This is a genomic window from Bacillus sp. OTU2372, from assembly GCF_038440275.1.
Taxonomy (GTDB): Bacteria; Bacillota; Bacilli; order Bacillales; family Cytobacillaceae; genus Neobacillus; species Neobacillus bataviensis_B.
In genome coordinates this window covers 1-57,671 of record NZ_JASATK010000013.1, presented here as the reverse complement: position 1 = coordinate 57,671, position 57,671 = coordinate 1, and the positions used below count along the sequence as shown (strand labels likewise).

The 57,671-nt window shown below is 39.1% G+C and carries 52 protein-coding genes and 4 tRNA genes; 15 read left to right on the top strand and 41 right to left on the bottom strand.

Going from position 1 to position 57,671, the window contains the following annotated elements; genetic code table 11:
- Nucleotides 1-56 precede the first annotated feature (56 nt).
- The 3 genes from AAHB15_RS19085 to AAHB15_RS19075 all read left to right on the top strand — a co-directional run bounded on the left by AAHB15_RS19085 (nt 57) and on the right by AAHB15_RS19075 (nt 3,595).
- Complete coding sequence (locus AAHB15_RS19085) at nt 57-788, top strand: hypothetical protein (RefSeq protein ID WP_342043088.1); 732 nt, start codon at nt 57-59, stop codon at nt 786-788.
- 10 nt (nt 789-798) lie between these two features.
- Nucleotides 799-2,508: a GMC family oxidoreductase N-terminal domain-containing protein gene (locus tag AAHB15_RS19080; protein WP_342043087.1), complete on the top strand. Its 1,710-nt coding sequence runs from the start codon at nt 799-801 to the stop codon at nt 2,506-2,508.
- Nucleotides 2,509-2,791: 283 nt separating this feature from the next.
- Complete coding sequence (locus AAHB15_RS19075) at nt 2,792-3,595, top strand: 3D domain-containing protein (protein WP_335571875.1); 804 nt, start codon at nt 2,792-2,794, stop codon at nt 3,593-3,595.
- A 101-nt stretch (nt 3,596-3,696) separates the two neighbouring features.
- On the opposite strand, the gene AAHB15_RS19070 is transcribed toward AAHB15_RS19075, so the two are convergent.
- Nucleotides 3,697-4,590 (bottom strand): LysR family transcriptional regulator, encoded by an 894-nt coding sequence (locus AAHB15_RS19070; protein WP_342043121.1) that lies wholly within the window; start codon nt 4,588-4,590, stop codon nt 3,697-3,699.
- 177 nt (nt 4,591-4,767) lie between these two features.
- On the opposite strand from AAHB15_RS19070, the gene AAHB15_RS19065 reads away from it, so the two are divergent.
- Nucleotides 4,768-4,995, top strand: a complete 228-nt coding sequence (locus AAHB15_RS19065; RefSeq protein ID WP_342043086.1) for a hypothetical protein — start codon at nt 4,768-4,770, stop codon at nt 4,993-4,995.
- 202 nt (nt 4,996-5,197) lie between these two features.
- On the opposite strand, the gene AAHB15_RS19060 is transcribed toward AAHB15_RS19065, so the two are convergent.
- From AAHB15_RS19060 to AAHB15_RS19045, 4 genes are all read right to left on the bottom strand, one after another.
- Entirely contained in the window at nt 5,198-6,292 is a 1,095-nt protein-coding gene (locus AAHB15_RS19060; protein WP_335575852.1) for an acetyl-CoA C-acyltransferase, read from the bottom strand.
- Entirely contained in the window at nt 6,288-7,754 is a 1,467-nt protein-coding gene (locus tag AAHB15_RS19055; RefSeq protein WP_335575850.1) for an AMP-binding protein, read from the bottom strand. Before AAHB15_RS19055 ends, AAHB15_RS19060 begins: the two co-directional genes overlap by 5 nt.
- 49 nt (nt 7,755-7,803) lie before the next feature.
- Nucleotides 7,804-8,382 carry a biotin transporter BioY gene (locus tag AAHB15_RS19050; protein WP_342043085.1) on the bottom strand — a complete coding sequence of 193 codons (579 nt, stop codon included), beginning with the start codon at nt 8,380-8,382 and terminating at the stop codon, nt 7,804-7,806.
- A gap of 365 nt (nt 8,383-8,747) precedes the next feature.
- Nucleotides 8,748-9,710 carry a helix-turn-helix transcriptional regulator gene (locus AAHB15_RS19045; protein WP_342043084.1) on the bottom strand — a complete coding sequence of 321 codons (963 nt, stop codon included), beginning with the start codon at nt 9,708-9,710 and terminating at the stop codon, nt 8,748-8,750.
- A gap of 109 nt (nt 9,711-9,819) precedes the next feature.
- Here AAHB15_RS19045 and AAHB15_RS19040 point away from each other — a divergent pair, with 109 nt between their 5' ends.
- The 3 genes from AAHB15_RS19040 to AAHB15_RS19030 all read left to right on the top strand — a co-directional run bounded on the left by AAHB15_RS19040 (nt 9,820) and on the right by AAHB15_RS19030 (nt 12,464).
- The gene (locus AAHB15_RS19040) at nt 9,820-10,299 is read left to right on the top strand and encodes a GyrI-like domain-containing protein (RefSeq protein ID WP_342043083.1); all 480 of its coding nucleotides are present in this window, start codon (nt 9,820-9,822) and stop codon (nt 10,297-10,299) included.
- Nucleotides 10,286-10,789: a phage tail protein gene (locus tag AAHB15_RS19035; RefSeq protein WP_342043082.1), complete on the top strand. Its 504-nt coding sequence runs from the start codon at nt 10,286-10,288 to the stop codon at nt 10,787-10,789. The genes AAHB15_RS19040 and AAHB15_RS19035 overlap by 14 nt, the downstream gene beginning before the upstream one ends.
- Nucleotides 10,790-11,987: 1,198 nt before the next feature.
- The gene (locus AAHB15_RS19030; protein WP_335573318.1) at nt 11,988-12,464 is read left to right on the top strand and encodes a hypothetical protein; all 477 of its coding nucleotides are present in this window, start codon (nt 11,988-11,990) and stop codon (nt 12,462-12,464) included.
- Nucleotides 12,465-12,911: 447 nt separating this feature from the next.
- On the opposite strand, the gene rlmH is transcribed toward AAHB15_RS19030, so the two are convergent.
- From rlmH to AAHB15_RS18905, 25 genes are all read right to left on the bottom strand, one after another.
- Nucleotides 12,912-13,391, bottom strand: a complete 480-nt coding sequence (rlmH, locus tag AAHB15_RS19025; protein ID WP_335573319.1) for a 23S rRNA (pseudouridine(1915)-N(3))-methyltransferase RlmH — start codon at nt 13,389-13,391, stop codon at nt 12,912-12,914.
- Between the two features lie 101 nt (nt 13,392-13,492).
- On the bottom strand, nt 13,493-13,651 hold the full coding sequence (locus AAHB15_RS19020; RefSeq protein WP_144566157.1) for a CxxH/CxxC protein: 159 nt from the start codon (nt 13,649-13,651) through the stop codon (nt 13,493-13,495).
- Nucleotides 13,652-13,786: 135 nt separating this feature from the next.
- The gene (locus AAHB15_RS19015; protein WP_342043081.1) at nt 13,787-15,022 is read right to left on the bottom strand and encodes a S1C family serine protease; all 1,236 of its coding nucleotides are present in this window, start codon (nt 15,020-15,022) and stop codon (nt 13,787-13,789) included.
- 257 nt (nt 15,023-15,279) lie between these two features.
- On the bottom strand, nt 15,280-16,074 hold the full coding sequence (locus tag AAHB15_RS19010) for an MBL fold metallo-hydrolase (RefSeq protein ID WP_335573322.1): 795 nt from the start codon (nt 16,072-16,074) through the stop codon (nt 15,280-15,282).
- A gap of 6 nt (nt 16,075-16,080) precedes the next feature.
- Nucleotides 16,081-16,878, bottom strand: a complete 798-nt coding sequence (locus AAHB15_RS19005; protein WP_144566160.1) for a two-component system regulatory protein YycI — start codon at nt 16,876-16,878, stop codon at nt 16,081-16,083.
- On the bottom strand, nt 16,865-18,190 hold the full coding sequence (locus tag AAHB15_RS19000; RefSeq protein ID WP_335573323.1) for a YycH family regulatory protein: 1,326 nt from the start codon (nt 18,188-18,190) through the stop codon (nt 16,865-16,867). Before AAHB15_RS19000 ends, AAHB15_RS19005 begins: the two co-directional genes overlap by 14 nt.
- Nucleotides 18,187-20,019 (bottom strand): cell wall metabolism sensor histidine kinase WalK, encoded by a 1,833-nt coding sequence (gene walK, locus AAHB15_RS18995; RefSeq protein WP_335573324.1) that lies wholly within the window; start codon nt 20,017-20,019, stop codon nt 18,187-18,189. Before walK ends, AAHB15_RS19000 begins: the two co-directional genes overlap by 4 nt.
- A gap of 7 nt (nt 20,020-20,026) precedes the next feature.
- A complete protein-coding gene (gene yycF, locus AAHB15_RS18990; protein ID WP_335573325.1) occupies nt 20,027-20,737 on the bottom strand; it encodes a response regulator YycF in 711 nt (236 codons plus the stop codon).
- Between the two features lie 388 nt (nt 20,738-21,125).
- Entirely contained in the window at nt 21,126-22,574 is a 1,449-nt protein-coding gene (locus AAHB15_RS18985) for a peptidoglycan DD-metalloendopeptidase family protein (RefSeq protein ID WP_335573326.1), read from the bottom strand.
- Nucleotides 22,575-22,967: 393 nt separating this feature from the next.
- A tRNA-Phe gene (locus AAHB15_RS18980) sits at nt 22,968-23,040 on the bottom strand.
- Nucleotides 23,041-23,045: 5 nt separating this feature from the next.
- A tRNA-Asp gene (locus AAHB15_RS18975) sits at nt 23,046-23,122 on the bottom strand.
- Between the two features lie 63 nt (nt 23,123-23,185).
- A tRNA-Glu gene (locus AAHB15_RS18970) sits at nt 23,186-23,257 on the bottom strand.
- 35 nt (nt 23,258-23,292) lie between these two features.
- Nucleotides 23,293-23,368: transfer RNA gene (locus AAHB15_RS18965), tRNA-Lys, on the bottom strand.
- A 236-nt stretch (nt 23,369-23,604) separates the two neighbouring features.
- The gene (locus tag AAHB15_RS18960; protein WP_342043080.1) at nt 23,605-24,897 is read right to left on the bottom strand and encodes an adenylosuccinate synthase; all 1,293 of its coding nucleotides are present in this window, start codon (nt 24,895-24,897) and stop codon (nt 23,605-23,607) included.
- 182 nt (nt 24,898-25,079) lie between these two features.
- On the bottom strand, nt 25,080-26,432 hold the full coding sequence (dnaB, locus tag AAHB15_RS18955) for a replicative DNA helicase (protein WP_098530226.1): 1,353 nt from the start codon (nt 26,430-26,432) through the stop codon (nt 25,080-25,082).
- Nucleotides 26,433-26,591: 159 nt separating this feature from the next.
- Complete coding sequence (rplI, locus tag AAHB15_RS18950) at nt 26,592-27,041, bottom strand: 50S ribosomal protein L9 (RefSeq protein WP_098530225.1); 450 nt, start codon at nt 27,039-27,041, stop codon at nt 26,592-26,594.
- Complete coding sequence (locus AAHB15_RS18945) at nt 27,038-29,011, bottom strand: DHH family phosphoesterase (protein ID WP_335573328.1); 1,974 nt, start codon at nt 29,009-29,011, stop codon at nt 27,038-27,040. Before AAHB15_RS18945 ends, rplI begins: the two co-directional genes overlap by 4 nt.
- 21 nt (nt 29,012-29,032) lie before the next feature.
- Nucleotides 29,033-29,977 carry a YybS family protein gene (locus AAHB15_RS18940; protein WP_335573329.1) on the bottom strand — a complete coding sequence of 315 codons (945 nt, stop codon included), beginning with the start codon at nt 29,975-29,977 and terminating at the stop codon, nt 29,033-29,035.
- 198 nt (nt 29,978-30,175) lie between these two features.
- Nucleotides 30,176-30,415, bottom strand: coding sequence for a 30S ribosomal protein S18 (rpsR, locus tag AAHB15_RS18935; protein ID WP_007088219.1), 240 nt, complete (start codon nt 30,413-30,415; stop codon nt 30,176-30,178).
- Between the two features lie 50 nt (nt 30,416-30,465).
- Complete coding sequence (gene ssb, locus AAHB15_RS18930) at nt 30,466-30,987, bottom strand: single-stranded DNA-binding protein (RefSeq protein WP_144566168.1); 522 nt, start codon at nt 30,985-30,987, stop codon at nt 30,466-30,468.
- Nucleotides 30,988-31,055: 68 nt separating this feature from the next.
- The gene (gene rpsF, locus AAHB15_RS18925) at nt 31,056-31,343 is read right to left on the bottom strand and encodes a 30S ribosomal protein S6 (protein ID WP_098530221.1); all 288 of its coding nucleotides are present in this window, start codon (nt 31,341-31,343) and stop codon (nt 31,056-31,058) included.
- 185 nt (nt 31,344-31,528) lie between these two features.
- Nucleotides 31,529-32,629 carry a redox-regulated ATPase YchF gene (ychF, locus tag AAHB15_RS18920; protein WP_144566169.1) on the bottom strand — a complete coding sequence of 367 codons (1,101 nt, stop codon included), beginning with the start codon at nt 32,627-32,629 and terminating at the stop codon, nt 31,529-31,531.
- A 115-nt stretch (nt 32,630-32,744) separates the two neighbouring features.
- On the bottom strand, nt 32,745-34,757 hold the full coding sequence (locus AAHB15_RS18915; RefSeq protein WP_342043079.1) for a molybdopterin-dependent oxidoreductase: 2,013 nt from the start codon (nt 34,755-34,757) through the stop codon (nt 32,745-32,747).
- 77 nt (nt 34,758-34,834) lie between these two features.
- Nucleotides 34,835-35,032: a DUF951 domain-containing protein gene (locus AAHB15_RS18910; protein WP_098530218.1), complete on the bottom strand. Its 198-nt coding sequence runs from the start codon at nt 35,030-35,032 to the stop codon at nt 34,835-34,837.
- 13 nt (nt 35,033-35,045) lie between these two features.
- Nucleotides 35,046-35,930: a mechanosensitive ion channel family protein gene (locus AAHB15_RS18905; protein WP_098530217.1), complete on the bottom strand. Its 885-nt coding sequence runs from the start codon at nt 35,928-35,930 to the stop codon at nt 35,046-35,048.
- 198 nt (nt 35,931-36,128) lie between these two features.
- Here AAHB15_RS18905 and yyaC point away from each other — a divergent pair, with 198 nt between their 5' ends.
- Nucleotides 36,129-36,743 (top strand): spore protease YyaC, encoded by a 615-nt coding sequence (yyaC, locus tag AAHB15_RS18900; protein ID WP_342043078.1) that lies wholly within the window; start codon nt 36,129-36,131, stop codon nt 36,741-36,743.
- A gap of 181 nt (nt 36,744-36,924) precedes the next feature.
- Here the strand turns inward: yyaC and AAHB15_RS18895 are convergent, their stop codons facing one another.
- From AAHB15_RS18895 to rpmH, 11 genes are all read right to left on the bottom strand, one after another.
- Complete coding sequence (locus AAHB15_RS18895) at nt 36,925-37,638, bottom strand: DUF554 domain-containing protein (protein ID WP_335573332.1); 714 nt, start codon at nt 37,636-37,638, stop codon at nt 36,925-36,927.
- Between the two features lie 111 nt (nt 37,639-37,749).
- Nucleotides 37,750-38,601 carry a ParB/RepB/Spo0J family partition protein gene (locus AAHB15_RS18890; protein WP_144566174.1) on the bottom strand — a complete coding sequence of 284 codons (852 nt, stop codon included), beginning with the start codon at nt 38,599-38,601 and terminating at the stop codon, nt 37,750-37,752.
- Complete coding sequence (locus AAHB15_RS18885; protein ID WP_335573333.1) at nt 38,594-39,355, bottom strand: ParA family protein; 762 nt, start codon at nt 39,353-39,355, stop codon at nt 38,594-38,596. The genes AAHB15_RS18890 and AAHB15_RS18885 overlap by 8 nt, the downstream gene beginning before the upstream one ends.
- Nucleotides 39,356-39,645: 290 nt before the next feature.
- Complete coding sequence (gene noc / locus AAHB15_RS18880; RefSeq protein WP_144566176.1) at nt 39,646-40,503, bottom strand: nucleoid occlusion protein; 858 nt, start codon at nt 40,501-40,503, stop codon at nt 39,646-39,648.
- Nucleotides 40,504-40,639: 136 nt separating this feature from the next.
- Nucleotides 40,640-41,356 carry a 16S rRNA (guanine(527)-N(7))-methyltransferase RsmG gene (gene rsmG, locus AAHB15_RS18875; RefSeq protein ID WP_342043077.1) on the bottom strand — a complete coding sequence of 239 codons (717 nt, stop codon included), beginning with the start codon at nt 41,354-41,356 and terminating at the stop codon, nt 40,640-40,642.
- A gap of 230 nt (nt 41,357-41,586) precedes the next feature.
- Nucleotides 41,587-43,476 (bottom strand): tRNA uridine-5-carboxymethylaminomethyl(34) synthesis enzyme MnmG, encoded by a 1,890-nt coding sequence (mnmG, locus tag AAHB15_RS18870; RefSeq protein WP_144566178.1) that lies wholly within the window; start codon nt 43,474-43,476, stop codon nt 41,587-41,589.
- 136 nt (nt 43,477-43,612) lie between these two features.
- On the bottom strand, nt 43,613-44,998 hold the full coding sequence (gene mnmE / locus AAHB15_RS18865) for a tRNA uridine-5-carboxymethylaminomethyl(34) synthesis GTPase MnmE (protein WP_342043076.1): 1,386 nt from the start codon (nt 44,996-44,998) through the stop codon (nt 43,613-43,615).
- A 303-nt stretch (nt 44,999-45,301) separates the two neighbouring features.
- Complete coding sequence (jag, locus tag AAHB15_RS18860; protein ID WP_098530208.1) at nt 45,302-45,925, bottom strand: RNA-binding cell elongation regulator Jag/EloR; 624 nt, start codon at nt 45,923-45,925, stop codon at nt 45,302-45,304.
- Nucleotides 45,922-46,695, bottom strand: coding sequence for a YidC family membrane integrase SpoIIIJ (gene spoIIIJ / locus AAHB15_RS18855; RefSeq protein ID WP_144566181.1), 774 nt, complete (start codon nt 46,693-46,695; stop codon nt 45,922-45,924). Before spoIIIJ ends, jag begins: the two co-directional genes overlap by 4 nt.
- A gap of 174 nt (nt 46,696-46,869) precedes the next feature.
- Entirely contained in the window at nt 46,870-47,214 is a 345-nt protein-coding gene (rnpA, locus tag AAHB15_RS18850) for a ribonuclease P protein component (protein WP_335573336.1), read from the bottom strand.
- Between the two features lie 176 nt (nt 47,215-47,390).
- Entirely contained in the window at nt 47,391-47,525 is a 135-nt protein-coding gene (gene rpmH, locus AAHB15_RS18845; protein ID WP_063255153.1) for a 50S ribosomal protein L34, read from the bottom strand.
- Between the two features lie 736 nt (nt 47,526-48,261).
- Here rpmH and dnaA point away from each other — a divergent pair.
- From dnaA to gyrA, 7 genes are all read left to right on the top strand, one after another.
- Nucleotides 48,262-49,608 carry a chromosomal replication initiator protein DnaA gene (dnaA, locus tag AAHB15_RS18840; RefSeq protein ID WP_098530205.1) on the top strand — a complete coding sequence of 449 codons (1,347 nt, stop codon included), beginning with the start codon at nt 48,262-48,264 and terminating at the stop codon, nt 49,606-49,608.
- Between the two features lie 200 nt (nt 49,609-49,808).
- Nucleotides 49,809-50,945, top strand: coding sequence for a DNA polymerase III subunit beta (gene dnaN, locus AAHB15_RS18835; protein WP_335575003.1), 1,137 nt, complete (start codon nt 49,809-49,811; stop codon nt 50,943-50,945).
- Nucleotides 50,946-51,333: 388 nt separating this feature from the next.
- On the top strand, nt 51,334-51,549 hold the full coding sequence (yaaA, locus tag AAHB15_RS18830) for a S4 domain-containing protein YaaA (RefSeq protein ID WP_342043075.1): 216 nt from the start codon (nt 51,334-51,336) through the stop codon (nt 51,547-51,549).
- 18 nt (nt 51,550-51,567) lie between these two features.
- Nucleotides 51,568-52,686, top strand: a complete 1,119-nt coding sequence (gene recF, locus AAHB15_RS18825; protein ID WP_098530202.1) for a DNA replication/repair protein RecF — start codon at nt 51,568-51,570, stop codon at nt 52,684-52,686.
- A 9-nt stretch (nt 52,687-52,695) separates the two neighbouring features.
- Nucleotides 52,696-52,944, top strand: coding sequence for an extracellular matrix regulator RemB (remB, locus tag AAHB15_RS18820; protein WP_144566184.1), 249 nt, complete (start codon nt 52,696-52,698; stop codon nt 52,942-52,944).
- A gap of 63 nt (nt 52,945-53,007) precedes the next feature.
- Nucleotides 53,008-54,933, top strand: coding sequence for a DNA topoisomerase (ATP-hydrolyzing) subunit B (gyrB, locus tag AAHB15_RS18815; protein WP_396897358.1), 1,926 nt, complete (start codon nt 53,008-53,010; stop codon nt 54,931-54,933).
- 22 nt (nt 54,934-54,955) lie between these two features.
- Nucleotides 54,956-57,487, top strand: coding sequence for a DNA gyrase subunit A (gene gyrA / locus AAHB15_RS18810; protein ID WP_335575002.1), 2,532 nt, complete (start codon nt 54,956-54,958; stop codon nt 57,485-57,487).
- Nucleotides 57,488-57,671: the final 184 nt, after the last annotated feature.

The window sequence follows — 57,671 nt, the reverse complement described above, 5'->3', positions numbered from 1 at the left end:
GGTGAAACCCTATCCCAATTTATAAATGAACCTTAGTAAGGGGAGGAAGTATTCTCATGGATAAATTAGATGATGAACTGCTTTCACATCAACCACATGTAAAACACTTTTTTGAACAAATCAAAAATATGCTGATAAACCTGGATTCTGATGAACAGCCCTCCCCATCCGTATCTACCGAAACCAGCTTATCTATCCAAATGGCTATTAGCTTTCAAAATACGAAAGCAGCATTTATGGCTTTTGCAGATACGGTTATTCCATCAGCCTTAGGGGCTTTGGATTTGCGAATTGACGATTACATGGTTTGGATATTGGATCATTTTGTTTCAATCCAAGGAGAATGGAGTGTAAAAAACATCCCATTGTCTTCTCAAACCGCGAGAATACTTGATATTGCCGCCTACCAACTAATCGCTTCCGGAAATATAAAAGTAACTCCTGATTATTCTTCTAATCCAGATGGAGGTCCTTTTTCTGCTTTATCACCTAATGATCGTTTTGAAGCCATCCGCTTATTAGAAAACCAACAAGTTGATCTAGAAGTCCTTCCCCCACCATATCGAAACAATGGTGGTTTAGTTAAGAATGTAATAACTTCCCTCCATCAAATGGTTATGTTTGGCTATTATTCAGAATGGTTTTCTCTTGGATCTACAAGATTAGCTTACCCGGAGGATCATCGTATAGAAAGACAGCCATTTTTGTGGGAGAGTCTGAATTATCCAGGTCCTTCCTATGGGTATCGGGCAGTTAGAGGATTTTTAGTAGATAAATTTTCAGAATAGAGGTAAAAGAATGAGTTTAGATGCGGATGTAATTATTATTGGTGCCGGCGGCGGCGGGGCTGTTGCTGCTAAAGAGTTAGGTGAATTAGGAATCAAAGTCCTCATCCTCGAAGCAGGTCCTTGGTATGGGAATAAAAAATGGCCCCATCCCAATCGGGAACACGGAGCTATTAGCAGCTCCAGTGTAGAAGATTTAGATATTAACCTATTGCGCAGTCAATATACAAAAAATGAACATACTATGAATTCCTATGAATTTGGTCGTTTTCGCTGGGGTCCTGCTGATCGCCGCCGCTCACCCTGGCACAGAAATCTTCCTAAAAACGGACTTCTCTGGCAAGCAACTGGCGTAGGAGGGACAACACAACATTACTGGGCAAACTCACCGCGGGCCTATTCTATGGCTATTGATGGTGTCTGGCCCATTTCCTATCGGGAATTGATTCCCTACTACGAAAAGGTAGAAGATACTTTGCCCGTTCGACCTGCTCCGACTACTCCAAAAGAGGAATTATTTTATTATGGGGCAAAAAAAGCCGGGTGGTCCATGCTGAATACCTTAAACCCAACTTCTCCTGGCTACCGTCCTAACCCAAATGCCATCCTGCACCCAAATGAACGGTTGATGGATTCGGATACTAGTCTGGAAGAGATATCAAAAATGGAGGGATGTACGCTTTGCGGTCATTGTATTAATGGCTGTCCGCATGGCCCATCAGTTGATAAAGTGGCTAAGCGCCCTACCAACATAAGTTATATACCACTTGCCTTAAAAACCAAAAATGTAGACGTTCGGCCTAATACCTATACAACAAAGATTTTGACGGAAGAGCATTCTAAAGAAGGGCTTCGTGCAGCCGGAGTTCAGTACAGAGATACATGGACAGGGGAGACTGGGGAATTGTATGCCAAGGTGATTGTGATGGCAGCTGGCTGCATTGAAAGCCCGAGACTTTGGCTAAATTCTAATTTACCGCAAAATTCGTGGGTTGGACGGGGATTGACTCACCATTATTGGGATTGGGTAACTGGTTTGTTTGATGAAAAGGATCTCATGGGCATATTGGGGCAACCAAGCGTAAACCCATTTGTTGGCCCTACATCAGGGGGACGATTAGATTACCCAGGGCTAGGGTGTATCCAGCCAGCTGGAGTAAGCCCAGGATTATTTTCCTCTTTAACCTTTGGATTTACCGATAGTGGATATCATTTTGCACATAATCAATCGCTTGAAGAACCTTGGGACCTAGAAGGCCGGGTAGTGGGCAATGAATTAAAAGAATGGATGTACCATTACAAAAATACTTTAAGCATGATGATTCTCACCGATGATCAACCTCATAAAAGAAATGGTGTAACCACTAATCCTTTAGTAAAAGATGAGCACGGTCCTATTCCAATCGTACAGTATACAGCAAGCAAGGAAGATAAACAGAAACGGACGCTGCTAGCGAAATTTGCCGCTGACATTTTGCGCAAAGCTGGTGCCAAGAAGATTATCCGTTCCAATTGGCCAGCTCATTTATTTGCCCATATTGAATCAACAATGCGAATGGGTTTTGTCGTAGATAGTAATTGTGAAGCCTATCAAGTTAAACGTCTTTTTATTGCTGATAATAGTGTACATTTTAACGGGATTGGAGGACCTAATCCTACTTTGACTACTCAAGCATTAGCTACTCGAACAGCTGAAAAGCTAGCGAATATATATTTTAGTTGAATCTTTGGGAGTATAATACACATAGATATATCATTACCTAAGTAAAAAGAGGCAGTTTTTTTACTTTAAATTCACTTCTTTTTAGTTTTCATACTAATTGGCTTATGATTTGATAGAAGATTTAAAAATATAGTATTTTCTAATTATTCGTTTGATTTAGAAATATTATTGCAATATAAATGCCACGGATGTAAACGATTTAACATCTCCCTGTTCTTTGTTTCAGAAATATCTATGTTACTATTATGAAAAATTAGCAACCAAAGAACATGGGGGGAAAAAAATGCTCAAAAGAATGATAACAATTTTAGCAGTTGCAATACTCTCAGTAACTGTAAGTGCTAATGTACAAGCTGCAACCATTACAGTACAAAAAGGTGATACCCTTTGGGATCTCTCACGTGAGAATAATACATCTTTAGAAAATATCCAAAAGTGGAATCGTCTTACTACGGACCTTATACATCCCGGAGATATTCTAACCATTTCACCGGAAAAACAATATACTGTTAAACAAGGTGACACACTATGGGATATCTCCATGGATAATCAGATAACTGTTTCGCAACTTAAAGAGTGGAACGAATTACATACCGATCTTATCCATCCTGGTTTAAATCTACTAATCTTTGATAGTTTAAATACTGTAAATAACACTGTAACTGAAAAACAGGCTATACCTGCAGCCCAAGCACATAAGGAAAATGCACCTGCAGTATCAGCTACATCAACAAGTAATACAAGTTCAAAGGAAAGTGTCCCTGCTGTACCAGCTACATCAACAAATAATACAAGTTCAAAAGAAATTACAGTGAAAGCAACTGCCTATACGGCTTCGTGTGAGGGATGCTCTGGTACTACGGCTACTGGAATTGACCTTAAAGCAAACCCAAATGCAAAAGTAATCGCAGTTGACCCATCTGTTATACCACTTGGCAGTAAAGTTCATGTAGAAGGCTATGGTGAAGCAGTCGCTGGAGATACTGGTGGAGCTATTAAAGGAAATCGAATTGATATCTTTATTCCTTCTGAGCATGATGCAATCAATTTTGGAGTAAAGCAAGTAAAGGTAACAATATTAAACTAACATGCTAAAAACCGTCCTAACCTTAGGTCTCAATCTACTAAAAAAACCCTGCACCTCCTTTTAAATAACAAGGGGTTGCAGGGCTTTTTTCAATGAACATGTTAAAACTTTTTTGAAGCATTTGTATCCAATGTCTCAATAAAATTTACAAAAGCCTTCACGACATTCCATTCCAAGGATTCCTTATGGTAATACATCCATGTTCGGCGTAATATAGGATTTCCTTTTTGATCCGTTAAAACTATTTTATATAAATCACCTATATCATTAAGAATACGGCTGGACAAGAAGCCATAACCTAATCCATTTATAACCATTTCCTTACAAGTATCAACCTGGTCCACTTCTATACTGATAAAAGGCGGCTGTGAATAGTTTTCTGCCCACCAATTATCAATTAATGATTTTAATAAATAATCTCCGTTATAGTCAATTCTAGGGAGATTTGGCAAATCAACGATATCAATCGCTTCCTTCGATGTAACAGAAACTGTTTCTTCAAATAATAAATGTTTCTTCAGTCCTCTGCAGCTATAGTCGCCACGAATAAAGCCAATATGAACATCCTTATTGTGTATAAGTTTCGTTACATCTTTACTCCAACCTGTAATCACTTTAAATTCCACATGAGGATACTGTCTTTTAAATAATTTCAAAATATAGGGCAGTTCATAATTAGCAAAAAAGTTGGATACACCTAATTTCAATGTTCCTACAACTTCATTACCTGCGTTATAATTCATATTCCTAACATGCTCTTTTATTTTGTTATATTGAGCAAGGATATCGTCGGCACACTGAACAAGATATTCTCCCTGTGGGGTAAAATGAACTCCTCTACTTTCACGGGTTACTATTTTGACACCTAATTCTTCCTGCATGTGCTTTAAACGGTTGGTTAATGCAGGTTGGGTAATAAACAAAAGCCGTGCTGCTTTTGTTAGGTTCTTCTGACTATAGAGGACCTTCAGTATTTCCCAATCACGATAATCCACCATATTCACCCAAATTCTACCATATAAAAGTTTTTTATATGTCATTATAATTTTTTAGCATTTTATATATTTCCATTATTGCATTATCATTAATCCGTAGCAATTAATAATTATATCTTCAATCCCTGGATTGAAACTTCATTAAAGCTAAATCATCTTTAAGGTTAAACACAGCATATGTCTTCTGTAGCCATATTTATTGATATTCTGTTTGCAGGACAGAAAAAACGTAAAAAAATTGGAGGAAATTTTATGTGGATTATAACTCGTTATTTAGAATCAAACATTTCCCTGTTTGAATTCGAAACTGAAGAAGAAGCAAGAGAGGCTCTAAAAAACATGAAGGGCTGTAACATTCTCTCTGAAGTTGTATATTTCAATGATCCCTGTTTTCAAGTAGCTTAAAATATTTTCATTCTAAGGAAGGATTGAAGGTGGAAATTAAGGTTTCCGGTTACTAGGTGATTCCCTTCCATTGAATGATGGAGGCTGTCAAGTGCCTTTGCTTATACTGAAATAAGAGCCTAATCTTAGGCTCTTATTTTTTAATACTTTGCTAAAATTTTATTGGAAGTATTATTCTAACCTTTTTTCCTCCGCTTAGTTTTCATGTTACCACCTCGAATAGGACTGCTACTCCAACTCCTCCACCACTTCCAATCGCGGCTAGTACATATTTGATATCCTTTCGTCTTTGTACTTCGTAGAAAAGCCTTGTGATCATGATACTTCCCGAAGCTCCATAAGGATGTCCTAGCGTTAAAGCTCCTCCGCAAACATTTAACTTGCCATAAGGAATAGAAAGTTCTTTTGTACAGGCAACAATCTTAGAAGAGAAAGCTTCGTTTATTTCAATTAGGTCAATGTCCTCAATGGTTAACTGGTTTCTTTTTATTAAGGCTTGAATAGCCGGAATAGGAGCTTCTCCTGGATAATTCGGAAGTACACCTGAGACTTCACTATCCCAAAATCGTAAAATAGGCTGGAATCCATTACCTAATGCCATATTTTCTTCCATGACAAGTACAGCCGAAGCCCCGTCATGTATCCCACAGCTGTTCGCTGCAGTAACTGTACCGTTCTTTTTAAATATAGGCTTCATCCTATTTAAAAGTACTTCCATCTTTCTTTTCCTAAAGAATTCTTCATCTTGGTAGAGATCGCCAATTCGAATGATCTCTTGATTAAAATATCCTTTTTCGTAAGCTTCCCAGCTGCGTTTATAACTTAATAGTGCATACTCATCCTGCATTTCCTTTGAAATAGCATATTTTTCAGCCACATATTCTGCTGCAACCCCCATATCTGGATCGCCAATTTTTTCAGGAGAAAATCTTGCTCTAGCTGGAAATGGAGAGGTACTCGTACTTTCTACACCACCAGCAATATAACAACGGCCAGCTCCGCCTTGGACAAAGTAACATGCCGTTCGAATCGCTTCTAACCCTGCACTACATTGACGGTCAATTGTGATTCCCGGTACAGAAAGAGGAAGTCCTGCTTCTAACGCAGCAACTCGAGCTACGTTTCCACCTGGTCCAACTACATTTCCCAAAATGATGTCTTCTATTTTTTCTTCCAATCCATTCGCTAAATGTTGGAGGATAGGAGCTGCTAGCTCATGTGGCTGAATATCTCGTAAGATTCCACCCATTTTTCCAATTGGTGTTCGTTTCGCTTGGACAATTACCGCTCTTTTAATCATTGACCACCTTTTTTTTCATTCGTTTTATTAGCTCGGCACGAGCTATCTTGCCACTCGTTGTATATGGCATTTCAGATAGAAAAAACCACTTACGTGGAATTTTATAAGAAGATAAATGAGCCCTACAAAATCTTTTTAATTCTAATTGGCTACACTTTCCTTTCACTACCGCAGCAACAACCTGGCCCCAATACGAATCTGATAGGCCTATTACAGCAACTTCTTCGACATCTGGATGTAAGGAAAGCACTTTTTCTATTTCTTCAGGAAAAATATTTATGCCTCCATATAAAATCATATTTTGTTCACGACCTACAATATATAAAAAGCCGTCTTCGTCCAAATATCCCATATCATGGACTGTGGCCCACCCCTCTTCATCTTGAATAGAATGAATAGTCCTTCCATCATGATCAAAGTACCCATTTATCATCAATTTACTTCTTACATATATTTTTCCGGTCTCAGTTGGCTTTGCTAATTCCTGATCTGGACGCCGTATTTGTACCTCTACACCATAACAAGGCTTTCCGACAGTTGTAGCCTTCTGAATACCTTCACTATCAGGAAGTACAGTAATGAAACTCAATTCACTAGCCCCATAAAACTCGTACATAGTCATGTTAGGAATTATATTACGGATTTCTAATTTCGATCTATCCGACCATTTTGCACCAGATGAAATCATTTTTATAGACTTATCGACTTGGATTCCTTCTTTCAAAAATGCTTCTACCATTGTCGGAACTACATATATCGTTGTAATTGGAAAGGAATGTATCCATGATAGTCCTTCAATAGGAGAGAACTTATCTAAAAGAAAGACGGTTCCACCTAAATACAAAATGCTAATGGCTCCGTACAGAAAATGAGAATGGATTAAGGCACCAGAAATAAGAACTTGATCGGATTCATCTAACCCGAAATCAAAACGATTGCAATCAAAGCTAGCCACCCACGAATCTTGGGAGCGAACAAATGCTTTTGGTTTTCCAGTCGTACCAGATGTAAATCCAATGTAAAAAGGCAGATTTCCTTCCGTTTTCAATACAGTTGTAGGATCGAACTGATAGATTTCCTGTAAACTATCATCCAAAATCATTACATTAGGAATACTTTGTTTGATTTGAGAGTAAATTTCTCTAGTTGTGACAATGATAGATGGATCCGAAAGTATTACCCTTTCTTCCAATTCGGTTATCTTCCATTTCAAATCATATGGAACGGCAATCCATCCTGCCTTGGCGGCTCCTGCAAAGAGCTGTAGGAAAGGGATACCGTTTGGCAAAAGGATGCCTATTGTTTTATTTTCTGAATGAAGAGAATGAAGCCAGTTCGCTGTTTGATTGATTAATTTATACCATTCTTGATAACTGATTTGTTGATGATTCGTATGGATTGCGATTTTTTCTGGGGATAATTTTGCGAAAGTCTTATATGATTCTGTAATATTTCCCATGATATCTCTCCCCTATAAAAAAGAGACACATCTTGGTGCCTCTTAAGATTTAGATATTTTTAGATAAGTTATTGGAATAACTTGTTGCTAATGAGCGTGAAAAAACTGGGTGTTTTCTTAGTCTGTAAACTAAAATAGAAGCTAGTATGGCTTTTAAGACATCCCCTGGGATATAAATTAAACTTAACTGAACAGCTTTTAAAAGAGGAATGCCCATCATAAATGCCTGGACAGGAATTCCAATTAAATAGATTAATAGAATTCCAACTGTCAGATTTATAAATAAAATATGTTGTATTTTTAAAGTTTGAAAACGTGATAGTAGATAACCAATACAGAAAGCTGTAATAGGCCATGAAATTATATAACCAACACTTGGTCCGACAAATACACTTAGTCCACCTCTTCCTCCAGATAGAAGAGGCATTCCAGCAGCGAGAAGTAATAAAAAGATCGTTTGGCTCATCGCCCCTAATCTTGCTCCCAATGCCCCTCCCGCAAGAAGGACACCTAGAGTTTGTAATGTAATGGGAACTGGTGTAAAAGAAAGCATAATAGGCGGAACTATTCCTAGAGCACCCATGACAGCGGCAAACACAGCTACAAAAGTAATTTCTTTAATTTTCATTCTTATATCTCCTAATAATCAATATGTACTATTTACATCTTTGATAATAATGAACCTCAAATTAAATGTCAACCTAATTCTAAATACGGTTAACACTTAAAATATTTTTATTCAAAATAGTATCCGATTTGTTATTAATGGGAAATTTACCGGCAAGGAAATTCAGTATTCATGTAAATGAGGTTTAAGCTTTGTTTACCAAAATGGATTTATTAGAAATTCAATAAAGAATAGTACTGATAAAATACTATTACCCTCTTATAGTATTTTCAAGATTCAGAACCCTCTATCTCTTGTGGGTGTGCAAATAGAGGGGGGCTGGCAACTGGGCAAACTCAAAATTTAGAGGTTTTAACTGGCACTGCTTATGGGCAGTATAGGAATAATCTCTCTTGTAAACCTTCTAAGATTTCTTCTGGCACTTCCCTAACCTTGATATCCTCGCCTAGGAAAAGCAGCCAATTTGTTATTTCGTTCAATTCTTCTGAATTATTGACATTGATAAAAGTCTTTAGAATGGCTGTGCTTTGGTAAGGATTCGTATAGGAAATTGAAACTTTTAAAGGATGGTATTTTTTAAACTGGGCAATCGCCTTTGGACCAAGTTCAAGGACAAGGTTGATTACTTCTTCCTGCTTCCTTAGTCTTTCTAGGATCTTTTTCTTACTTAACCTTTTTTCCATAGGGTATGGTTCGACATTGGTGAGATTGTCGACAGGGAAAATCCTCCTCTTTTCATCCTTTACATCAAAGCCATCAATCAGCCAACTGCCTTTTTCACGATAAAGGTGCAAGAGAAGAATTGGATATGAATTGATTACCTTCCTTTCTTGGATGGTAATCAATAAGTAGCGATCCGAAAGAAGGATGTGGATGAGTTTTTCTAACATAGGATGGGGTAGGTCTGACAGTTCAAGCAGGTCGGGATTATTGGGGTTGGTCCCTTCAAAAAGCAAGATTTGATTTAAAAGAACAAGGTCATCTTGCTGGTTTTCTGAGATGAGGCCTAATAATTTTTCAGCTAAAGACTGACGACTCTTTAGATAGGGGAGTTGTTGATTTCTTGTAGCCATAAAAGCAATAAAAAGAGCTTTGATCTCATTATCAGTAAAGCGAACGGTGGGCAGGACAGAGTTGTTCATGACAAAATAACCCCCATCCCTTCCAACTTCAGCGACAAGCGGCATCCCCATGGCTTCAATTTCTCTGATATCTCTAATAGCTGTCGAACGAGAGATGTTAAATTCTTGCATGATCTCAGAAATTGTAAAGTGGGATCGGTTGTTAATATACCGCATGATGATATTAATCCGTTCAACTTTTTTCATCGGGACCTCCTAAACAGTATCACTTTTTGACATGATTAAAGACTATTATAAACTTATCAAGTGAAAAGACAAATCATTTGATAAATTTTAAATAAAGGACGATTTTAAGATGGCAAATTATACATTAGAAGAAAAAGAAAGCTTTACCGTTTTAGGGATTGGAACTGAGCTTAAGAGCGATTACACCGACTTTGCTGGCATAAACAAAGAAAAGGCAGACTTTTGGTCGGCCGTCAAACAAGATGGAAGACTTGACATGTTAAAAGCCATAGCCACGAATGATTACATTTTTGCCGTGAATGAGGCGGTGAATAACAAGATGATGCATTATGCTGGCGTCATGACAGAGGCATCGCTACCAGAAGAATCCAGAGTTATCCAATTTCCTAAGGGAGATTACCTAGTTGTTAAAGGGGAAGATAAGACGGCTGGTGAGTTGAGTAATAAACTTACTGGAATTGCCTTTGGTCAAGTCTTGCCAGAAGCAAAGAATTTTGCATATGTTGGCGGGCCAAATGCAACGGTTGAGATGGGGCAACGAAACGGCTTAGTATTTGGTGAAATGTGGATTCCAGTTGTTAGGAAATAAAGAAATAAAAGGAGGGATGGAATTGTCCTATATCGTTGATTTTAAAAATGTGTCTACGGTTGGTTTAGAGTCTTCACCTGTAGCAGAAGCGCTTGCTGGTTTACGTGCCAATGAAGCCCGTTATTTTATGAACAAATACAAGCATGAATTTACGGTTGTACCAGCTAGTGAGTCCTGCGAGACACTTGATTATGTGAGTCGAATTTTGAAAGAAGAACGTGATATTGAGTTTGCAGCCAAACCCTTAGAAACGTCACGTTTTCAAGTGGAAAATATCAAAATGGCCTACGTCTTTTATGAGGATGGTCTTGAGGTCAACGTCATGTATACGGTTGATGGCCCTAAGCCGAAGCGAGCTGTGGGTTTTAAGCTTTCTGAGGGGATGGAGATACCAAAGGAGTTAGAAGGGAAGTTTAAGTTTGCTAGACAGAAGTCTAAACTAGCTGGAACCATTCGGGGTTCGTATTTTGTCATTAAAGGAGAATATTAAAGTAAGCATATGCGTAAGTGGAGAAATTCAGCCATCCTTTTTCCTCATTTGAATAAGAAATCCTGACTGAAAGCTACATTCATTGCAAGAGCAAAAACAACCATTCATGCATCAAATGTTCATCTAAACATTCAAATAACACAACAGCACCTTTCCATCAAATTAGAGGGTGCTGTTACTTTTTCCACAAAAACCTCATTTACTTATAATACGGTTCACCTTAACACATCTAAATGAGGTTTTACAATGGTTACTAATACTATCACAAAGGGTGTATTCAAACCCTTCAAAGTTATAGTACTAACAGTGTGAAAGCCTAGGAAAAATTCAATCAAAGTGTTGTTGCCAACAAATACAGTAATTTATCCCTTGATGGTCCGTCTTAAGTTATCACCCGACAATTGTACCTTTAATGTCAAAAGATTTGATGATCGAATCCATTCTACAACTTTAATCTAATATGGCAGTAAGCAAGAAAAGGCCAGAGCCAACAAGGAAAAAAACTCCTGCTATAATTGCAAGCACTTTAGCTATACTTATTTCATTCGTTTTTGAAGGTGCTGGTCCTGTAGTGAAAGGAAAAGTGACAGGGACAGTAACAGATGTTGGCGCTGGTTCAGTGCTTGATGGTCTGGGTTGCTGAGAGATATTAATATTTTGGCTCCTGGTATGTTCATTCATCACGGCAACATAATCCTTTCCTTAAATTTAAGGGTTATCTCAAATCCATTATAAATGCCCATTACGCAATTTATATTATTCATTTTTTAGATGGAAGTGTTAAAAAATTTTGGGATATTTTTTTAAAAACTTGTTAACATCTAAACTTCACCTTTTCCGTATTTTAAAAGTACGTATATACCCCACCTCTGCTTACTCCAGAGTGATTGATGATATCTTGAATGGTTGAATGGTCGTTGCATTAAATCCCTTAATAATAAATACTTCTTTTGCTGCATTTAGGATAATAAGCTTTCTTTCATCCCTGTGTTCATTTCTATTGACGTCAATATTTTTTTCTCCTTTAATTACTTGAAATAATACTTGATTCAGATAAAACCCTCTAAATCGTATTCCCAATTGGAATGTTATACTGCTTAACCAAGTCGGTGTTTCAGTTGCTTTTAACGGATAAATCGAATAAATATATGAACGGAGTGTAAAACTACACATAAAACTAATGTGGGGTATTAATGACATGAAACAGATTATTCTCTGGTCACTCTTTATATTGCCTTGGGTCTCCTTGTTTTTTTTTAAAATGGATACTGTACGCAGATACATGCCGGTTGCTCTATTTATGACCGTTATTCATACCTTGGCATATCAAGCGGCTTACCATTACGGATGGTGGAAAGAGACAGGTTCCAGTTTGTTCGGGTGGGATAAAGTCGCCCCGGTTCCTTGGGTGTATGGAGCATATTTAGTTATAGTTATTTGGATATTCCGCTTTACTTTCAGAAAATTTTGGATGTACTTGACTGTCAATATACTTTTGGACGGGTTATTTATGTACTTAGTTTACCCGGTAGGGCAACGGATGGGACTTGTTTCGGGTGAATCGACTTTGTCTACAATAGCTGTTGTTGCTATGATGGTCGGTTTTGCGTTTATCATCTATCTGTATCAACTGTGGCAGGATGAAGTGTTCAAACAGCCCAAAGCGCATAAATAACATTCGAACGGTCATCTGTACCTATAGTATAAACCTGGGCACCTTAAACTGCTAATATATCCCCAAAATTCTCTACATCATCATTTGTTGAAGTTATAGCAACTTTCTCCTTAGGGAAATATATTCTAGGCTCAGCATTTTTTCCATCAATTCTTAGACAAAGGTCTACAGCTTTAGATAGTGAGAAAAAATCTCTTCTAGAACAGAAGCAACAAATAGAATATGATTTAAACAAACCTACTATCAAGAAAGTTTCTTTTGAGCAAGTGCATAGTATTTTAAGCACATTCTCAAAGGTACTACCTAAAGTAGATGCTGATAAACAAAAGGATTTGCTTCATACTATCAATAATAAAATAACCGTAATTGAAGGTAATTCACCAGATGAAAGAAGCGTCAAGAACTTTGAACTGGTCTTTGACGCTTCCCCTAAAACTGACTTTGTGCTTACTTATGATACGGTTCATTCCTATTAATCCTAAACGCCCGATAAATCTGTTCTACTAGAATCAGCCTCATTAATTGATGAGGGAAGGTCATTCGTGAGAAGGACAGCTGCTCATTTGAGCGTTTGATTACCTCATCACTCAAACCAAGCGAACCTCCAATCACAAATGCAATCTTACTTTTTCCATACGTAGCTAACTGATCTAAGTTTTTAGCCAGCTCCTCAGATGACTGAAGTTTTCCCTGAATCGCTAATGCAATCACATATGTATCCTGGCTGATCTTCGCTAAAATCCGTTCTCCTTCTTTTTGCTTCACCTGCAGCATTTCAAGCTCACTTAATTCCTCAGGAGCCTTTTCATCTGCAACCTCCACCATTTCCACTTTTGCATAAGCAGTTAATCTCTTTAAATACTCCTCGATTCCCTGCCGTAAATATTTCTCTTTTAACTTACCAACCGTTATGATCGAGATATTCACAATCCACAACCCTTTTCAACTTAATTACAAACAGCTTACAAACAAGATATCCACAGAAGTTATCCACATATTCACATTTTTTATCCACATCTTGTATGGAATCATTTGTTCGCCACCATATATACAGCCTGTTTTTCACAATATTCACAACTAGTAGTTGATTTATCCACAGACACTTGTGATAAAACTGGATAAGTCTGATACTTATCCACAATATCATCTAATGCAATGTCAACATGCTCTTCACAGCTATAAATCATTCTTACTCCTCACTTTCAAACAAATTCATTAAGATTATATTTACCTTTCCAACGGTTATCATACTTTTGGCCTCATCCATCATAACATACAAATATTAATGGGAAAGTGAATGACTCACTTTCCCAAATTAAAGCTTATTCAAGTTTTTCGCCTGACAGCGTTAAAGTAGTCTCCTTTAACTTTCCTTGACGATAATACTTAACCTTTAGTTTCTCGCCAATTTTCTTTTTCTGATATAAATGTTTTCGAAGGTCAATCACATCGTTTATTTTTTCCCCATCCATTTCAACAATGACATCCAGCTCTTGTAAGCCTGCTTGGGAGGCTGGTGAATTTGGCATTACCTGACGAAGGGCGACACCATAATTGACATCACGAGGTAATTTTAGTGCTTCCTCTTGATAATACGCTGGAATTTCACTCACTGACTTTAAATCCACACCCATATATGGACGTTTAACAACGCCAAACTGTTCAAGATCATCAATGATAGGTTTAGCGGAATTAATCGGGATGGAGAGACCAATCCCCTCAACAGCCTCCTGAGAAATTTTCATTGAATTAATCCCGATGACCTGTCCCGCCATGTTGATTAACGCTCCGCCGCTGTTACCAGGGTTAATTGCAGCATCCGTTTGTAATACCTCAGACTGCCAATCAACCACACCATCCTGGTTAATATCAACAGGGATGGTCCTTTTTAGACCTGAAATAATTCCTTGCGTTACAGAACCAGAAAAAGTTGCCCCAAGCGGATTTCCAATTGCAATAACTGGTTCTCCCATCTTCAGACTGTCAGAATTACCGAATTCCGCCACTTTTTTAATCTTACTTGAACCGATCTCAAGCACGGCTAAGTCTGTCCAAACGTCACTGCCTAGCAGCTTAGCAGGAATCTTTGTTCCATCATCCAAGCTTACCTCAAGTTTTGTTGCACCCTCTATAACATGATGGTTCGTCACCACATAGGCTTTATTGCCTGCCTTTTTATAAATAACTCCTGATCCGGTCCCAGCAGCCTCTTCTGACGAATCGCCATTATCAGACCAAAAACTTGATGATTGGATATTATTAATGCCAACGACTGCAGCACCTGTTTTTTCAACCGCTTTTGTTGTATTTGTATTTACATCATATGAGACCTTCTCGACTACATTCTGCTGATTATCATTATTATTCGTTTCAACTGCCTGATTTTGATCTGTTGCTAGTTTATAAGGCAATATTCCTTGCTTTGCTAGAGTTGGGATGGCAAGGATCACAATAATTGCGCCTATTATTGCACCGGCCAGGCTGGCGAGAAATACACTGCCTCTTTTACCTCGCTGCTCTCGGTAGCGTCCCTGTGTATGATCGTCATAATAACCCATTTACACCATTCCCTTCTTCGAAAAGTGTTATTTACTATTTTGGCTCCTACCATCCATTATAATCAATCTTCCCGAAATTACTAAAGATAACGTTTCCCTTAATGAACAAAAGCGCAAGCGCCTTGAACAGCCCCGACAAGCTAGGCGCTGGAGCTGGACGTCAACAGTCCTTTTATCAACAGTTATCCACAAGCGAAAATTTTTAAATTTACTAAACGATAAAAAAATGGAGGTCTAAATGACCTCCATCTGAAAAATTATACGGCTGTTAAAACTGTCGGGATTTTTGGATCTGTATCATAAAGGTCAAACTGTTCACCAACAATTAAACCGCGGCTTTCTAATGTTTGTGCAACCGCCATTTTGGCTAAATCCTTCATATTATTATCAAGGCTTAAGTGTGCGAGATAGACCCGTTTTGTCTGATCTCCCACCACGTCACTCATCGCAAGTGCCGCATCTTCATTTGAAACATGCCCGACATCACTTAAGATTCTGCGCTTAATATTCCATGGATATCTGCCCATCCGCAGCATCTGCACATCATGATTCGATTCAAAGATGTACACATCTGCATTTGAGATCGTGCCTTTCATCCGGTCACTTACATAGCCAGTATCTGTAATCAACACTAGTTTTTTTCCTGAATGATGAAACACGTAAAACATTGGTTCTGCTGCATCATGGGACACACCAAACGATTCAATGTCTGTCGAACCAAAGCTCTTTACGGTTTCCATATTAAAAACAAATTTTTGCTCTGTAGGAATCACGCCTACTGAACTTTCCATGGCACGCCATGTTTTTTCATTTGCATAGACTGGCAAATGATATTTCCGGGCGAGAACGCCAATTCCCTTGATATGGTCACTGTGCTCATGAGTGACAAAGATGCCGGAAAGCTTGCTGATATCGCGGTCAATCTGTCCAAAAAGGGACTCCATCTGTTTTCCGCTGAAGCCGGCATCTACTAGAAAGGAATGTTCATCAGACTCAACATACAAGGCGTTCCCCGTACTTCCGCTTGCCAGAATGCTATATCGTAACGACATACTTTTTCACTCCACTTTACTATTTTCCTCGCTATTAAACTCAATAATCTGCCCTTCAAACGCATTGACAAACAGGCTGTCCTTATCATTTACCACAAAGCGCCATGTTGGGGCTAATACTTGGGATGCAGCCAGTTGGATAAGCGTTGAATAGCCAAGTTCAATCTTCGTAATTTTACTATTTGGCTTTAAGAAGCCTTTTTGATGCAATGTTTCAATTGCCTTTAACGGCGGAAGGATCTCTTCCTTAGCCGTCAACTTTTCAACTTCCTCTAAATAGGTTTGCTGATAGGAGGTAATCTGGTTATCCTCATTTACATTAAACGTAATCATACCATTGATATTTTCGTATAACGGATAATTTTCGTATTGCTGAAAATAGGTGATCGTATGTTTCTTATCATCCTTCTCCCAGAATTGATAATGCTCACCATACAGTATTCCTGCTTTAATAAAAGAAGCAAGGTCAGCAGGTTCAAACTTAGAGCTTAACTGAATCGGTTTATCAAGCATGACAACGAGAGTAGAGGTAGGTTCCATTGACACGGCCTTTTGTCCTTTCAATTTTGCCATATCCCCTTTTGTAAATGTCTTAGGTTTAGCACTAAGATACTGATCTTTAATGGGGGCCTTTGGAAGCTCAACATACGTAATCTCATCCGCCTTCAATTTATCTTCAAAGGAAGTTGGCGTTATCACTTCGTAATTATTAGCATCCCGCATTTTCATGAATTGAAATAAGAGATACACATCTAAAATTAAAAAGGTAATGATAAAAATCGTTTTAATTTTACTCCAATCCATCCGCAGAACCTCCTCCCAGGTCACTCAGCATAATTTGACCCCAGGATTTGTTATACCGATAAAACCAGGCAGGTTCTAAGAGAATCAGTTTATTCTCATCCGAACTCCTTACCATTTGATAGCCAAGGACAAGTTCTTCGAGAAGCTCCGGCTTAAAGTTCTTATTACTTTGTAAAACCGCCAAGATTTCATGTCCTGATGGAGGGGTAACAGTTTGCATTTCTGTTATTAATGGAAGATCTAAGGTAATATTCGGGCGGACATATTTATTAATCTCGTCATGTCCCCATTCCTCGGTAATTTCGGATAATCCATTATCATTAAAAATCGGATAACCATCCGTACTATATAAACGGAAAGTAACCGAGCGTTTGGACTCACTTTTAGAAACATAGCGAAACGAATCTGTCCAGCCTCCATGTTCATTGACAAAATCAATACTTCTTTTGACCAAATCGTATGAACTATCCACAAAGCTGTCTTCTGGTGTCGGATTGATATATTGCAAAATATTACTGTCATAGTTAACCGTCATTTTACTAGAATCATTCGTAAATTCCTCCCCATGGGGAATAGAACTTCTTTGAACAAAACTTGGATCGTCAAAAAGTGCATCTTTAAATTCATCGGAATTAAGCGTTACAGGTAAATACTTGTAGGTTGTCATTTTTGTTTTAGCCTCTGGCAGATAAAACGTACGTTTATCAGATACCTTATAAGCAAAAAACTTTGGATATTGATCAGCATTTTTATAGTAATCCCGATTAAATTCGTTTAAATTGGCGGATGAAATATGACTTATATAAACCTGTCCCGTTTCAGTGGAGGCAAAATAAACACTGCCATTGCCTTTTTCCAAATCGTTAACATTTATAATAATACGATTAAAATTGAAGGGTGGAATTTTCTTCCCTTCAATATTTAAAACACTAAGATATAACTCAATCGGAACATCACTAGGGAAGACTAGTTCAGCATTGCCGCTGCCATGGATAAAACTGTCCATATTACCAGCCTTTTCGGTATAGTTTTTTACATCTGAAATGGTCCAGCTGCTTACTTCCTTAATCAACTTATCCAATTCATCAGGGTTACTAGTCCCGTAATGTTGTCCTTTTACATGAAATAATACCTGATCTGGTCTTACTATTTTTGTCACATCTTGTTTTTTATCAACTGTTACCTCTTCCAAAGTTTTACTTTTTTCTAATTTGTCATAGTTGGGCTGGTAGGTCCAAAGATTCCAAGTTAGCAGAAGACTCACCAAGACTAAAATTGTTAAAATTCCTGATTTTATATTTTCGTATCTCATGACCATTCATCCTCTTCAGAACGCTCATACGGCAGGGAAAAGGATATCTTTGTTCCTTTTCCTTCCTCACTTGTTGCCCAAATCGATCCGCCATGAGCCTTAACCATTTCTTGAGCAATCGCAAGTCCCAAACCTGTACCACCCAATTTACGGGTTCTTGCCTTATCGACCCGGTAAAAACGATCAAAGATTTTCCCAATATTCTCTTTCGGAATTCCTACCCCTTGGTCCGATACACTGACAATAATCTTATCTTCTTTTTCCTTTATCGAAAAAGTAACCTGTCCGCCCTCAGGAGAATACTTTAAGGCGTTAGAGATAATATTGTATAAGACCTGGGTCATTTTATCCTCATCTACTTCCACAAAGATCGCCTGCTTCGGAAGCTTACGTTTAAAGGTTACGTTCTGCTCCTTAGACATTTCAAGCCGATCAATAATGTTATTGTAGAAGTCAACAAAGTTTACCCATTCCTTTGTCAGCTTGTAATCAGTGCTATCCATTTTTGATAATTGGAGCAGGTCATTGACAAGACGGATCATTCTTTCCGTTTCGGTCCTTGTTACCTCTAAGAAGTTAGGAGCTATTTCGGAATCTTGCCATGCACCATCTGCAAGTGCCTCTAAATAACTGCGCATCGTGGTGAGAGGTGTCCTTAACTCATGTGATACATTGGCCACGAATTCTCTTCTTTCTGCGTCAATCTTTTCTTGCTCCGTGATATCATGTAAAACAGCAATCAAACCATTAACAAAACCTGTCTCCTTTTGAATCACAGAAAAATTAGCCCTTAGTATATAGCGCTCCGCTTTTGTACTGTAGTCTAAAATTAACGAATCTTTTTCTTCAAGAAGATCTTCAAAAGTATTTGTATCATCCAAGTCTAATAACTCAACAATTGGCTGAGATAATACTGTTTCACGTGAAACATTCAGCATTTCTGCTGCGGGATCATTAATTAAAATCACACGGCCTTTTCTGTCAGTTGCAATAACCCCATCTGTCATATAAGACAGAACGGATGACAGCTTTCTTCGTTCCCCTTCTGTCCCCGCCTGGGCTTCCTGTAATTTTTTCGTCAAGTGGTTAAAGGTCATGGCGAGCGTACCTATTTCATCTTGACCATACACCTTTACCTTACGGGAGAAGTTTCCTTTGGCCATTGCAAGTGCTTGTTTTTTCATATCTGCTATTGGCCGTGTAATCGTTTGGGCTAATAAAATCCCCAATAAAGCCGTTATTGATAAGGCAATTGCAGTACCCGTAGCAAATATATTATTAATAGTTTTCATTTGTTCAAACACATTTTCAATCTTTGCAACAAGGTAAATGGCACCAATTACCTTTTTACCAGATTTAATAGGCGTTGAGAGGACCCAGATTCGATGTCCAGTTTTCTGTTCAATCTTGATGGAACTTTGATCTTCTTCCAAAACCATTGATTGTTTTACTTGAAGTACGGTTGTCCTTTGACCAACAAGTCCCTGATTACTGGATTGAGAGGTACCAAGTATTTTTAAGGACCGATTCTCAATCACTTGAACCTCCGTGATATCATTATCACCAACATCAAAGTCCTTAAGAATTTTCTTCAAATCTTCCTCAAGTGTTGGGTCTTCTGCCTTTCTTTCTTTTTCCATTTCCTCGACCACATTATAAGCTAGTAGATCCACCCGCTGTTTAATCGAAGTTTGAAAGTTTGTCCGCAATGTTTGTTCAAGTTGTTTGACAAAATAAACACCGATAATTTGCATCGCTACTAAAATAAGAAGGACGTAGATGAGAACAAACTTTACATGTATAGAGCGAAAGAAACCAACCTTTTTCATTAATTAATTACTCCTGTTCAGGATTGCGCAAATAGTAGCCAACCCCGCGACGAGTGACAATCCATGTTGGATGGCTTGGGCTATCCTCAATTTTTTCACGTAAACGCCTTACGGTTACATCGACAGTCCGTACATCACCATAATAGTCATACCCCCATACCGTTTGCAGTAAATGTTCTCTAGTCATGACTTGACCAATATGCTGGGCTAGGTAATATAGCAATTCAAATTCGCGATGTGTCAGCTCAATGGTCTCGCCCCGTTTTGAAACCACATAGGCATCCGGATGAATGATAAGTGAACCAATCTCAATTTCATTCGTCTCATTTTCAGCATCTGGCTGCGCTAAAATTTGATTATGACGGCGTAAATTTGCTTTTACACGTGCAATTAATTCCCTGGTACTAAAAGGCTTTGTAACATAATCATCTGCACCCAGTTCTAGACCAAGGACTTTATCAATTTCTGAATCCTTAGCTGTCAGCATGATAATGGGCATTTCATATTTTTTACGAACTTCACGACATACCTCCATTCCGTCACGTAACGGAAGCATAATATCTAAGAGGATCAAATCAGGCTGAACTTCTTCGACCAACTGAATGGCCTCATTGCCATCATAAGCACAATATACAACATAGCCCTCTTTTTTTAAGTTAAATTGTAAAATATCTGCAATCGGTTTTTCATCATCTACAACAAGTATTTTCTTTTCCATATAATTACTCCTTTTTATTCAATTGAATAAGGCGGTGTGAGCAAGCTCAAGCTTAACCAGTGAAAAGTGAAAAATTTTATATTTTGCTCAGATTGGTAAAACAATTTGCTTTCGCGACGCTCCGTTCCTTTACCAATGAGTTTCTAGAAGTCATACCTATTCTATTTTACTTTACCATTTTATAAGTAGAAATTCATCTATAAGTAGCAATTGGCAAATAAGGAAAAGCAGAAGCGCCTTGACCAGGGGCGAAAGGCATAAGACGAACCGGCGAGAAGGCTGCTCTTTAGCCTTCTTGACGGGGTGGCTTATGACCCGAGCCCCTAGGCGCTGGACATTATTCAAAGTAAAATAGAAGAGCCTCTAGATGAACTAGAGACTCTTACCATTAATGTAAATAAGATAGCGGGTTGACCAGACTCCCGTTTTTATATACTTCAAAATGAAGATGAACTCCGGTGGCGTCACCAGTTGCTCCCATAATCCCGATAGCAGTGCCTTTTGACACCGTTTGGCCTGCTTTGACATTTAAGGAAGACATGTGACCGTAAAGAGTTTGGAAACCGTTGTGATGGTCAATAATAATTTTATTCCCGTAACCATTACTCCAGCCGGCAAAAACCACCACACCATTGTCAGCAGCCTTTATCGTTTTATTACTAGGTCTAGCGATATCTATGCCTTTATGCAATTTACCCCAGCGCATCCCCTGCTTGCTAGATACATAACCACCGACAGTCGGCCATGCAAAGCTGCCCTCACCGCGCGAAGGGATTACTTTCGTTCCTTTTACCACAATATGATTAACAGGCTGTACAACATTTTGCTCATTGGACTGCTCTTTTTTTACAGCTACACCGTTTTGTTCGGAAATTTGATAGGTAACCAAACGAGATCCATTCTGCCCAGGTTGCTTTTCCTTTGTTTCCCCCTTTGGTAAAGAGGCATCCTCAACAACTTGGTTAGCAAATGGAATGACTTCCTTTTGACTGACCTCTTTATCAATAATCACTTCAATAAACGGTTTAAGCTCTGTAACATTTAGTTCCTCACCAACCTTTAAGAGGCTGCCCGCTGTTAAACCAGGATTTAATGCGATTAGATCTCCCACTTTTAAGCCATGCTTATGTGCAATGGTTTCGAGAGCGTCGCCCGATGCAACTGCATATTTCTTTTCTTCTAAAGTGCCCTTTTGTAAAAAAGTTAGTGCATCATCAGCGGTCATAATTTTTTCTGGTGTAATATTTTTTTCTTCAACTGATACGTCCTTTGATAAGCGGACGTCTAATAAACGAGTTTCATTTTCTTGAAGAGGGGGCAGAACTACATCTTTTTGTTTGCTCCTTGCCTCGAGTTCATCCAGTTGAGGTTCTGATACATATTGCAGCTTGAGTTTTCTTATTACTTCCTCAGCAGAATCTTTATTATCCAGGTAAACCACCGGTGTTCCATCGATCATAATCGCTGAAGATTCAGCCTCCAGCCGAAAGATATTATTAAAGTGACTAACGGTTTCCTGATTATTAGCTGTTGAGTTAATGACCTGTTCCGGTATGTATTGAACTTGCGGCTCAATCTTCAAGTCAACGTTTGTAAACGATTTCCTCGCGGTGTCTACTTTCTCGGCGATTAGTTTATTCACTACATTCTTATCGGTAACATTACCTACATAGGTCCCATTTAGATATACATGATAGATTTTAGTAGAGTTTGATGATAAAGCAAATGCAATAGGACCATTACTAAAAGCAATAACTGAAGCAGCCATAGCAGTAATGACCGTTGTTTTTAGCAATAAAAATTTATTTGTTTTAGTTCCTTTATTCGAAAATAACATTTTCTCCTCCTAAACCACGGTAAAACCCTTATCAGTCGTTTATGTATGTCTAGTAAAGAATTTTCCCATATTTTTGACCATTACTACTTTAACATAGTTTTATTTAAGTAGATTCATAGTCTTCGGAATGTAACATAAATGTATAACCGCTGACATTTTTCACATTTTGCCGACATATTACTAGTCCTATTTTCATAATGTATTTGTCGAATTTCATCCGGAATAGGAGAAAAACCCTTATTATGCAAAATTTTAATAGGACAAGATTAACAGGTTTGGTATTTTCTATATGGAGGAGTTGGGATGTAGCATTATGGCAAAAAGGAGGGAAGATTATTACAGAATAGTTGAATAAAAACAAAAAAGAAGCTTGCATATGCAGCTTCTTTTTTATGGCTCAGGACGGAATCGAACCGCCGACACAAGGATTTTCAGTCCTTTGCTCTACCGACTGAGCTACTGAGCCAACAGTGGCGGTCTGGACGGGACTCGAACCCGCGACCTCCTGCGTGACAGGCAGGCATTCTAACCAACTGAACTACCAGACCAAATTAATTGATCGTCAGCAAGGAAACCGTCCTTGCCAGCCTTTTGCTGACAATCAAAAGCCATGACCCCTACGGGACTCGAACCCGTGTTACCTCCGTGAAAGGGAGGTGTCTTAACCGCTTGACCAAGGGGCCATATATAGAAAGTTATTTTGCTAAGCAAAAAACTTTGGTGAGCCATGAAGGACTCGAACCTTCGACCCTCTGATTAAAAGTCAGATGCTCTACCAACTGAGCTAATGGCTCGTACTGTGACGACGCTTTTTATAATAGCATGGATGTTATAACTAGTGCAATACTTTTTTAAAAGTTTTTTAAAAAAGTTTGGAGCCCTCATAATAGAGGGCTCCTCGTTAAAGAAGAATGTATTGTTTTTACTTTTGATAACTATCTAGCTACAGCGTCTAGGGGCTAGAAGGTCTATAGCCAAGCCGTCAAGAAGGCTCGCCTTATGGTCGCCCCTGTGCAAGACGCTTTCGCTTTTATATTTGTCTCCAAGGGCTGCGGACAACATTTGTTTGGGTGCGATCTGGGCCGACAGAGAATGTTGTCAATGGCACACCTGTCAACTGGGTTACACGTTCTACATAATGGCGAGCGTTAAGAGGAAGCTCATCCAAAGATTTAACGCCGGTAATATCCTCGGTCCAGCCAGGTAGCTCCTCATAAATTGGTTCACATTGTGAAAGAATCCTTAAGTTTGCTGGATATTCAGTAATAACTTCATCCTTATAGCGATAAGCCGTACAAATCTTTAACGTTTCAATCCCTGTTAACACATCAATAGAATTTAGAGATAGATCGGTTAAGCCGCTGACACGACGGGCATGGCGCACGACGACACTATCAAACCAGCCCACACGGCGCGGACGGCCTGTTGTAGTACCGTACTCACGGCCTACTTCACGAATCCGATTTCCAATTTCATTATTTAATTCAGTTGGGAATGGGCCATCACCTACACGTGAAGTATAGGCCTTACAAACACCAACAACATGAGTGATTTTAGAAGGACCTACACCAGACCCAATGGTTACTCCACCTGCAACAGGATTTGAAGAAGTAACGAATGGATATGTACCTTGGTCAATATCAAGCATAACCCCTTGGGCACCTTCAAATAGCACACGTTTGCCTTCATCTAGAGCATCATTTAAGACAACAGATGTATCACATACATATTTTTTAACTTGCTGTCCATATTCATAGTATTCATCTAGAATATCTTCTTTTTTAAAACCTTCTGTCTCATAAATTCGCTCAAATAAACGATTTTTCTCTTCAAGATTTTGTTCTAACTTTTCTTCAAAAATTTCACGATCGAGCAAATCAGCAATCCGAATCCCAACACGGGCAGCTTTATCCATATAGGCTGGGCCAATACCCTTTTTGGTTGTACCGATTTTATTTGCACCTTTACGTAATTCTTCTACTTCATCTAATTTTATGTGATAAGGAAGAATAACATGGGCACGGTTACTAATCCGAAGATTATCCGTTGTCACACCCTTTTCATGTAAATATGCAAGTTCTGCTACAAGCGCCTTTGGATCAACAACCATTCCATTACCGATTACACTAATTTTTTCTTTATTAAAAATCCCAGATGGTATTAAATGTAACTTGTAGGTTTCACCGTTAAATTTGATGGTGTGTCCAGCATTGTTTCCACCTTGATAACGTGCGATTACTTCTGCATTCTCAGAAAGGAAATCGGTAATTTTCCCTTTTCCTTCGTCTCCCCATTGTGTTCCAACAACCACTACTGATGACATGAATGGCACCTCCGAAATTTCTGCTTCTTATTTAAACCTACACATAGTTTATCAATTTTAGCAGAGTAAAGTCAACAAAACACGAACATTTCCTATAACACTAGAAAAATACGTTCGTAAATATATTAATATATGAAAATTATAAAAGGATCAGCCAAATAGGCTAATCCTTTATAAAAAAACTACGCACCTGGAGGCTCATAACGCGTCTCTAGGTTTACGAATTTATTATATTCCTTCACAAAAGCTAATGCAACGGTTCCTGTTGGGCCATTACGCTGTTTGGCAATAATGATTTCAATAATATTTTTATTCTCGGATTCCTTATCATAGTAGTCATCACGATATAAGAACGCCACGATATCAGCGTCCTGCTCAATACTACCAGATTCACGGATATCGGACATCATCGGTCGCTTATCCTGACGCTGCTCAACGCCACGGGAAAGCTGCGAAAGTGCAATAACAGGGACTTTAAGTTCACGGGCTAATTGCTTTAGTGAACGGGAAATCTCTGATACTTCCTGCTGACGGTTTTCACCCGATCTGCCGCTTCCTAAAATCAGCTGCAAGTAGTCAATTAAAATCATACCGAGGCCGTGCTCCTGCTGAAGACGGCGGCATTTTGAACGAATATCACTGATTCTAACTCCCGGAGTATCATCGATAAATATACCAGAGTTGGAGAGACTGCCCATTGCCATTGTTAACTTGCCCCAGTCATCATCTGTTAAGGAACCGGTACGAAGTCTTTGCGCATCAATATTTCCTTCCGAACAAAGCATACGCATAACCAGCTGTTCAGCCCCCATCTCAAGACTGAAGATGGCTACATTTTCACCTGTCTTTGTCGCCACATTTGCGGCAATATTCAAGGCAAAGGCTGTTTTACCTACGGAAGGACGGGCACCCACAATGATTAAATCATTGCGTTGGAATCCTGCTGTCATTCTGTCGAGCTCAGCAAAGCCCGTTGAAATCCCGGTAATATCCCCCACACGGTTATGCATTTCCTCGATATTATCATATGTTCGGACAAGAACATCTTTAATATTATGGAATGCCCCCGCATTCTTTCTCTGGGCCACTTCCATAATGCTTTTTTCCGCTTCACTTAAAAGAGCTTCTACTTCGTCTTCACGGGAATATCCATCAGAAGCAATATTCGTAGCTGTCCGGATTAGTCTTCTAAGCAGGGACTTCTCTTCTACAATTCTAGCATAATACTCTATGTTAGCAGCCGTCGGTACAGAACCGGACAAATCACTTAAGTAACTAACACCGCCTATATCTTCAATCAATTTGGCAGCTGCAAGTTCCTCTGTAACCGTCACAAGGTCAACGGCTTTCCCTTGATCATTTAAATCCAGCATAACATTAAAGATTTTTTGGTGGGAAGCACGGTAAAAGTCCTCAGGTATTAATATTTCTGAAGCCAGCGTCAGCGCAGAAGGCTCTAAAAAGATAGCCCCTAGAACAGCTTGCTCCGCCTCGATATTTTGCGGCGGCATACGATCCGCTAATACATCATTCATCTATCAAAAACCTCCTAGCTTAGAAGGATAATTAAAAACTATATTAAAATTATCATATCTCTAAAAGAAAAAAGTGACCAGTCATAACCGATCACAAGAGAATTGCTACTTCTTATCTTAACATGTTTATTGGTACTTTCGTACTGGCAAATTTTCACCTTATTTTATTTCTGATACTGAAACCGTTAACGTCGCTGTTACTTCATGGTGAAGCTTTACTGGCACCTTTGTATGTCCTAATGTCCGAATCGCATCATCTAATTCCATTTTACGTTTATCAATTTTAATGCCATGTTTCTTTTGTAATTCTTCCGCAACCTGCTTGGTGGTAATGGAACCAAACAGTCTGCCGCCTTCACCAGCCTTGGCTGTCAGTTCAACAGTCGTCTTATCTAAAACTTCCTTCAGCTTTTTAGCCTCAGCAAGCTCTTGGGCGGCAGCCTTTTCTTCCTTTTTCTTTTGAGCATCAAGAGAACTAATATTAGCATTATTTGCCTCAATGGCCAGGCCCTGTTTAATTAAAAAGTTATGTGCGTAGCCATCCGCAACATTTTTAACTTCTCCTTTTTTACCTTTACCTTTAACATCCTTTAAAAAAATGACTTTCATTCTTTTTTCACTCCTTCAAAATAATCATCAATCGCCAGCTTTAATTGGGCCTCTGTTTCTTCAATCGTCAGCCCAGTCAGCTGGGTAGCTGCATTTGTTAAATGACCTCCGCCCTTGAGGCTCTCCATAATCACCTGCACATTGATATTTCCAAGCGACCTGGCACTGATAGCAATCACGCCTTCGTCCCGTTTCGCTATTACAAAGGATCCGAGTACCCCATCCATAGCTAATAAGGTATCTGCAGCCTGTGCAATGATTACCTGGTCATACAGGTCTTGTTCTGAGCCTTTAGCAATGGCAATCCCATCACGGTAAAAGGCCACCGATTCAATTAACTTCGATCGTCGTATATATGTATCGACGTCTTCTTTCAAAAGCTTTTGAACAAGAATCGTATCAGCTCCATGTGCCCGCAGATAAGAAGCGGCATCGAACGTCCTTGAGCCGGTTCTTAGTGTGAAGCTTTTTGTATCGACAATAATTCCTGCTAAGAGAGCGGTCGCCTCTATCATTTCAATTTTACTCCGTTTTGGCTGATATTCCAAAAATTCCGTCACAAGCTCTGCTGTTGAGGAGGCATATGGTTCCATATATACAAGCAGAGGGTTCGCAATAAATTCTTCTCCGCGGCGGTGATGGTCAATGACCACCTTATGATCAATTTTATTTAATAACCGTTCCTCTATCACCATAGAAGGCTTATGGGTATCGACAATGACAAGCAATGTTTTTTCTGTAGCAATTTCTAATGCAAGTTCAGGATCAATGAAGTAAGAATATAATTCTTCTTTGTGGCGTATTTCTTCCATTAACCTTTTTACTCCACTTTCCATTTCTTGCATGTTTACAACGATATATGCTTCCTTCTGGTTCATTTGAGCTACTTTATAAATACCAATACTTGAACCAATCGAATCCATATCAGGGTTCTTATGACCCATGATGATGACTTTATCACTGGCCATAATTAAATCCCTAATGGCATGGGAGATAACTCTTGCTCTCACTCTTGTCCGTTTCTCAACAGGGTTCGTTTTACCCCCATAAAATTTCACCTTGCCGCTTGGCAGTTTAATGGCCACTTGATCGCCGCCTCTGCCTAGGGCTAAATCAAGGCTGGATTGAGCCATTGCGCCTAGTTCAGGAAGGGAGGATACTCCTGTGCCGACACCGATACTTAATGTAAAGGTGACATTTTGCTTTGAGGTCATTTCCCTCACTTCATCGAGGATCGTGAACTTGCCCTTTTCAAGAATACGAAGAATTCTCTCACTAAAAACCGCAATAAAACGTTCGGATGAAACCCTTTTTAAATAAATACCATTATCCTGGGCCCATTTATTTAATATTGACGTAACTAAATTATTAATGCTGCCGCGCATTTGGTCATCCATACCCTGTGTAAGATCATCATAATTATCAAGAAAAATTGTTGAAATAACCGTCCGATCATCCTGATACCTTTTCTCGATCTCCGTTTGCTCCGTTACATCAAAGAAATATAACAGCCGTTCTTGACGTTTATGGACAACACGGAATTTTCGTTCATGAAGGGTAAAAATCTCTGTTTCTACCTCTTGTTTAATTAAAGGAATCAACGCATCTGCAACATCATAAAGTGATCTGCCTACTAATGTAACCTCATCAAAGCACGAGGAAAGATAAGGATTTGTCCACTCGATGTAATATTCCTCATTGATAAGCATAATCCCGATTGGCATTTCCATCAGGGCTTCTTCGCCAACCTTTTTCACTCGATAGGACAGAGTGGAAATATATTTTTCCATCTCTTTTCGCTCTCTGCGGTCAATGACTAACATATAGTAGAGGGGCACTAACATTAATAAAAACCCAGCAACGCTTAAAATCCAATTATATAAAAGCAGGATGATAAGCAGAATCACAGTAACGCCAATAAGCCCATAAAAAGGGTAACGAATTGACCGCTTTTCAAAAAATGCAGGCAAAGTCTTCAGCTCCTTGACGTTTTACTCTTTTTTGGCAAATCGTTTTCTAAAATCAAAACCTAAATCAGTAATCCCTAATATCATTATTATATAATGAACAATCGGAATGATGAAAGATAGAATTACAATGAAGATTGCAAAGCCTTTTCCAAACGAACGCTGATAAAAAATATAAAATAAACAAGCTAATCCCTGTAAAAATATAAACCATTCTAAAATAAATCTGGCATTAACGATGACTAGATATAAATATGTACCCTCTTGAGGGTGAAATAATAAGTAGCCTCCTAATGCGGCTAAGTAATACCATAGAAGACTTTTAGGAAGCATAAGATTCCTAAATTTACCCCACGAAGGAGCAGGAATACCAAACCTTTTGGCAATCGGGAAACAAATCCACTGCGTAATAAAAGCATACACAATCGCCACCGTTATTAAATAACCCGGCGCCAATGCCTTGATATTTTTAATTAAATTGGCATTTTGCTCCTGCAAAAGCTTGACTTGGTCTTCTTTTCCTAATGCCTGCAGCATTGCTTGTGATTGTTTCATGGATTGTTCTAACATTGTATTTAGCTCATGAATAAAATTAATATTCATAACCGTAACAAGCACGGCATAAAAAATGATCAAACCAATAATAAAGGTAAGTGTACCTCCTATTAGTACAGCTGACCGGCTTTTTGTTTTTTGCGTTATATAGCCCATAACAACACCAGCAGTACCAAATAGGGCCATTAACCCCAGACCTTGTAAGGAACTAGAGATAAACGAGATAATAATAGCCGCGATAAAAAAGACAGCAATATATTTCAGGTTATTTTTCGCCGAAAACATAATAAATGGCAGTGGCAGGATAAAGACACTGATTACACTTAAGGGTGGTATGTAGATTGTTATTAATAAAAAGACGGTTAAGGCGGCTAAGAGAATAGCACCTTCCGTTAAATTACGGACATTTTTCACTTCAACACCTCATAAATAATTACATCTATTTCTTTATTTTAGCCACTTACTTGTTTTGATACAACTTTTGATAAAAGAAAAAGACAGTAAGGATGTCCTTACTGTCTTTTTTCGAGATGCAATAAGATCGCACTCTAGCTTCAGCCCCTAGGAAAAAATGAACTACTTTTTTCCCTGTTCAAGGCGCTTACGCTTTATTTATTCACCAGCTACGAATGGTAGTAATGCCATTTGACGTGCACGTTTGATTGCAACTGTTAGTTTACGTTGGTATTTAGCGCTAGTACCAGTTACACGACGTGGTAAAATTTTTCCACGCTCAGAGATGAATTTTTTAAGTAAATCTACATCTTTGTAATCGATGCGAGTGATACCATTTGCTGTGAAATAGCACACTTTACGACGCTTTGCGCGACCGCCTTTACGTCCTCCTGCCATGAAAATTCCCTCCTTTATTTTTTTATATGATAACGTTCAAAAGGTTACTTTTAGAATGGAAGATCGTCATCAGAGATGTCAATCTGACCAGTTCCTGCAAATGGATCTTCATCCATGCGGGTAAACCCTTTGTTTTGATTTTGGTTTGGACGTTGATTCTGATTGCCGCTGCCATATGAATTACCTTGTTGTGGTTCCATAGGAGGAGCACCATAATAATCGTTGTTGCTTCTACCGCCACCACCAGAAGACGACTTAGGCTCCAGAAATTGAACACTTTCCGCTTGAACCTCTGTAACGTAAACACGTTTACCATCTTGTCCTTCATAGTTGCGCGTTTGAATACGGCCATCAACACCTGCAAGGCTGCCTTTTTTTAGGAAGTTTGCCACATTCTCAGCAGGTTTACGCCAAACAACACAGTTAATAAAGTCTGCTTCACGCTCACCTGACTGACTAGAAAATGGGCGATTAACAGCTAAAGTAAAAGTAGCAACAGGAACCCCATTTGGCGTATAACGCAAATCAGGATCTTTTGTTAAACGACCAACAAGAACGACACGATTCATCATCAGAATCAACTCCTTTTCTTTTGGTAAAATGTTCCACACGAAACATTTTACCAAGATATATATAATTCTTAAGCTTCTTCTTTAATTACGATATGGCGAATGATATCTTCGCTGATCTTTGCAAGACGAGAAAACTCTTGTACTGCAGCAGCTGAAGATGTAGTTTTAGCGATTTCGTAGTATCCGTCACGGAAATCGTTGATTTCGTATGCTAGACGGCGCTTACCCCAATCTTTTGTTTCAGCAGTTTCCGCACCGTTTTCAAGAAGAATTGTGTTAAAACGCTCAACAAGAGCCTTCTTTGCTTCATCTTCAATATTTGGGCGGATGATGTACATGATTTCGTACTTATTCATCACAGTCACCTCCTTTTGGTCTAAACGGCCCAATAATGGGCAAGGAGCAATTATTTAATTACTCACAAGTTGAAATTATAGCACAGAAGAAATTAAAATGCAATGTCCTTCACCGTTCTGCCATTTTTAATTCATAGAAAAGCTTAAAAAAAGAGGCTCCACATTCAAGCAGAGCCTCGTCAATACTATACGTTAAAACGGAAATGGATGACATCGCCGTCTTTAACTTCATACTCCTTACCTTCTAAGCGGACCTTTCCTGCTTCCTTTGCCGCATTATGACTGCCGGCAGCCAATAAGTCATCAAAAGATACAGTTTCCGCACGGATAAATCCGCGTTCAAAATCAGAGTGAATAACACCGGCACATTGTGGAGCCTTCATCCCTTTTCTGAAGGTCCAGGCACGGACTTCTTGTACACCCGCTGTGAAGTAAGTAGCTAATCCAAGCAGGCTGTAGGCAGCACGAATTAATTGGTCTAAACCAGATTCCTCAATGCCTAGTTCTGAAAGGAACATCGCCTTTTCTTCGCCTTCAAGTTCAGCAATTTCCTCTTCAATTTTTGCACAAATTACAATAACTTCCGCATTATCAGCAGCAGCAAATTCGCGAACTTTTTGAACATACTCATTACCAGATGGATCCACAATATCATCTTCACTTACATTAGCCACATACAGAACAGGCTTAATCGTTAAAAGATGGAGTCCTTTTACTAATTTCATTTGTTCATCCGTAAAATCAACTGTACGAGCGGGTTTCTCTGCTTCAAAAGCATCGCGCAGCATTGAAAGAACCTCAAATTCAGCAGCTGCATCCTTATCTTTTTGCTTGGCCAATTTTTCTACACGGCTAATTCGCTTTTCCACTGATTCCATATCAGCAAGAATCAACTCAAGGTTGATGGTTTCGATGTCATCAATTGGGTCGACCTTCCCTGATACATGGGTAATGTTTTCATCGGCAAAACAACGGACTACCTGACAAATCGCATCTACTTGACGAATATGTGAAAGGAACTTGTTTCCGAGTCCTTCACCTTTACTAGCACCCTTAACAATCCCGGCAATATCGGTAAATTCAAATGCGGTTGGGACCGTCTTTTTTGGCTGCACAAGTTCAGTTAATTTTTGCAGGCGATGGTCAGGTACTTCAACAATCCCTACATTCGGATCAATCGTACAGAAGGGGTAATTCGCTGATTCCGCTCCTGCTTGTGTTATTGCGTTAAATAATGTCGACTTACCAACGTTCGGCAAACCTACAATACCAGCTGTTAAAGCCATTCACGTTCACTCCTAATAATCATCTATATAAAAATAAGTTCTTTTATATTAAAAAGCCTCTCACAATTATAAGGCAACTGTCATAAAAAATACAACTGCCGCTTTTGTACGTCAGTTAGTTAGTTTCAATTCTTTCAAGGTTTACAAGACAATCATAAAGTGTACTGCCAAGGCCATTATCTGATTCCCGGCTTGAGGTCAGTTGATTAACAGAGCCGCCAAATCTCTTCCAAATACCTTCATCAATATTAATCGTGTTAGGATGTGCCTTCACCAATATTGAAATATATCCCCTCACTTCACCGCGGTCATTCCACACCCTTACATAATCACCGTTTAAAAGTCCCTGATCTTCTGCAATATTAGGAGCAATCTCTACTTTAAGCTTGAGGCTGTCACCTAAAAGATGATAATTCTGCGAATGGTTCGAACGCAATGGATGGATGGTCAGCAGTTGATAAGGATAGGTTTCAGCAAGCAAAGGATTGTTCCATTTTGATTCATCAGGAACGGCTAACGCTAACAATCCGTTCTTGCCCTTTGACTGACCCAAAAGTGAAGTGAATTCAAATTTTCCTGTTGGGGTTTGGAATTTCCGATTATGCCATGGCACCTTTTCAACTGGCAGTTCCATCGTGTGCTGCTCTTTTAATTTTTCAAGAGTGATGCCCGAATCTTCCAGCGGCTTTAGGGTCATCCTTAACCATTCATCTCGCGTATAGGCAAAATCCGCACCGAATCCAAGTCTTGCTGCCAGCTGTGTCCAAATCCACAAATCAGATTTCGCTTCACCAGGTGCTGAAACAAGTTTTGGACCATAATTTACATAATGATGATACATAGAAGAATAATAAAAGTCTTCTTCTTCAAAAGCTGTTGTCGTCGGCAAAACGTAATCAGCTAATAAAGCCGTATCCGTCATAAATTGCTCTAACACCACAACAGTTGGCACGGAAGAGAACGCCTTTTCAACTACACCGCTATCCGGGACCTGAGTGAGTGGATTTCCACATGTCACCACAATCATTTCGATAGCCGGGCCAGAAGCCTTTAAGGTCTCTTCCGCCTGTTTCATAATAGAAAATTGGCGGCTGTCTTGTTTACGATGAGGGAGGGTTAACTCATTAAAGGCGAAACTTTGACCAACCTGGAGATTGGCATAATTGGCTCCCCCTCCTGGAATGCCAATGTTTCCACTAATAGCTGCAAGAGCATCAATCAAACGAATGGTATTTCCGCCATTTTCATACCGCTGCATTCCTAAGCCCATATAAGTGGCGGTTGGTCTGTCACTATACACAAGAGCTAATTGGGTGATAACCTTAGATGAAACTTCCGTCATTTCACTGATCTTTTCTAAGGTAATACTATCAAGCAGGCTCACTAAGTCTGCGAATCCATGTGTGAATTGCTCAATAAAATCCCGGTCCTCTAAGCCAAGCCGGAGAATTTCCTTCATCATTCCTGCTGCCAATAATCCATCCATCCCCGGTTTTACGGTTATAAATTGATCTGCTTGCTTGGCAGTGGCATTATAGAGCGGGTCAATCACAAAAACCTTAATCCCTTGTTTCTTTGCCTCTAGCAATCTTTCATATAAATGCATATTGGTTCTGGCAACATTTCGTCCCCAAATAATTATGTTTTTGCTATTAACTATATCATCGGGTTCATGGCTGAAGGCATTGCCAAAATCCCACTTTTGGGCTTCAATTCCTGCTCCCCAGCAGAGAGATCCATAAACTTGCGTTACCCCGCCATAACAATTAAAAAAGCGCTGGTCTAGATTTTTTAAGATTCCATTATTGGCATAGTCATGGCTATGCAGTACAGCAGTTGTCCCAAACGTTTGTTTTATTTTGCGTAACTTCACTGCTATTTCATCAAGTGCCTGATCCCAAGAAATTTGTACAAATTCCCCGTTTATCTTTTTTAACGGGTATAATAGACGCTGCTCAGAATTGGTTCTCTTTTCCAGCATCCGGCCGCGCCCGCAAATTTTACCTCTAGTGATCGGATGTGTCTCGTCACCCTCCACTTTGACAACTTTGCTATCGTCGATCGTTACATGAAAGCCGCAGCTATCCCAACAATTTAATGGACACGCAGCTTTACGTAATTCTGCCATCAATTCCACCCCCGTCTTACCATTTCTCATTTATTAACTACCAAAATAGAGCTGAATAAAAAAAGAAGCATGAAAAATTACCCTTCATGCTTGACTAAAATCTTTTTCATTTTCCTTGAAAATTCTCTTCTTGGGATCAAAACACTATGACCGCAACCCTCACATTTAATCCGGACATCCATTCCCATCCGAATAATCTTCCAGCGATTGGTTCCGCATGGATGTTGTTTCTTCATTTCAACAACGTCGTTCAGGGCAAATTCTTTTTCCTCCATCTGTTTATCCCCCTTATACACTTGGTTCTTTTATGTTACCATTATCCTTCGAATACATAACCATTCGTGGATATGGGATTTCAATTCCATGCTCATCTAAAGAGAGTTTAATATCTTTACGCATTTTCCTTGCTACAGCTGCATGCTGCATTGGCAGTGTTTCTGCAACAATTCTCAATGTCACTTCAGAAGGACTAAAGTTTTGAATACCTAGAAAATCAGGTTCCCTAACTAATTCTTCATATCTTTCCGGCATTTTTTGAAGTAGTTCCCTAATAACCATTTCAGCCTTATCTAGATCCTCTTCATAAGCGATTCCTACATCTATTATCGCTAAACTGTTATTAATTGAAAAGTTTGTTACTTCCATAATGTTTCCATTAGGTAAAATATGAACTTCTCCGGTCCAGCTTTTTAATTTTGTCGTTCTTAATCCAATCGCTTGGACATTGCCTTCAAACTGTCCGATTCGAACATGGTCGCCAACAGAAAATTGATCTTCAAAAATAATGAAAAAGCCGGAGATCACATCCTTCACCAAACTCTGTGCACCAAATCCAACAGCTAAGCCAACTACTCCAGCACCGGCAATTAACGCCTTCACATCGATTCCCAGCACCGAGAGGATCATCATAAAGGCAATAAAATAAACGACGTATGTCAGAATATTATCAAGCAGCTTAGATAGTGTAGCTTCCCTGCGTTCTGATGTGTTCAATGGGGAGAGGTTTCTAATTTTAAAAATATTATGAATTGCCAATTTGCCAATTCGGATTAGTATATTAGCAATCAACATGATTACAATTATTTTAAGCAAGCCTTCGCCTATATTCAACCATGTATCTTCATTTTGATATTTATCGATAAGCTTTTGTATTCCTCTTTGTGTAATACTCATGAGTCACCTTCCTAAACCCTTTTTACCCATTTTATTTTAACAATAATTCGATTTAGATAATAGCATTATGAATTTTCATTTTTTACCACCACGATGTATAGATTTTCAAAATTTTCCGTATACTGAATAAAAAGTAGAAGCAGCCAAAGCATGCACCGTTTAAAGAATAGGATAAATACGTGCCAGGGAGTGGACGGAATGAATTTGAAGACTAGCTTTTTTGACAGGAGGAGCAAGGTAAGTATCATTCATGATGATTCTAACGCGGCTGAACAGCTTGCTCGTGAATTACTCCTGAACATCCCTAGTGTAACTAGACGTCCAATTGTATTTGTATGTATTGGGACGGACCGCTCCACAGGGGACTCATTAGGGCCGCTAGTTGGGAGCATCCTTGAGGAGAAAGATCTCCAATCATTTTACGTCTATGGAACTTTAGATGAGCCTATCCATGCTGTGAATCTTGCTGATAAGCTGAGAGAAATAAACACCACTCATGCCAATCCATACATAATCGGGATTGATGCCTGCTTAGGGCGGATAAAAAGTGTCGGTGTAATCCAAGTTGGAAACGGACCTGTCAAACCAGGAGCAGGGGTAAACAAGGAACTGCCCGCTGTAGGAGATATTCATATCACCGGCATCGTCAACGTCAGCGGTTTTATGGAGTTCTTTGTTTTACAAAATACGAGGTTAAATCTTGTAATGAGAATGGCCAAAACCATTGCGTCTGGAATAGTTCAAGCAAGCGAGCATTACCCAAAGCAAAACTGGGCTGAATTAAATTGGACAGAAGAGGAAAAAACAAATTAAAAGAGCAATCAAGTCGATTGCTCTTTTCATGAGATAAGAAAGTATAAAAGTTTTTGACTTCGAGAATTGTCCAGCTCCAGGCGCCATCGGCTCGAGGTCACAAGCTTATCCAGTTGCGGCTCCTTGGGACGCAAGTCTAAGCCACTCCCTGACGAAGTCTAAGTGCCTTGCGCTTTTCTTATTATAAAATATGATGATAGTTATAGAGGATTGTGACAATAATCCCTGTCACCACGATACCTGGAAGGAGATTGGCCACCTTAATCTTTACTATGCCAGTTAAATTTAAGCCGATAGCAAAAATCATTACACCGCCCGTTGCGGTCATTTCCGTAATAAATTGATCCATTAATTCCTTTGGAACAAATTGATTTATTTGCGTAGCAAATAAGGCAATCAATCCCTCATAGAGAACAACAGGGACTGCTGAAAAAATAACGCCAATTCCAAGCGTAGTCGTTAAGATTAAAGCTGTAAAACCATCAATGATTGATTTTGTGTACAATACATCATGGTCGCCGCGAATACCGCTATCAAGTGCACCTATAATAGCCATTGCCCCAATCACAAAGATTAAGGTTGCCGTAACAAAGCCCTCAGAAATGCTTCCTTTCCCATTAGATCCAACCCTGCGCTCAAGCCAACCGCCTAAATCATTTAATTTATCCTCTAATTTTAATAGCTCACCTGCAACTGCACCTACTACCAAGCTAATAATAACGATCAGGAAATTTTCACTCTTCAAGCCCATTTGTAATCCTAAAACCATAACCGATAGTCCGATCGCATACATGACCGTCGTTTTCATGCCCTCTGGTATCCGATTTAACCATTTACCGAGAAGAGTCCCAATAATAATTAACAAACCGTTAACAAGTGTTCCTAATAAAAACATGCGCTTTCTCCTTCTTCGCCTCTCGAAATAATAATAGTTATAACCTATCATGTTCATGAATGAATTGGAAGATTTTTTAACAAAGAAAAACCCGCCGAGTGGCGAGTCTACTTATATATTAGAGTCCTCCTGATCAAGCATTTCTAATATCCGCTCTAAATCAGCTTGTGAGAAAAATTCAATTTCAATTTTCCCTTTATTTTTCTTTTGGACGATATTTACGGTTGTTCCAAACCGTTCACGAAGAGAATGCTCATGCTGCTGTACAAATACATCCTTTTTCTTTTCTGGCTTTTTTGTTTCACGTGAAACATTTTCGTTTATTTGCTGGATTAGTTTTTCTAATTGACGGACATTTAGCCCTTCATTGACTACCTTTTCTACTAGAACAGGAAGCTTTGCTTTTTGTCTGAGTCCTAGTAATGCACGGCCGTGCCCCATTGAAATACTCCCGCTTGAAATAAGTTCCTGAATTTTTGGAGGGAGGGAGAGCAGGCGGATATGATTCGCTACATGAGGCCGGCTTTTGCCTAAGCGCTTGGCTACTTCCTCCTGTGTCAGCTTTAACTTTTCAATTAAGGTTTGATAAGCTTGTCCCTCTTCAATTGGATTTAAATCTTCTCTTTGCAGGTTTTCAAGGACGGCTAATTCCATCATTTGCTGCTCCGTCAGCTCACGGACAACAGCAGGGATTGTTTCGAGCTTTGCTTCCTTGGCAGCGCGGAAGCGGCGTTCACCTACGACAATTTCATAGCCTCTAATACTTTTGCGGACCACAATCGGCTGCAGAATTCCATGCTCAATAATAGAATCTCTTAATTCATCAATTGTTTCTTGCTGGAAGGTTTTCCGTGGCTGATATGGGTTTGGACGAAGTTCCTTAAGCTTAATTTCCTGGACTGTTTCTTCTTTACTTACTTCATTAAAAAAAGCATTCAGCCCTTTTCCTAAACCTTTAGCCATTTGTGACCACTTCCTTCGCTAAATCTAAATAAACTTCAGCTCCACGGGATTTTGCATCATAAGTAATGATTGGCTCCCCATGACTTGGCGCTTCACTTAGACGTACATTTCTTGGAATAATGGTTTTATAGACTTTATCTTGGAAATATTTTTTCACTTCTTCAATGACTTGAAGCCCAAGATTTGTCCTTGCATCGAGCATAGTTAATAGAACGCCCTCAATTTTCAAATCTTGATTTAAATGTTTTTGGACGAGTCTGACCGTATTTAATAATTGGCTAAGTCCTTCTAATGCATAGTACTCACATTGAACCGGGATTAATACCGCATCCGATGCGGTTAATGCATTTAATGTTAATAGCCCTAATGACGGCGGACAATCGATAATAATATAATCAAACTGTTCCTTCACTTCCCCAAGAGCACGTTTTAAACGAACTTCTCTTGAAATAGTTGGGACCAATTCAATTTCGGCTCCTGCCAGCTGAATGGTAGCCGGAATCGCATACAAATTTTCAACAGAGGTTGCTTTAATGACATCCTTTGCATCCACATCATCTACTAAAACATCATATATACACTGTTCCACTTCAGCCTTTTCAATACCAACTCCGCTTGTTGCATTTCCCTGCGGATCAATATCTACTAGTAAGACCCGTTTCCCTATGTATGCTAAGCAGGCACCTAGGTTGACAGAGGTTGTCGTTTTCCCGACTCCACCTTTTTGGTTTGCAATTGAAAGGATTTTCCCCACGTTGTCACCTACCCTAAAATTTAAAAATAGTAATCTAGCGTTCTATCAAATGTAATAATTATCTCAATAACGGAAAGGAAAGTAAAATTTCCATTCCTTTATTTTACCATGATTTTAATAGTAGTTGCTTTTTTTCCTAAAAAAATTCCATTAGGAAATTCTGCTTATTTTTTTCCAATCCCGTGAACCGCTCGCGCCTGGAGCAGAAATCAATAGTCAAATTCAACACAGAATTAATAAAAAAGAAGAACCAAACATCACTCTGTCTGGTTCTTCTGTCATCTATTGATTTACTTTTTCTTTGGAATGCGAATGGTAAATTGGTAAAATTCATCAAACTCTTCTTCTTCGGAGTCTAAATTAATCCCACTGTCCGATACCATTGAAAGTGATTGCCTGATGGTATTAACGGCAATTCTCATATCTTTACTAAAAGCCTTACGCTTCGGCTTTGGCTGTTGATTTTTTTGTTCAAGCAGGCGGACAACACGTTCCTCCGTTTGCTTTACATTTAGATTTCTCTCCATCACTTCTGCTAATAAGGCCACTTGTTTTTCCGGATCCTTAAGCGGAATGAGGGCACGTGCATGGCGCTCAGTAATGACCTTGCTTAACAAGGCATCCTGAACAGGCTGAGGCAATTTAAGAAGACGCAGCTTATTAGCGACGGTGGACTGCCCTTTTCCAAGGCGCTGTGCTAATGCTTCCTGCGTTAAGTTGTGCAATTCAAGCAGTTTACCATACGCAATCGCTTCCTCAATCGGGGATAATTCCTCACGTTGTAAATTTTCAATGAGGGCTACAGATGCTGTTTCCGTATCCGAAAGGTTTTTTACAATTGCCGGGGCTTCTGTCCAGCCAAGCTTTTTCATCGCCCGCCAACGGCGCTCTCCGGCTATAATTTCATATTTATTGTCAGCAAATTCTCGGACGACAATCGGCTGGATAATACCATGTATATGAATCGTACGAGACAATTCTTCAATTTTCTCTTCATCAAATACCGTCCGTGGCTGGAATCGGTTCGGAATAATTTGGTTAATCGGTATTTTCTTGATCTCTTCGCTTCGTTCTATATTCAGCTCCTGCTCAACCTCTTGCTCTCCCTTTTCGCCGAGGCCAAAAAAGCGTGTAAATGAACTCTTCATCCCCAACACCACCTTTAAGAAACTCCCTATTACTTATTCTATATGCAAATAATTTCTTCCTGCCTGGGATACTATTTTTGTAAAAATTGTTATGTGCTATTAAACGTAAACCAGCCAAAACCTGCAGCAGCTGGGGTTATTCAATTGGCGACTTGCCCGGTGTACCCGGTTTGCGCGGATACTTCTTTGGCGTCTGTTTTTCTTTTTTAATAATCAATATGGTTCGTTCACTTTCTTCCATTGGCAGCGTAAACGTATGGACCTTTTCAACCTTGCCGCCGAGAGTCGAAATTGCCTTTTGCGCGGAGTCTAATTCATCCTTAGCATGTAAAGCTTTCATTGCAAGAAAATGTCCGCCTACTTTTGCTAAAGGTAAACAAAACTCACTTAATACAGACATTCTGGCCACCGCTCGTGCCGTCACGACATCAAAGGTTTCCCGGTAAGCAGGATTCACCCCAAAAGTTTCCGCGCGGTCATGAACAAAATGAATATTTTCTAAATTTAAAACATCTGCAAGATGGTTTAAGAAGGATATCCGCTTGTTTAACGAGTCTACAATCGTCACTTCAATATGTGGATAAACAATTTTTAACGGAATGCTTGGAAACCCAGCACCGGCACCAACATCACATAAATGAAAGGGCCTTGAAAAATCAAAATAGAAGGAAGCTGTGATTGAGTCATAAAAATGCTTTAAATATACATCCGTCTTTTCAGTGATGGCGGTAAGGTTCATTTTTTCGTTCCACTCAACCAAGGTTGTAAAATAGGCTTCAAACTGGTCAAGCTGTTTTTCAGAAAGGGAGATCCCCTTCTCCTGAAGGTTCGCTGTAAATTGTTCAATATTCATAAACAAATCTTCCTCACTAACTATTCAGCATTGTGGCAGAAGAGCCCAATTATATTAGAGCAACTCCACTCTTTTAACGTTATAAAGTTATTAGTCCTTGAAAATTGTCCAGCTGCAGCGTCTAGAGGCTCGGGGTCATAAGCCAATCCGCCAAGAAGGCTAAAGAACAGCCTTCTCGCCGGCTCGTCTTACGCCTGTCGCCTCTGGGCAAGACGCTTCCGCTTTTCTCATTATTCGTTTGAAACCTTGGCAATTCGGCCTTGTTCGAGGTACACAAGCAGGATGGAAATATCTGCTGGATTAACACCGGAAATACGGGATGCCTGAGCAATGGAAACAGGTTTAATTTTCTTAAGCTTTTGTTTTGCTTCTGTCGCCAGTCCGTTAATCGCATCGTAATCGATATTTTCAGGAATTCGTTTGTTCTCCATTTTCTTAAGCCGTTCAACTTGCTGTAATGATTTATCAATATAGCCCTCGTATTTAATTTGAATTTCTACTTGTTCTTTGATGTCATCATCCAAAGGTAGTTCGCTGCTAGTTAATTTTTCTAATAACTCATACGTCATCTCTGGCCGCTTTAACAAGTCGGAAGCGCGGATTCCGTCTTTAAGCTCACTGCCGCCAATGCTGCGAATCAACTCTTGGACTTCAGCAGATGGTTTTAAAATAATCGACTGTAGACGTTCCCTTTCTGCCTCAATCGCTTTTTTCTTAACTAAAAATGCTTCATACCGTTTATCACGGATTAGGCCAATCTTATGTCCAATCTCTGTCAAACGCAGGTCAGCATTATCGTGACGCAGTAACAGGCGATATTCTGCACGTGAGGTCAATAAACGATAAGGTTCATTGGTTCCTTTTGTGATTAGATCATCAATTAATACCCCAATATAAGCATCTGATCGACTTAAAATTAATTGCTCTTTGCCTAAAGCATTTAACCCTGCATTTATACCAGCAATAATACCCTGACCCGCGGCTTCTTCATAACCGCTCGTTCCATTAATTTGGCCGGCTGTGTATAGATTTTTGACAACCTTTGTTTCTAATGTTGGCCATAACTGTGTTGGAACAATGGCATCATACTCAATGGCATACCCAGCCCTCATCATTTGAGCATTTTCCAGCCCAGGAACGGTTTTAAGTATCTGCATCTGCACATCTTCAGGAAGGCTCGTTGACATACCCTGCACATAGACCTCTTGTGTATGTCTTCCTTCTGGTTCAAGGAAGATTTGATGACGCGGCTTATCATTAAAACGAACCACTTTATCTTCGATAGATGGACAGTACCTTGGGCCTGTTCCTTTAATCATGCCGGAAAACATTGGCGAACGATGCAGATTGTTATCAATAATTTGATGTGTTTGATCATTTGTATAAGTTAACCAGCATGGCAGCTGATCGGTAATATATTTAGTCGTTTCATAGGAAAAGGCTCTTGGAACCTCGTCACCAGGTTGTATTTCCGTCTTGCTATAATCGATGGTATTGCTATTTACCCTTGGCGGAGTTCCAGTTTTAAAGCGGACTAATTCAAATCCAAGCTCCTCCAAGTGCTCAGATAACCTAATAGACGGCTGCTGGTTATTGGGACCGCTTGAATATTTTAATTCACCTAAGATAATTTCTCCGCGTAAATAGGTTCCTGTGGTAATAACCACCGTTTTGGAGCGGTAGATTGCACCTGTTTTTGTGATAACCCCCTGAACAATCCCATCTTCAACGATTAATTGTTCAACCATACCTTGGAGCAGGGTTAAATTAGGTTCTTCTTCAAGTGTTTTTTTCATTTCATGTTGATAAGCAAATTTATCCGCCTGCGCCCTTAAAGCACGAACTGCAGGGCCTTTACCAGTGTTTAACATCCTCATTTGGATATAGGTTTTATCAATATTTTTACCCATTTCCCCGCCGAGAGCGTCAATTTCACGGACCACAATTCCCTTTGCCGGTCCGCCTACAGACGGATTACATGGCATAAACGCCACCATATCTAAGTTGATTGTAATCATTAATGTATTGGCGCCAAGTCTTGCTGCAGCCAGCCCTGATTCACATCCGGCATGCCCAGCACCAACGACAATAACGTCAAATTTTCCTGCTTCGTATTGCATGTGTTTCCTCCTTTTCCGTACCATAACGGAAACGTTGCTTCTCCTAGCTCCATTCTTACCATAGAATGAAAACTAATGCATTTTTAATTATCCTGTCCAGAACAGGCGATAGTAAAACGAATGCCTATCTGGATTTCTACTTTCCTAAGCAAAATTGTGAGAACAGCTGGTCAATCAGGCTTTCATGAACACTATCACCGATAATTTCACCCAGCAGCTCCCATGTCCGAGTCATATCAATTTGAACGATATCAATGGGAACACCCATTTCAGCACCCTCAATTGCATCCTCTATCGTTTGAAGACTTTGATTCAATACTGCAATATGACGGGTGTTTGAAACATATGTCATATCTCCTGCTTCTATAGACCCTGAGAAAAATAAAGAAGAAATGGCTTCCTCAAGAGCATCGACACCGAGGTCTTCCAATAAAGAGGTGGTCACCAATTTATGCTCTTTAGCAAGCTCACGAACCTGTTCCATATCAATTTGCTGCGGCAGGTCTGTTTTGTTCACAATAACAATAACATCCATTCCTTTGACCACTTCAAACAGATTCACATCTTCCTCGGTGAGTTGGTCTGAATAATTCAACACAAGTAAAATCAGATCAGCTTCTTTTAAAACTTGACGGGAACGTTCGACACCAATTCGTTCAACAATATCTTCAGTTTCCCGAATTCCCGCTGTATCTAATAATCGAAGTGGGACACCACGAACATTTACGTATTCTTCAATGACATCCCGAGTCGTTCCTGGGATATCGGTAACAATTGCTTTATTTTCATGAACAAGGCTATTTAACAAAGAAGATTTTCCAACATTCGGCCGGCCAACAATAACCGTCGACAACCCTTCCCGTAATATTTTTCCTTGCTCGGAGGTTTGCAATAGTTTTTGGATTTCTTCTCGCACAAAATGAGCCTTTTCTAAAAGCAGCTTATGAGTCATCTCCTCGACATCATCATATTCTGGATAATCGATATTTACTTCCACATGGGCTAAGACTTCTAATATTTCCTGGCGTAATGTTCGAATTAATTTTGAGAGTCGTCCTTCCATTTGGCCAAGGGCTACATTCATTGCCCGATCTGTTTTTGCCCGAATTAAATCCATTACGGCCTCTGCCTGGGATAAGTCAATCCGTCCATTTAAAAAGGCACGTTTCGTAAACTCTCCCGGCTCAGCCAATCTTGCTCCATACTTTAACACCTGCTGGAGCACGCGATTGACAGAAACAATTCCTCCATGGCAATTAATCTCGACTACATCCTCTTTGGTGAACGTTTTTGGCCCCTTCATAACCGAAATCATAACCTCTTCGATCACTTCACCACTTTTCGGATCGAGCAAGTGCCCGTAGTGAATCGTGTGACTGGGAACGTTGATTAGCTTTTTCCCACCAATTCCTTTAAACAGCTTGTCCGCTATTCGAACTGCATCATCACCACTCAAGCGTACAATGGCAATCGCACCCTCTCCCATCGGAGTTGAAATCGCCGCAATTGTATTAAATTCCATTTACTTCACCTCACATTTAAAAATTCAATCTATTGTATTGGTTGTTCCAGTTTTATATCCAAAAAAATAGAATACCACATCAGTTTCTGTTAAAAAAGCAAACAAACTTCATCTAACCACTTATCCACAATCTCCAATTGTCCTTTTATTATTTTAACTTATCAACATGTGAATAACAATAAGATGAAATCAGCACATTTCTTTTGATGAAACAATAAAAAGTTATCAACAGCTAACAATTCTAAAAACCAGCACAAAAAAAGACACTCTACAAGGTAGAATGTCTTCGATAATTTTTATTTCTTATCTCTTCACTGGAGTAATAACGATAAATCGATGAGGTTCATTTCCGTCTGAAAGTGTTTTAACGCGTCTGTTTTCAGATAAAGCAGAATGAATGACTTTTCGCTCATACGACGGCATTGGCTCCAAAGCCACATCTTTTCCCGTCTTTATTGCTTTGCTGGCAAGCCGGTGTGCTAGCTGAATGAGTGTTTCACTTCGTCGATTCCGGTAATCTTCGGCGTCCAAAATCACCGTTAAATATTGATTTGAAAAGCGGTTAATGACCAGCTGTGTCAAATATTGAAGTGAATTTAGCGTTTGACCTCTTTTTCCAATTAAAAGAGCAATTTTTTCACCCGTCATCACAAAGGTCACTTGTTTACCGTCCCGCTTAATTTCAATTTCCGCCGGTGCACCCATTTGTTCGCTAACTTGTGTTAAAAATTTCTTTGCCTCTTCGATCGGATCAAAAATCACGGTCACTTTAACAACAGCTGGCCTTGATCCGAAAATACCGAAGAATCCTTTTTTGCCTTCATCGATTATATCCACATCTGCGCGGTCTTTGGTGATATTTAATTGAGCTAAAGCTGATCCTACTGCTTCTTCGACAGTTTGTCCTGTAGCAGTTACCTGTTTCACTTTTTTGCTCCTCCCGCATTACCGGCGGCCTGCGCCTTTAGGTCCGGTCCTTTGATAAAGTAGGTTTGTACAATCATAAATATATTTCCGACAACCCAATACAACGAAAGAGCTGCAGGGAAACTAAATGCAAAGAAAACAATCATAATTGGCATCATCCAGAGCATCATGGCCATTTGTGGATTTTGCTCTTGTCCTGCCATCATCATTTTTTGCTGGATAAAGGTCGTAATTCCTGCAATAATTGGCAAGATATAATAAGGATCCTTTTCTCCGAGATCAAACCAAAGGAAACTGTCTGAGGCAATTTCTCTTGTCCTAGAGATTGCATGATAGAAACCAATTAAAATCGGCATTTGCACGATTAACGGGAAACATCCGGCCATTGGATTCACACCATGCTTTTGAAAAAGTGCCATTGTTTCCTGCTGAAGCTTTTGCTGTGTCTTTTGGTCTTTAGAGCTATACTTTTCACGAAGTGCTTTCATCTCCGGCTGCAAAGCCTGCATCGCCTTAGAGCTTCTCGTTTGCTTGATCATAAGCGGCAGGATCGCTAGACGAATGACAAGGGTTACCACAATTAGCGATAAACCATAGCTTCCCCCCAGCAAATGTGCACCTTCTTTTATTAACCATGACAAGGGATAGACAATATATTCATTCCAAAAACCTGTACTTTCTGATGTAATTGGCTTTTTAATTTCACTGCAGCCAGTTAAAAATAAGAATACAGATAGAACGCCGAACGAAAGTAATATTCGTTTTTTCAACCAAAATTTCCTCCTTACCTCTATGTAGTAACTATTATTTGATATGTAATCACTTCTTCTTATTACTAATCAAGGTATTTTTTTGAAAACTTAGCACTTCAGGTTTTATTTTAGCATTTTTTTTAAGAGAATGTCTTCACTCTTCTGGTTTATTTTAACTTTTTTCTTAGTAATTTAGTTTTTCTTCAATACTTTACCAACCTTCAACACGTGGGTAAGACTTTTCTTGACTTCAAAAAAGTCCATATCAGCAACAGGTTTTCTGGCAATAATCACGTAGTCGTTCCCCATCGCTAGTTGCTCCTGAAGTTCAAAGACAGCTTGTCTCACATAGCGTTTAATTCTATTTCTGGTAACAGCATTTCCAATCTTTTTACTTACTGACAAGCCGATGCGAAAAAAGTCTTGTTCCTCTTTTTCTAACGAATAGACTACAAATTGCCGGTTCGCAAACGATCGGCCCTTCTTAAATGCAGCCTGAAAGTCGTTATTCTTCTTTATTCGGAATTCTTTTTTCATAAAAAAAACTCCTTTATCTTATTTTAATACTCTGAGAATTGTCTAGCAACAGCGCCTAGGGGCTCTTAGGTCTAAGCCCCTGTTCAAGGCGCTTCCGCTTTTCAAATTAATGGTCAAGCATAGTTTACAGCGCTTCCACTATAATTGAAAAAAAGACCACTGAGACGTTCAGTGGCCTAAGCTGATAATACTTTTCTTCCTTTTTGACGACGGCGAGCAAGAACCTTACGTCCGTTTGCTGAGCTCATACGACTGCGGAATCCGTGAACTTTACTATGTTTACGTTTATTTGGTTGATACGTTCTTTTCATATATGACACCTCCCTGAGGAATAGCTATCAAGTTAAAACTTAATTGACAGTCTTACTTATTATAAAGACGTCTACTTGCAATTGTCAACAATCCTCTAAAGATTATTGCTAATTTCCAATATTTTTCGGTATGAGTTCTATCCATACTAGAAATTATATCGATAAGTTGTCGATCTTTTAATAGAGATTTGAACACTTCCACATACTACATACTACTTTAAAAATTGTCCAGCGCTTCCGCTTTTCTGTGCTGTGGATAATTTTTCGACATTATTTTTATTATCCACACACGATATTGACAGGTTTTACACAAACCTTCAGGCTGTGGACAATTTTTGCGCACAGATTGTGACACTTGTGGATAAACTACGAAAAAGCATTGCACCTAAGGCAATTATTTGTTATTATATTTGTGTTTTCACTCTGAATAACTTCATCACAGATAATAGGTTATCCACAAATTGTGGATAACATGTGGATAGTTTATCCAAGCATTCTGTAAAAACTTGTCCACAAGCGGTGGATATTGTCGAAACTCCACTTTATTTCCTTATTATAAGTTTTTCCACAATCACTATTTTGTATATTTATAAATTAATAGATTGTACTGCCGGTACAATCTATTTTTCTGAGGCATCAGCCGATTGAAAAATGTTATTTGGGAGTTAGACAGTAATAGAGAGAGTGTCAGTTAAGATAAATGGTTTTTATAAAAACTAAGAAGGAGGGATACTAGTTGGAAAATATTGCGGATCTTTGGAATGCAGCGCTGGGAAATATCGAGAAGAAGATAAGCAAGCCTAGCTTTGATACTTGGCTTAAGTCTACAAAGGCCCATTCCCTTCAAGGTAATCTTCTGGTGATTACCGCTCCAAATGAATTTGCGCGCGACTGGCTTGAGGAGCGATACTCCCAGTTAATCTCAGGAATTCTTTATGAAATAACTGGTGAAGAGTTATCTGTAAAATTTATCATTCCGCAAAACCAAAATGATGCAGAAAATGACGTCCAGCTGCCGCCTAAAAAAGTGAAAAAGGATGATGACCATGCCGAATTCCCGCAGGGCATCTTAAATCAGAAGTATACCTTTGATACTTTTGTTATTGGCTCAGGCAACCGCTTTGCCCACGCAGCCTCCCTTGCGGTAGCAGAGGCACCAGCAAAAGCTTATAATCCCTTATTTATCTATGGGGGTGTGGGATTAGGAAAAACACACTTAATGCACGCCATAGGCCATTATGTTTTAGATCATAATCCAGCTGCAAAGGTAGTTTATCTATCATCTGAAAAGTTCACGAATGAATTCATTAACTCGATTCGTGACAATAAAGCAGAGAGTTTCCGCAATAAATATCGAAATGTTGATATCTTACTTATTGATGATATTCAGTTTTTAGCCGGAAAAGAATCAACCCAGGAAGAATTTTTCCATACCTTTAATGCCCTGCATGAGGAAAGTAAACAAATTATTATCTCAAGTGACCGCCCGCCAAGGGAAATTCCAACGCTTGAGGACCGCCTGCGTTCACGATTTGAATGGGGGCTGATCACCGATATTACTCCTCCTGATTTGGAGACGAGAATAGCCATTCTCAGGAAAAAGGCAAAGGCAGAAGGTTTAGATATTCCTAATGAAGTCATGCTTTATATTGCTAATCAAATTGATTCGAATATTCGAGAACTTGAAGGTGCGCTCATTCGTGTGGTGGCCTACTCTTCTTTAATCAATAAAGATATAAATGCCGATCTTGCTGCAGAAGCATTAAAAGATATTATCCCAAGCTCTAAGCCTAAGGTCATAACCATCCATGAAATTCAAAAGATTGTTGGGGAGCATTTTAGTATTAAATTAGAGGATTTTAAAGCAAAAAAGCGGACAAAGTCTGTAGCATTCCCTCGGCAAATTGCGATGTATTTATCACGTGAATTAACCGATTACTCCTTGCCAAAAATAGGAGAAGAGTTCGGCGGCCGTGACCATACAACCGTCATTCATGCACATGAAAAAATTTCGAAGCTCCTTCAAACAGATTCAACATTGCAAAAACAAATGAAGGAACTTCATGAACTTTTAAAAATATAGATAAATTTTTTTGTTCAAACTGTGAATAACTTCTTAGAATCTATACACAGTCTGTCCACATGTGGATAGGCTGTGTTTCTATTGATAATTAGAGTTATCCACATACTAACAAGCCCTACTAGTACTTCTACTAATTTTTTAAAAAATATTATTATATGTTACAGCAATAAAAATATGCATAAAACGGAGGATTAAATGCGATGAAATTTATCATCCAGCGGGACCGATTAGTTCAAAGTGTTCAAGATGTAATGAAGGCTGTCACATCCAGAACGACGATACCAATCTTAACGGGGATTAAAATTGCAGCAACAGCTGAAGGAGTTACTCTAACCGGAAGTGATTCAGACATATCAATTGAATCGTTTATTCCAAAAGAGGTTGCTGGAGATGAAATTGTTGAAATCAGACAAACTGGTGCGATTGTCCTCCAAGCTAAATTTTTTAGTGAAATCGTTAAAAAGCTTCCTACCGATACAGTTGAAATCGAAGTCTTAGGCTCGTTACAAACCGTGATTCGCTCTGGTAAGTCAGAATTTAACCTAAACGGTCTTGATGCAGAAGAATATCCACATCTTCCGCAAATTGAAGAGAATAACAAATTTCATATTGCGACCGATTTATTAAAAGCGATGATCCGTCAAACCCATTTTGCAGTGTCCACCTCAGAAACACGCCCCATCTTGACAGGTGTAAACTGGAAGATTGAAAATGAGGAATTAACCTGTATTGCAACAGACAGCCATCGTCTTGCATTAAGAAAAGCTAAAATTGAAACAGAAAATCATGAAAACTATAATGTGGTCATTCCTGGTAAAAGTTTAAATGAATTAAGTAAAATTATTGATGACTCCCATGAATTAATTGATATTGTTATTACGGAAAATCAAATTTTATTTAAAGCAAAGCATTTATTATTTTTCTCAAGATTATTAGAAGGTAACTATCCTGATACTTCTAGATTAATTCCGAATGAAAGTAAAACCGAGGTAACCGTCAATACAAAAGAATTCCTACAGGCTATTGATCGTGCTTCTCTCTTGGCACGCGAAGGAAGAAATAATGTGGTTAAGTTGTCCACGTTTGATGAAGGAACCATTGAAATATCCTCGAATACACCGGAAATCGGGAAAGTAGTAGAGGAAATTCAAAGCCAGTCCATTGATGGAGAAGAGTTGAAAATTTCCTTTAGTGCAAAGTATATGATGGATGCCCTAAAGGCATTTGAAGGAACGGATATTAAAGTAAGCTTTACTGGTGCGATGCGTCCATTTGTTATTCGTCCGCTTCATGACGAAACTATTTTGCAGCTTATTTTACCTGTAAGGACATACTAATCAACGAAGCTTACAACCAATATGCCACCATCTTTTTGGTGGCTATCTTTATGAGATTGGAAAATATAAAAGTTTTTGACTTCGAGAATTGTCCTTACCTGCGTTTTTTCACTGCAGTCATAATCGTTTGCTATTATTTTTTTAGAGTTTCCTTTGTGTCCGACTCATTTTTTTAGTAAAATAAAGTATTGGGACCATTTTTAGAAAGGCTCTTTTCGTAAACTTTTGTTGCCCTGGACCTTAAAAAGGGACATTCACAAAGTTTCTTGCAATTTTCGCAAATGTTCTGACGAAAAGATCCACGATGCATTTAGTTATACGGGTAGATAAACTTATACGACAAAAAACAATAAATGCGAAAATAGCCCTTAGAAATGAGGATGAAGAAATGCCTGAAAAAATTAAATTGGATACCGAATATATTACATTAGGACAATTTTTAAAGCTGTCTGATGTAATCCAGACAGGCGGTATGGCCAAATGGTTTTTGAGTGAGCATGAAATATTTATCAATGGTGAGCAAGACCAAAGACGAGGAAGAAAGCTTCGAGTTGGTGACAAAGTCCAGATAGCCGGCTTTGGAGAATTTGTGATTAGCGAGTAGCTAAAGGATGTTGTTACCATGTTTATAGAGAAATTAGCACTTAAAAATTATCGGAACTATGATGAATTATTCGTAGAGTTTGAAAATAAAGTAAATGTTATTTTGGGTGAAAATGCTCAAGGGAAAACAAATGTGATGGAATCCATTTATGTGTTAGCAATGGCCAAGTCTCACCGGACATCGAACGATAAAGAACTTATTCGCTGGGATCAGGAGTATGCTAAAATAGAGGGAAGGGTTCAAAAACAACACAGCTCACTGCCCCTCGAGCTGGTTATTTCTAAAAAGGGAAAAAAAGCCAAGTGTAATCATATTGAACAGCAAAAATTAAGTCAATATGTTGGAAACATGAATGTGGTCATGTTTGCACCGGAGGATTTAAATATTGTTAAAGGCAGCCCTCAAGTACGGAGACGGTTTATTGATATGGAAATTGGCCAGGTATCGCCAATCTATCTACATGATATGAGTCAATATCAAAAAATACTTCAACAACGCAACCATTATTTAAAAATGATGCAAATCAAAAAGCAAAACGATCCAACTATGCTCGAGGTCTTAACCGAGCAATTTATTGACATGGCTGTGAAAGTGGTTAAAAAGAGATTTGAATTCCTGAGATTACTCGAAAATTGGGCGAAACCTATACATCAAGGAATTTCAAGAGGCTTAGAAACACTTGAAATTATGTATAAACCTTCAGTAGAGGTATTAGAAGGCCAAGATTTGTCGAAAATGATAGAAAGCTTTCAGGAAAAATTCTCTAAGGTAAGAACAAGGGAAATGGAGCGAGGTACGACCCTGTTTGGTCCCCATCGTGATGACTTATTGTTTTTCGTTAATGGAAGGGATGTTCAAACCTTTGGTTCCCAAGGGCAGCAACGAACAACGGCCCTCTCTGTTAAACTTGCTGAAATTGAATTGATTCATAATGAGATTGGGGAGTATCCGATTCTTTTGCTTGATGATGTTTTATCCGAATTAGATGATTACAGGCAATCCCATTTACTCAATACCATTCAAGGGAGAGTTCAGACATTTGTAACAACAACAAGTGTGGAAGGAATTGATCATCAGACATTAAAAGATGCTTCAACCTATATTGTGCAGGCAGGCACCATAAAGAAGGTTAATTGAGGTGGGCCAATGTATATTCACATCGGGGAAGACTTAAATATTAGGGCAAAGGATGTTATCTCAATATTAGATAAAGAAAGTGCTAATCAATCACCATTGGTGAAAGAATTTTTAAAACAGCAAAGTGAACGAGTCATTAACTTGTCTAAAAACCCCTATAAATCAGTCATTATTACATATGACAAGGTTTATTTATCCCCCATTGCTTCAGGAACATTAAAGAAACGTTCAAATCAAATGAGTATACATGAATTTTAATATAAATTTTTATGCTTTAGTTTATTTAGAGATATTTTTGTTAGAAGGTGCAGGTGAACAAGTATGACTTTGGAACAAAAAGCAGTAGAGGGAGCATACGGCGCGGATCAAATTCAGGTCCTAGAGGGACTTGAAGCAGTACGGAAAAGACCTGGTATGTATATTGGTTCAACAAGCGGAAAAGGTCTACATCATCTTGTTTGGGAAATTGTTGATAATAGTATTGATGAGGCCTTGGCAGGTTATTGTGATGAAATCAATGTTATCATTGAAGAAGATAATAGTATCACGGTAAAGGATAATGGCCGTGGAATACCAGTTGATATTCAAGAAAAGATGGGCAGACCAGCAGTCGAAGTTATCATGACTGTCCTTCACGCCGGTGGAAAATTTGGCGGTGGAGGATATAAGGTTTCCGGAGGATTACATGGTGTAGGTGCATCTGTTGTTAATGCCCTATCTACTGAACTTGAAGTCAATGTCCATCGTGACGGTAAAATTTATGAGATTAAATTTGAACGTGGTGCCGTAGCCTCTGAACTAAACGTAATCGGAACTACTGACAAAACTGGTACGATTACTCATTTTAAACCAGATGGGGAAATTTTCACTGAGACATTGGTCTATGAATATGACATTCTTGCGACTCGATTGCGTGAACTTGCATTTCTTAACCGCGGGATTAAAATCACGATTGAAGATAAACGGGTTGAAAATAAACGGAATGAGTACCACTATGAAGGTGGTATCAAATCATATGTTGAGCATTTAAATCGCACAAAAGAAGTTGTCCATGACGAACCGATTTACATGGAAGGAGAAAAAGACGGCATAAGTGTTGAAGTCGCGCTCCAATATAACGAGGGTTATACAGAGAATATTTACTCCTTTGCTAATAATATTCACACCTATGAAGGTGGTACACATGAATCAGGTTTTAAAACAGCTTTAACAAGAGTGATCAATGATTATGCTAGGAAAAATAACATATTCAAGGAAAATGACCCAAACCTTTCAGGTGAGGATGTTCGTGAAGGGATCACAGCGATTGTTTCAATCAAACACCCTGATCCTCAATTTGAAGGACAAACAAAAACAAAGCTTGGAAATTCAGAAGTTAGAGCGATTACTGATACTGTGTTTGCAAGTACCTTTGATAAATTTTTATTAGAAAATCCGACGGTTGCAAGAAAAATCGTTGATAAAGGTTTGATGGCATCAAGGGCGAGGCTGGCTGCCAAGAAGGCCAGAGAATTAACTCGCCGCAAAAGTGCGTTAGAGGTTTCCAGTTTGCCGGGGAAATTAGCGGATTGTTCTTCAAAGGATCCATCTGAGAGTGAATTGTACATCGTTGAGGGTGATTCCGCTGGAGGATCAGCAAAACAAGGACGTGATCGTCACTTCCAAGCGATTTTACCGCTTCGAGGGAAAATTCTTAATGTGGAAAAAGCACGGTTAGATAGAATTCTTTCAAACAATGAAGTGAGAGCGATGATTACAGCGATTGGAACGGGAATCGGAGAAGATTTTGATATCTCCAAAGCACGTTATCATAAAGTGGTCATTATGACAGATGCTGACGTTGATGGAGCCCATATACGTACCCTTCTTTTAACATTCTTTTACCGTTTTATGAGAAAAATTCTAGAGGCTGGTTATGTCTATATTGCTCAGCCACCACTTTATAAGGTACAGCAAGGTAAACGAATTGAGTACGCTTATAATGACAAAGAACTTGAACGGATATTTGCAGAGCTGCCAGCTGCACCAAGACCCAATATCCAACGGTATAAAGGTTTGGGTGAGATGAATCCGGAACAATTATGGGATACAACCATGGATCCAGCTAATAGGAGTATGCTCCAAGTAAGTCTTGAAGATGCAATCGAAGCAGACGAAACCTTTGATATGTTAATGGGTGAGAAGGTAGAACCGCGTCGTAACTTCATTGAAGAAAACGCTCAATACGTAAAGAATTTAGATATATAAAAGGCGGAGGGAGGTAGGTAATATGACTGAAACACCCAATTCAAAAGTAAGCGAAATTAATATTAGTCAGGAAATGAAATCATCCTTTCTTGACTATGCGATGAGTGTTATTGTTTCTCGTGCCCTTCCAGATGTTCGAGATGGGTTAAAACCAGTTCATCGCCGTATTTTATATGCCATGCATGACCTTGGCATCCATGCAGACAAACCATATAAAAAGTCTGCCCGTATCGTCGGGGATGTTATCGGTAAGTATCATCCACATGGTGATTCTGCTGTTTATGAAACTATGGTCCGGATGGCTCAGGATTTTAACTATCGTTATATGCTTGTTGATGGACATGGAAACTTTGGGTCTGTCGATGGTGACTCAGCAGCTGCGATGCGTTATACAGAATCAAGAATGTCTAAAATCTCCATGGAATTATTAAGAGATTTAAACAAAGATACTATTGATTATCAAGATAACTATGATGGTGAGGAAAAAGAGCCAGTTGTTCTGCCGGCGCGATTCCCTAACCTTTTAGTAAATGGGACAACCGGGATTGCGGTGGGTATGGCAACAAATATTCCGCCGCACCAATTAGGTGAAGTCATTGATGGTGTTTTGGCGGTAAGCCGCGACCCAGAAATCACTATACAAGAATTGATGGAAATTATCCCAGGTCCAGATTTCCCAACAGGCGGCATCATTATTGGCCGGAGTGGGATTAGAAAAGCATATGAAACAGGCCGCGGTTCGATCATCATCCGTGCTAAAGTTGAGATTGAACAGAAATCCAACGGCAAAGAAGTAATTATCGTTAATGAGATTCCATATCAAGTAAATAAAGCGAAACTAATTGAAAAAATCGCTGAGTTAGCCCGTGATAAAAAGATTGAAGGCATCACCGACCTCAGAGATGAATCTGACCGCCGGGGAATGCGGATTGTCATCGAGGTCCGTAAAGATGCGAATTCCAATGTTCTTTTAAATAACTTATATAAACAAACAGCTCTGCAAACCAGTTTTGGTATAAACACATTGGCACTAGTCGATGGGCAGCCAAAGGTGTTAAGCCTAAAGCAATGTTTAGTCTATTATTTAGAGCACCAAAAAGTGGTCATTCGCCGGAGAACGTTGTTTGAATTAAACAAGGCAGAGGCCCGGGCACATATTTTAGAAGGATTAAGAATTGCACTAGATAATTTAGATGCTGTCATTACCTTGATCCGAAACTCCCGTACAACTGATATTGCCCGTGAAGGCTTAATGACACAGTTTAATCTTTCTGAAAAACAAGCTCAGGCCATCCTTGATATGCGTTTGCAGCGGTTAACAGGATTAGAAAGAGAAAAAATTGAGGAAGAATTTCAAAATTTGATGAAGCTTATTGCTGAACTAAAAGCAATTTTAGCTGATGAAGAGAAGATTCTTGACATTATCCGTGAAGAATTACTTGAAATTAAAGAACGTTTTAATGATAAACGCCGGACAGAAATTGTTATGGGCGGCATCGAGAATATCGAAGATGAGGATTTAATCCCTCGGGAAAATGTTGTTATTTCGTTAACCCATAATGGCTATATTAAACGTCTCCCAGTGTCTACTTATCGCGCACAGAGACGAGGCGGCCGCGGTATACAAGGAATGGGGACAAATGAAGATGATTTTGTTGAACATTTAATTACTACCTCTTCCCATGATACGATCCTATTCTTTACCAATAAAGGTAAGGTATATCGTTCTAAGGGCTATGAGATACCAGAGTATAGCAGGACAGCTAAAGGGATTCCAATTATAAATCTGCTTGGTATCGAAAAAGGTGAATGGATTAATGCAATTATCCCTGTTGAGGAATTTGTGGACGATTGGTTCTTGTTCTTCACAACAAGAGAAGGAATCTCAAAACGTTCTCCACTGTCCTCCTTCGCTCATATCCGCAACAATGGTTTAATCGCCTTAAGTCTGCGCGAAGGGGATGAATTAATCTCTGTTCGTATGACTGATGGAACCAAACATATTATTATTGGGACTAAAAAGGGTATGCTAATTCATTTCCCTGAGACAGATGTTCGGTCGATGGGCCGTACTGCAACAGGTGTTAAAGGAATCACCCTTGATTCCGATGACGAAGTTGTGGGAATGGAAGTAATAGAGGAAGATAATGACGTACTTATTGTAACCAAAAACGGTTATGGAAAACGTACACCTGCTTCTGAATACCGCATTCAAGGCCGTGGTGGTAAGGGAATCAAGACCTGCCATGTAACAGATAAAAACGGTAATCTGGTATCTATGAGGGCTGTAACTGGTGAAGAAGATCTCATGCTGATTACCACCGGCGGTGTGTTGATCCGAACTGATGTTGCAGGCATTTCGCAGATGGGTCGAAATACACAAGGTGTTAAATTGATTAGTCTGAAGGAAAGTGAAAACGAGTTTGTCGCAACCGTTGCAAAGGTTGAAAAAGAAGAAGACGATGAGCAAACAGTTGAAAATAGTTCAGATGATAGCAATGAAACAATCCTCGATGAAGGTCAAGATGATAGCCTTCCTGAAGGTGAAGAGTAATATGGATAAAGAGGAGCACTCACATGTGCTCCTTTTATTATGACTAAAAGTAAATAAAATTATATTATCTTCTAAGATATTTAAAAATAGTGTTGACTCAATTTGATATAGGTGGTATATTAATTAAGTCGCTTCGGGGCGACGGATTGTTCTTTGAAAACTAAACAAACAAAAACGTCAACAA

Bases quoted from the DNA above. Each gene is read 5' to 3' on its own strand.
- gyrB (WP_396897358.1), top strand. From the start codon at position 53,008: ATGACTTTGGAACAAAAAGCAGTAGAGGGAGCATACGGCGCGGATCAA.
- AAHB15_RS19085 (WP_342043088.1), top strand. From the start codon at position 57: ATGGATAAATTAGATGATGAACTGCTTTCACATCAACCACATGTAAAA.
- walK (WP_335573324.1), bottom strand. From the start codon at position 20,019: ATGAAAAAGGTTGGTTTCTTTCGCTCTATACATGTAAAGTTTGTTCTC.
- rplI (WP_098530225.1), bottom strand. From the start codon at position 27,041: ATGAAAGTCATTTTTTTAAAGGATGTTAAAGGTAAAGGTAAAAAAGGA.
- AAHB15_RS19045 (WP_342043084.1), bottom strand. From the start codon at position 9,710: ATGAAAAAAGTTGAACGGATTAATATCATCATGCGGTATATTAACAAC.
- AAHB15_RS19005 (WP_144566160.1), bottom strand. From the start codon at position 16,878: ATGGATTGGAGTAAAATTAAAACGATTTTTATCATTACCTTTTTAATT.
- AAHB15_RS18985 (WP_335573326.1), bottom strand. From the start codon at position 22,574: ATGTTATTTTCGAATAAAGGAACTAAAACAAATAAATTTTTATTGCTA.
- rsmG (WP_342043077.1), bottom strand. From the start codon at position 41,356: ATGAATATTGAACAATTTACAGCGAACCTTCAGGAGAAGGGGATCTCC.
- AAHB15_RS19000 (WP_335573323.1), bottom strand. From the start codon at position 18,190: ATGAGATACGAAAATATAAAATCAGGAATTTTAACAATTTTAGTCTTG.
- AAHB15_RS19050 (WP_342043085.1), bottom strand. From the start codon at position 8,382: ATGAAAATTAAAGAAATTACTTTTGTAGCTGTGTTTGCCGCTGTCATG.
- recF (WP_098530202.1), top strand. From the start codon at position 51,568: ATGTTTATAGAGAAATTAGCACTTAAAAATTATCGGAACTATGATGAA.
- noc (WP_144566176.1), bottom strand. From the start codon at position 40,503: ATGAAGAGTTCATTTACACGCTTTTTTGGCCTCGGCGAAAAGGGAGAG.
- rpsF (WP_098530221.1), bottom strand. From the start codon at position 31,343: ATGAATAAGTACGAAATCATGTACATCATCCGCCCAAATATTGAAGAT.
- yyaC (WP_342043078.1), top strand. From the start codon at position 36,129: ATGAATTTGAAGACTAGCTTTTTTGACAGGAGGAGCAAGGTAAGTATC.
- AAHB15_RS18915 (WP_342043079.1), bottom strand. From the start codon at position 34,757: ATGGCAGAATTACGTAAAGCTGCGTGTCCATTAAATTGTTGGGATAGC.
- gyrA (WP_335575002.1), top strand. From the start codon at position 54,956: ATGACTGAAACACCCAATTCAAAAGTAAGCGAAATTAATATTAGTCAG.
- rnpA (WP_335573336.1), bottom strand. From the start codon at position 47,214: ATGAAAAAAGAATTCCGAATAAAGAAGAATAACGACTTTCAGGCTGCA.
- AAHB15_RS18960 (WP_342043080.1), bottom strand. From the start codon at position 24,897: ATGTCATCAGTAGTGGTTGTTGGAACACAATGGGGAGACGAAGGAAAA.
- yycF (WP_335573325.1), bottom strand. From the start codon at position 20,737: ATGGAAAAGAAAATACTTGTTGTAGATGATGAAAAACCGATTGCAGAT.
- rpmH (WP_063255153.1), bottom strand. From the start codon at position 47,525: ATGAAAAGAACGTATCAACCAAATAAACGTAAACATAGTAAAGTTCAC.
- AAHB15_RS18890 (WP_144566174.1), bottom strand. From the start codon at position 38,601: ATGGCTAAAGGTTTAGGAAAAGGGCTGAATGCTTTTTTTAATGAAGTA.
- ychF (WP_144566169.1), bottom strand. From the start codon at position 32,629: ATGGCTTTAACAGCTGGTATTGTAGGTTTGCCGAACGTTGGTAAGTCG.
- ssb (WP_144566168.1), bottom strand. From the start codon at position 30,987: ATGATGAATCGTGTCGTTCTTGTTGGTCGTTTAACAAAAGATCCTGAT.
- yaaA (WP_342043075.1), top strand. From the start codon at position 51,334: ATGCCTGAAAAAATTAAATTGGATACCGAATATATTACATTAGGACAA.
- AAHB15_RS19010 (WP_335573322.1), bottom strand. From the start codon at position 16,074: ATGTCGTTACGATATAGCATTCTGGCAAGCGGAAGTACGGGGAACGCC.
- AAHB15_RS19055 (WP_335575850.1), bottom strand. From the start codon at position 7,754: ATGGGAAATATTACAGAATCATATAAGACTTTCGCAAAATTATCCCCA.
- AAHB15_RS19040 (WP_342043083.1), top strand. From the start codon at position 9,820: ATGGCAAATTATACATTAGAAGAAAAAGAAAGCTTTACCGTTTTAGGG.
- dnaN (WP_335575003.1), top strand. From the start codon at position 49,809: ATGAAATTTATCATCCAGCGGGACCGATTAGTTCAAAGTGTTCAAGAT.
- AAHB15_RS18895 (WP_335573332.1), bottom strand. From the start codon at position 37,638: ATGTTTTTATTAGGAACACTTGTTAACGGTTTGTTAATTATTATTGGG.
- AAHB15_RS19075 (WP_335571875.1), top strand. From the start codon at position 2,792: ATGCTCAAAAGAATGATAACAATTTTAGCAGTTGCAATACTCTCAGTA.
- AAHB15_RS19020 (WP_144566157.1), bottom strand. From the start codon at position 13,651: ATGATTTATAGCTGTGAAGAGCATGTTGACATTGCATTAGATGATATT.
- AAHB15_RS19030 (WP_335573318.1), top strand. From the start codon at position 11,988: ATGAAACAGATTATTCTCTGGTCACTCTTTATATTGCCTTGGGTCTCC.
- mnmG (WP_144566178.1), bottom strand. From the start codon at position 43,476: ATGCAATACGAAGCAGGAAAATTTGACGTTATTGTCGTTGGTGCTGGG.
- AAHB15_RS19080 (WP_342043087.1), top strand. From the start codon at position 799: ATGAGTTTAGATGCGGATGTAATTATTATTGGTGCCGGCGGCGGCGGG.
- mnmE (WP_342043076.1), bottom strand. From the start codon at position 44,998: ATGGAATTTAATACAATTGCGGCGATTTCAACTCCGATGGGAGAGGGT.
- AAHB15_RS19065 (WP_342043086.1), top strand. From the start codon at position 4,768: ATGTCTTCTGTAGCCATATTTATTGATATTCTGTTTGCAGGACAGAAA.
- AAHB15_RS18910 (WP_098530218.1), bottom strand. From the start codon at position 35,032: ATGGAGGAAAAAGAATTTGCCCTGAACGACGTTGTTGAAATGAAGAAA.
- AAHB15_RS19015 (WP_342043081.1), bottom strand. From the start codon at position 15,022: ATGGGTTATTATGACGATCATACACAGGGACGCTACCGAGAGCAGCGA.
- rpsR (WP_007088219.1), bottom strand. From the start codon at position 30,415: ATGGCAGGAGGACGTAAAGGCGGTCGCGCAAAGCGTCGTAAAGTGTGC.
- dnaB (WP_098530226.1), bottom strand. From the start codon at position 26,432: ATGAATGATGTATTAGCGGATCGTATGCCGCCGCAAAATATCGAGGCG.
- remB (WP_144566184.1), top strand. From the start codon at position 52,696: ATGTATATTCACATCGGGGAAGACTTAAATATTAGGGCAAAGGATGTT.
- AAHB15_RS18905 (WP_098530217.1), bottom strand. From the start codon at position 35,930: ATGAGTATTACACAAAGAGGAATACAAAAGCTTATCGATAAATATCAA.